A 48880-nucleotide genomic window follows, 5' to 3' on the forward strand; every position below is an offset into this window, starting at 1 on the left:
GAGCCTGTGCCGCGTCGGCTGGAAGACATGAGCGAGGCTTGATATTGCCGGGGCTGCTTCGCAGTCCATCGCCGGCAAGCCAGCTCCCACAGGTACTGCACACGTCTCGAATTTTGCGCGGTGCCTGTGGGAGCTGGCTTGCCGGCGATGGGCCGCAAAGCGGCCCCTTTCCGAGTCAGGTGTGCACATTCATGGTTGTCGAAAGCCGGTTGCTCTCGCGCCCATGGACCATGCAATACAGCGCACCGGCCAGGATCAACCCCATCGCCCAACTGATGTCTGCCCCCAGCCACTCGGCCACGAACCCCGTGTAGAACGACAGTTTCATGAACGGGATGGTACCGATGATCGACACGGCGTACACCGCCAGGCTTCGACGATTGAAGCAGCCATAACGCCCCTTGGAGTCATACAGCGCCCCGACATCATAGTGGCCTCGGCATACCCAGTAGTAATCCACCAGGTTGATCGCGCTCCATGGGATCAACAGGTACAGCTGGCCGATCAGGATGTCGGCAAAGAACGTATCGAAATTGTACTGGGTGGCGATGGCGATCACCGTTGCCGCTGCGGTCAGCCCAGCCATCACCAAGGCCTTGGCCGTCGCAGTCACGCGCCGGATGGTCTTGAAGGCGCCAAAGATCGTGACCGACGACATGTAGGCGCTGTACAGGCACAGGACGTTGTACTGGATCACCCCCAGCGCGATCACTGCCAGCGCCAGCGGCGCCCACGGGCCAAACAACGCGGCAATGGCTGTGGCCGGGTCGTGCCCCAGTGCCGAGGGCAACTCCACTGCCACCAGCGCGCCCAGTGCCATCATGGCGAAGGAGCCCAACGCACAACCGCAATAGGTGGCCCAGAAGGTGGCGCGTGGGTTGACGTTGGCTGGGAGGTAGCGCGAGTAATCGGCTACATAGGGGCCATACCCCAGCGTCCAGGAGGCCGACTGGGCCACGATCAGGTTGAAGGCGGTGAACGAGAAGCCGGTACTTACTGCCGTTGTGGTTGCCATGTCGCCGGGGTGCAGCAGGATCAGCACCAGGGCGCCAGCAAAAACCAGTGTGGACAACAGGCTCATCCACGCGCCCAGGCGGTGGATCAGCTCGTAGCCGACAAAGCCGATGACAAAGGTCAGCAAGCCGACCACCACGATCGCCTGGTCATCGCTCATGGGCACCAGCGCCTGCAGGGCATTGCGCATCAGCACGCCGCTGGCGGCGAGGAACAGGACTGCGGCCGTGACCATCACCAGCAGAGGGAGCGCGGCACCATGGACACCGAACTGGGCCCGGCTCTGGATCATCTGTGGCACGCCCAGGTGAGGCCCCTGGGCAGAATGCGCGGCCATGAACACGGTGCCGATCAGGTTGCCGACCAACAGGCCCAACAAGGTCCAGCCAAGGCTTAGCCCCGATGCAATGCCCAGGGTGCCGACCATCAGCGCGGTTATCTGGAAGTTGGAGCTGAACCAGATGGTGAACAATCGTTTAGGCGTGCCATAACGCTCGGCGTGTGGGACAAATTCGATACTTCGCGTTTCTAGCTTCACGCCGGTCTCCCGATTTTGTTTTCCTGATTATCGGGTAGGGACCGGCGGGATTTGGGTTCAGTAACGAACGCGTCATAGCTGGCTGCGCCATGGCTTGCTTGATAACGTCAGGGTACCCAGGCGGCTCATCCACACCGACGCCAGGATCACTGCCCCGCCGATGAACAGCCTGCCCAATGGCTCGTCCTGGTTCCAGATCAGCAAATTGAGCAGCAACCCTACTGGCACATGCAGGTTGTTCATCACCGCCAGCGTCCCGCCCGAAACCAGGCAGGCACCCTTGTTCCACCAGTACAGGCCCAGCGCCGTCGGGCATAGGCCCAGGAACAGCAGCACCAGCCACTGCACATCGGTGGTCGGCAGGTGCTGGGAGTTGCCAAACAGCAGGAAGGCCGGCAACACCACGATCAACGCGCCCAGGTAGAAGTAGCCAAAGCGCTTGTAGTGCGGCAAGTCGCTGGGGTGGCGTGCAACCAGGTGGCGGTACAGCACCTGGCCGGCGGCGTAGGTGAAGTTGGCCAGTTGCAGCAGCAGGAAGCCGATGAAGAACTCGCCGCTGATGGTGTCGAAGCGGATCACCGCCGCGCCGGCCACCGCCACCAGCGCTGCCAGCAGCGCCCACGGGTTGAAGCGCCGGTTCATGGCGTCTTCGATCAGCGTCACGTGCAACGGCGTGAGAATGGTGAACAGCAGCACCTCCGGCACGGTGAGCACGCGAAAGCTCAGGTACAGGCAGACGTAGGTGATGCCGTACTGCAGCGCGCCGATCAGCAGCATCGAGCGCATGAAGCGCGGCTCGACCTGGCGCCAGCGGGTCAGCGGCAGGAACACCAGGCCAGCCAGCACCACGCGCGCGAGCACGGCAAAGTAGCTGTCGACGTGCCCGGCCAGGTACTCGCCGATCAGGCTGAAGGAAAACGCCTGGATCAGCGCGACGATTATCAGGTAGCCCATGGTTGCCTCTCGTGGATCAAGGCCGCGACCTTAGCGGGTTGCGGGGAATGAGTTCAACCATGAGGAATGTGGGGCTGTGCCGGCCTCTTCGCGGGCTTGCCCGCTCCCACAGGGACATCACAGTACCTGAGACCTGCGGTGTACATGTGGGAGCGGGCAAGCCCGCGAAGAGGCCGGCACAGGCACCCATGAAATTCCAGGCATAAAAAAGCCCGGCCATGCAGGCCGGGCAGGTACACCCAAAGGAGCAACAACAGGTGTCAGGGTTGGGAATTCGCTAAGCCTCAGGCCACCGCCGCCAGCTTGGCCTTGGCCTGGTTGACGCCCTTCTCGTGGAAGTCAGGGCTCATGTTCAGGCCTTCGGCATGGATGAAGTCGACATCGTGAATGCCGATGAAGGCCATTACCTGGCGCAGGTACGGTTCCTGGTGGTCGCTGGTGGCGCCGGCATGGATGCCGCCACGGGCAGTCAGGACGATGGCGCGCTTGCCGGTCAGCAAGCCCTGCGGGCCGGTGGGGGTGTACTTGAAGGTGATGCCGGCACGCAGCACGTGGTCCAGCCAGGCCTTGAGGGTGCTGGGGATGGTGAAGTTGTACATCGGCGCAGCCATCACCAGCACGTCGGCGGCGAGCAGCTCATCGGTCAGTTCGTTGGAGCGGGCCAAGGCGTCCAGTTCGGAAGCACTGCGCTGTTCTTCGGGCTTCATCCAGCCACCCAGCAGGTTGGCGTCCAGGTGCGGCACCGGGTTCACGGCCAGGTCGCGCACACTGATCTGATCGGCCGGGTGGGCGGCCTGCCACTGCTGGATGAAATCACGGGTCAGCTGACGGGAAACGGAATCCTGCTGGCGGGCGCTGCTTTCGATGATCAGTACGCGGGACATGGGGGGCCTCCATCGGCAAAAAGGGTTGCGATTCGATGGAGGTGAGATTACGGCTTGACCTATCGATAAAAAAGCGTAAAAAGTGGGTTCAATCTATCGATTTATCAGTTTATTCTGCACTGCAGTTCAAGGCGATCCGTAATTTGATGATCTGCCGGTTGAACTTGGCAGTGACATCGACGCTTTTACCGGCCGGTACGTTCACCCGGCGCACCCGCGGTGCCTCGGGGCCATTGCGGAAAGTCACCTTGCACGCGGCCGGTACCTGCCCATAGTTGTTGAGGGTGATGGCGCCAATGTCATAGGCCGTGTCATAGGCGGTGTAGTCGAGCTTTACCCCGGCCAGTTCTTTCTCAACGTCGATGGGATAAGCCATGGCCCCGAGGGGCAGGCACATCAGTATTGCCGCACAACATTTCTTCATGGGCCGCTCTCCTTGAAAGAGCGCAGCTTAGGACAACAGGAGCGAAAGATGAAAGCGCCGCGCGTAACCCTTGACCAGTGGCGAACCCTGCAGGCAGTGGTCGATCACGGTGGGTTTGCCCAGGCCGCCGAGGCACTGCACCGCTCGCAGTCATCGGTCAGCTACACCGTGGCCCGCATGCAGGAGCAACTGGGCGTGCCGCTGCTGCGCATCGACGGCCGCAAGGCGGTGCTCACCGAGGCCGGCAATGTCCTGCTGCGCCGTTCGCGCCACCTGGTCAAGCAGGCCAGCCAGCTCGAAGACCTTGCCCACCACATGGAACAGGGCTGGGAGGCCGAGGTACGCCTGGTGGTCGATGCCGCCTACCCCAGTGCCCGCCTGGTCCGCGCCCTGGCCGCGTTCATGCCGCAGAGCCGTGGCTGCCGGGTGCGCCTGCGTGAAGAAGTGCTGTCTGGTGTCGAGGAAGTGATGCTCGAAGGCATCGCCGACCTGGCCATCAGCAGCTACAGCATCGGCGGCTACCTGGGCGCCGAACTGAGCGCGGTGGAGTTCGTCGCCGTCGCCCACCCCGAACACAGCCTGCACCGCCTGGGCCGCGAATTGACCTTCCAGGACCTGGAAAGCCAGTTGCAGGTGGTAATCCGCGACTCCGGCCGCGCCCAGCCGCGCGATGTCGGCTGGCTGGGTGCCGAGCAACGCTGGACCGTCGGCAGCCTGGGCACCGCCGCTACCTTCGTCAGCAGTGGCCTGGGCTTTGCCTGGCTGCCCCGCCACATGATCGAGCGCGAGCTGCGCGAAGGCGTGCTCAAGCCGTTGCCGCTGGATCAGGGTGGCAGCCGCCATCCACTGTTCTACCTTTATTCGAGCAAAGAGAAGACCTTGGGCCCGGCTACGCAGATTCTCATCGACCTGCTGCGCAATTTCGACACCGCGCCACTGGACGTGCCCTTCGCAGCCCCCCCACAAGCCTGAGAGGACCGCGCCCATGGCCTATTTCGAACACGAAGGATGCGCACTGCATTACGAGGAATATGGCCAGGGCGAACCCCTGGTATTGCTGCATGGCCTGGGCTCCAGCTGCCAGGACTGGGAGCTGCAGGTGCCGGTGCTCAGCCGCTACTACCGGGTAATCCTCATGGACATCCGCGGCCACGGCCGCTCCGACAAGCCACGCGACGGCTACCAGATCGCCACCTTCAGTGCCGACCTGCTGGCCCTGCTCGAACACCTGCACACCGGCCCGGTGCACTTCGTCGGCCTGTCCATGGGTGGCATGGTCGGCTTCCAGTTCGCCGTCGATCACCCGCAGTGGCTGCGCAGCCTGTGCATCGTCAACAGCGCCCCCGAGGTCAAGCGCCGCACCCGCAGTGACTGGGCGTGGTGGCTCAAGCGCTGGGGCCTGGCGCGCCTGCTCAGTGTCGAAACCGTCGGCAAGGGCCTGGCCGAGCGGCTGTTCCCCAAACCGCAGCAGGCCGAACTGCGGCACAAGATGGCCCAGCGCTGGGCACGCAACGACAAGCGCGCCTACCTCAAGAGTTTCGATGCCATCGTCGACTGGGGCGTGCAGGAACGCATCGGCCAGATCCACTGTCCTACCCTGGTGATCGCCGCCGACCACGATTACACCCCGATACAACTGAAAGAACGCTACGTCGCCCTGATGCCCCACGCCAGGCTGGTGGTCATCGACGATTCCCGGCACGCTACACCCCTCGACCAACCCGAGGTCTTCAACCAGACCCTGCTGCAGTTCCTTGCAGCCGCTTCCACCTCTCAAGGATCTTTGAGCCCATGCTGAAAAAACTCCTGCTCACCGCCTGCTCGGTCGCCTTCGCCACCAGCGTCATGGCCTCCGACAAGACCCCGCACGTACTGCTGGACACCAGCTTCGGCCAGGTTGAAATCGAACTGAATGCCGAGAAGGCGCCGGTCAGTACCAAGAACTTCCTCGAGTACGTCGACAGCGGCTTCTACAACAACACCATCTTCCACCGTGTAATTCCGGGCTTCATGGTCCAGGGCGGCGGCTTCACCGACCAGATGGTCCAGAAAGACACCAAGGACCCGATCAAGAACGAGGCCAGCAACGGCCTGCAGAACACCCGTGGCACGCTGTCGATGGCGCGTACCTCCAACCCGAACTCGGCCACCAGCCAGTTCTTCATCAACGTCGCCGACAACGATTTTCTCAATCCGGGCCGCGACGCCGGCTACGCCGTGTTCGGCAAAGTGACCAAGGGCATGGAGGTGGTCGACCAGATCGTCAATTCACCGACCACCGTCAAGAAAGGCATGCGCGATGTGCCGGCCGATCCGGTCTACATCAAGTCCGCCAAACGCATCGACTGACCGCAGGTTTCACAGGGACGTGAAACCTTCCGGGGTCGGGTAGCACAGGAGTCTTGTCACCCATGCTGTACCGCCGTTTCGAGCAACTGATCGACATCTTCCGCGACGCGCCCAGCGAGTCGCCACCCGGCCAGGTGTGGCCGTTCTACCTCTACTACCTGCGCCAGGTGTGGCCGAGCTTTGTCGCCCTGCTGGTGGTGGGCCTGGTCGCCTCGCTGATCGAGGTGGCGATGTTCAGCTACCTCAGCCGCATCATCGACCTGGCCCAGGGTACGCCCAATGCCAATTTCTTCAGCGAACACAGCGGCGAGCTGATCTGGATGCTGGTGGTGATCCTGCTGCTGCGGCCGGTATTCTTCGGCCTGCACGACCTGCTGGTGCACCAGACCATCAACCCCGGCATGACCAGTCTGATCCGCTGGCAGAACCACACCTATGTGCTCAAGCAGAGCCTGAACTTCTTCCAGAGCGACTTCGCCGGGCGCATCGCCCAGCGCATCATGCAGACCGGCAACTCACTGCGCGACTCTGCGGTGCAGGCGGTGGATGCGCTATGGCATGTGCTGATCTACGCCATCACCTCGCTGGTGCTGTTCGCCGAGGCCGACTGGCGCCTGATGCTGCCGCTGTTGCTGTGGATCGCCGGCTACATCGCCGCGCTGTTCTACTTCGTCCCCCGGGTGAAGGAGCGTTCGGTGATCTCCTCCGACGCCCGCTCCAAGCTGATGGGGCGCATCGTCGACGGCTACACCAACATCGCCACCCTCAAGTTGTTCGCCCACACCGACTTCGAGCAGCAGTACGCCCGCGAAGCGATCCGCGAGCAGACAGAGAAAACCCAGCTGGCCGCACGCGTGGTCACCAGCATGGATGTGGTCATCACCACCCTCAATGGCCTGCTGGTGGTCGCCACCACCGGCCTGGCGCTGTGGCTGTGGAGCCAGTCGCTGATCACCGTCGGCGCCATCGCCCTGGCCACCGGCCTGGTGATCCGCATCGTCAACATGTCGGGCTGGATCATGTGGGTGGTCAACGGCATCTTCGAGAACATCGGCATGGTCCAGGACGGCCTGCAGACCATCGCCCAGCCGGTCACCGTGACCGACCGGCCCAACGCACCGGCGCTCAAGGTAAGCCGCGGTGCGGTGCGCTTCGATGACGTGGACTTCCATTACGGCAAGGCCGCCAACGTGATCGAAGGGCTCGACCTGGACATCCGCCCGGGCGAGAAGATCGGCCTGATCGGCCCGTCCGGGGCAGGCAAGTCGACCTTGGTCAACCTGCTGCTGAGGCTTTATGACGTACAGGGCGGGCGCATCCTCATCGACGGCCAGGACATTGCCGAAGTGAGCCAGGCCAGCCTGCGCGCGCAGATCGGCATGATCACCCAGGACACCTCGCTGCTGCACCGCTCGATCCGTGACAACCTGCTGTATGGCCGCCCCGATGCCAGCGAGGCGGCGCTGCATGAAGCGGTGCGCCGGGCCCGCGCCGACGAGTTCATTCCGCAGTTGTCGGACGCCCAGGGGCGCACCGGTTTCGATGCCCATGTGGGCGAGCGCGGGGTCAAGCTGTCGGGTGGCCAGCGCCAGCGCATCGCGATTGCCCGGGTGTTGTTGAAGAATGCACCGATCCTGATCATGGACGAGGCCACTTCGGCGCTGGACTCGGAGGTGGAGGCAGCGATCCAGGAAAGCCTGGAGACGCTGATGCAGGGCAAGACTGTGATCGCCATTGCCCACCGGCTTTCCACCATTGCGCGGATGGACCGGCTGGTGGTGCTGGACAAGGGGCGGATTGTCGAGAGTGGCAGCCACAGTGAACTGCTGGAGCAGCAAGGCTTGTATGCCCGGTTGTGGCATCACCAGACCGGGGGGTTTGTCGGGGTCGACTGATTTCCTGTGCCGGCCTCTTCGCGGGCTCGCCCGCTCCCACAGGATCACCACATGCCTTGAAAACTGTGCCGTACCTGTGGGAGCGGGCAAGCCCGCGAAGAGGCCGGCACAGGCAATATGAATGGATCAGTCCCGGCGATAGGGCAACATCCCCCTGGCCTCCTCGGCATAGGCCCGTACCCCTTCCCGCTCCTGCGCCAGAAAATCCTCCACCGCCCGCCGCAGCCCCGGGTGCAGCAGGTAGTGCCACGACCGCGTCAGCACCGGCTCGAACCCGCGAATCAGCTTGTGCTCCCCCTGCGCCCCGGCATCGAAACGCTGCAGCCCTTCGGCGATGGCAAAGTCCATGCCCTGGTAGAAACAGGTTTCGAAATGCAGCCGGTCGAATTCGTCCAGGCACCCCCAGTAGCGGCCAAACAGGCTGTCGCCCCCCACCAGGCTCAGGGCCATGGCCACATCACGGCCACCCTGCCGCGCCATCACCACGCGCAAGGCCTCGGGCATGCGCTCGGCCAGCAGGCTGAAGAACTCGCGTGTCAGGTAGGGCGCACGGCGGCGCACCGCGTAGGTATTGGCGTAGCAGCGGTAGACGAAATCCCACTGCGCCTCATCCAGTTCACCCCCACGGTACCAGCGGAATTCAATACCGTGCCCGGCCACCTGTTCACGCTCCTTGCGCATCTGCTTGCGCTTGCGCGAACTCAGGCTGTCGAGAAAATCCTGGAAGTCACGGTAGCCGTGGTTGCGCCAATGAAACTGGCAGCCCAGGCGCTCCATCCAGCCCGGCTGGCCGGCCAGCTGTTCGTCCAGCGCCGGCTCGGTGAAATTGATGTGCGCGCCAGACAGCCCGCCCTTGCCCAGGTACTCCGGCAACGCCTGCAGCATCAGCAAGCCATCGGCTGGGTCGGCGGCAAGCAGGCGCGGGCCGCTGACCGGGCTGAACGGCACGGCACCGAGCAGCTTGGGGTAGTAGGCAATGCCGGCCCGCTCACAGGCATCGGCCCAGCCATGGTCGAACACGTACTCGCCAAACGAGTGCCATTTGCGGTACGCCGGCAGCAGCGCCCGTACCTGCCCGTCACGTTCCAGCACCAGGTGCTCGGCGGCCCAGCCGGTGTTGCGCGCGACGCTGCCGCTGTCCTCCATGGCGCTGAGAAACGCATGGCGCAGGAACGGTTGGCCGGCCGGCACCAGGGCATCCCAGGTGGCCGCCGGTAGATCACGCAGATGGGCAAGGCTGTACAGGCTGGTCACGGTTTCGGCTCGCTGTTTCAAGGTACCCAGTATCCCCAAGGAAGGCCCGCCACTCAAATCACGATAGCTGGGACAGATCCTTTTATTCTCAATTACTTAACCGCAGTGCCACTAATTCGACATTAATCTGTCATTCGCCCCCGCAATACTTGCGCCTGTTTTCCGGAACCCCAGAACCTGTCTATTCAGGCCCTTTCCGAAGACATGCCAACACAGGGGCGGGCGCTTGAGCCTCCCCCATCTTATTCAACAGGGAGAACCTTATGCGTCTTGTTTCTACACTTACCGGAGTGAGCCTCACCGGCATGATGCTGGCTCTGAGTACTCCGGCCAGTGCAGCTGTCGACGCCAAGCTGCTCGAAATGCTCCGCGCCAATGGCTCGATCAACCAGGCGCAGTACAACGAACTGCAGGCGGACCTGGCTCAAGAAACCAAGGAAAAGGCCGCTCAGAAAGCTCAGTCCGAACGGATGAGCTCCTTTGAACAGAAAGTGGCATGGGCCGCCAAGACCCAAGTCAAGGGTGATGTGCGCCTGCGTTACGAAGACGTCAACGTCGACGACCCGAACAGCAGCAGCGGCAACCAGGACCGTCAGCGCGTGCGTGCCCGTGTCGGCTTCTACAGCGAAATCAACCCGCAGGTGGACGCGGGCATTCGTATCGCCACCGGCAGCAGTGCCGACCGCCGTTCGACCAACCAGAGCTTCGACAACTACTTCGACAAGAAGTCGCTGTGGGTCGATCAGGCCTACCTCGACTGGCACCCGACTGCAGTTCCCAACCTGCACCTGATTGGCGGCAAGATGGCGCAGCCATGGGTGAGCATGGGCGACATCATCTGGGATAGCGACATCAACCCGGAAGGCGTGGCAGCGACCTACAAGACCGACCTGGGCGGGGCCGAAGTGTTCGCCAGCGCTGGTCAGTACACCCTCAAGGACAACGTCGATGGCGACGGCGTGCAATACAAGCATGACGCACAGGTCTATCACGGCCAGTTGGGCGCCAAGTTCGCCCCGGCAGACGTGCTCAAGCTGACCGTAGGTGCCAGTATCTACGGCTATGACAACGACAAGGAAGCCACCATCCTGCAGTCGTTCGGCAACACCACCAACGAGTTCAACCTCGTGGAAGGCTTCGGCCAGCTGGACTTCACCGGCTTTGCCATCCCACTCTCTGCTTACGGCCAGTACGTGAAAAACACCGAAAGCACCGATGGGGAAGACCAGGCCTGGTTGGCGGGCCTGAAAACCAAGGTCGGCGCCTGGAGCCTGGACTACAACTACCGCGACGTGCAGCGCAACGCCGTGGTCAGCCTGTTCACCGACTCCGACTTTGGCAACGGCTTTACCGGTTCGCGCGGGCACAAGTTCAAGGTCGGGTATGAAATCGACAAGAACTTCTCTCTGGGCGCTGCCTACCTGATGGCCAAGACCGACCTGTCGCAGTTGCCGAACAGCAACGCCGATGTAGATACCCTGCAGGTCGACCTGGAAGCCAAGTTCTAAGCGACACCCTGCACTGCTTCACCTGAAGCGGGAAATGCCGACCCCATCCGGCATTTCCCGCTTTTTCTTGCCTGGCAGAAATGCGCCGGCCTCTTCGCGGGCTCGCCCGCTCCCACAGAATCACCACAGCTCTTGAAAACTGTGGAGTACCTGTGGGAGCGGGCAAGCCCGCGAAGAGGCCGGTACAGGCGCCAGATAAATCAGCGCTTGCGCAGGATCACGCTACCAATCGAATACCCCGCACCGAACGAGCTCAACACGCCCAGCGAGCCCTTGGCCAGGTCGTCCTGGTAAAGGTGGAAGGCAATCACCGACCCCGCCGAACTGGTGTTGGCATAACGGTCGAGAATCACCGGTGCATCTTCCTCGGCCACTTCACGCCCCAGCAGTTTCTTGACGATCAGCTGGTTCATGCTGAGGTTGGCCTGGTGCAGCCAGAAGCGTTTCACATCGCTGGGTTGCAGCCCGTTTTCCTGCAGGTGCTCACCGATCAGCTCGGCCACTTTCGGGCACACCTCGCGGAACACCTTGCGCCCTTCCTGGATGAACAGCTTGTCCGCCGCGCCCTCGCCCTCTTCCGCCGCGCGGTTGAGGAAACCGAAGTTGTTACGGATATTGTTGGAGAACTCGGTCCACAGCTTGCTGCTGACGATGTCGAACTGGTGCGCCGAGGTGGCCTTGTCGGCACGCTCGAGCAGCACCGCAGTGGCAGCATCACCAAAGATGAAGTGGCTGTCGCGGTCACGGAAGTTCAGGTGGCCGGTGCACACCTCCGGGTTGACCATCAGCACCGCACGCGCCTGCCCCAGGGCCACGCTGTTGGCGGCGGTCTGGATGCCGAAAGTGGCCGACGAGCAGGCCACGTTCATGTCGAAGGCAAAGCCCTGGATGCCCAGCGCCTGCTGCACTTCGATGGCGATGGCCGGGTACGGGCGCTGCAGGTTGGAGCAGGCGACGATCACCCCATCGACATCGGCCGCCGTGCGACCGGCGCGCTCCAGGGCCTGACGGGCAGCGGCCACGGCCATTTCGCAGAGCACCGACGGTTCGTCGTTGGAGCGCTCTGGCAGGCGCGGCTTCATGCGCTGCGGGTCGAGGATGCCGGCCTTGTCCATGACGAAGCGGCTCTTGATGCCCGAGGCCTTTTCGATGAACGCCGCATCGGACAGCGGCGCCGCCTCGACTTCACCGCGCTCGATGGCGGCGGCGTTGTCCTGGTTGAACTGCTGCGACCAGGTGTTGAAGGACGCCACTAGTTCTTCGTTGGAAATGCTCTGGGCCGGGGTGTACAGGCCGGTGCCGCTGATCACGACGTTATGCACGGTCGTTCCTCTGGTCAAAGGCCATCGCCACGGGGCGCTGGCTGGAAATATGACAGGTTAATGGCACTTTAGTACCAATTTATAGGCGAGGGCTGCGCCCTCGTTCGCGGGCACGCCCGCTCCCACAGGGATCGCACCGCTCCCGAGGACATTGCTGTACCTGTGGGAGCGGGTTTACCCGCGAAGGGGCCGCCAGGCGACCCCAAATTGCATCAATATTGCCACAACTGTGGAAGTTTAGCCCTCCACCTGGCTCCATTGCTTGCTCAATCGCTTGTCGGAAATCGGCACCTTGGTCCCCAACTGCTGGGCAAACAGCGAAACCCGATATTCCTCCAGCCACCAGCGGTACACCGTCAGTTGCTCATCACGCTTGCCTTCCTGGGCATGCTTGTCGGCACGGGCCTTGTACTGCGCCCACAGGTTGGCCAGCTCACCGCTCCACACCCGGTCCTTCTGTACCTGCGACCCCAGCTTCTCCAGGCGCAGTTCCACCGCCTTGAGATAACGCGGCAGCTCCTTGAACCAGGCCCCGGGGGTTTCGCGCACGAAGCCCGGGTACACCAGGTTGCCGAGTTGTTGCTTGATGTCGTTCAGCGCCACCGCCTGGCTCAGGTCGATCTTGCCCTTGAAGCGCTTCTGCAGCCCATGCCACAGCTTCAGCACTTCCAACGTCTGCCGTGCCAGGCGCTCGGCATGCTCGGCCCAGTTGCCGCGCTTGCGCTCGGCCAGGCCAGCCAGGGCCGCACCATCGCGTGGCAGCGGCTGTTCGCCTTCGAGGATGCAGCTGTCCAGGCTGGCCAGCAGAATGTCCTCGACCAGCGCCTCGACCCGGCCCATTTCACGGTACAGCAGGCCCAGCTCGGTCAGCCCCGGCAGCTTGCAGCGCAGGTACTTGGCTGGCTCGGCCAGCTGCTGCAGCAACAGGCGCTGCAACGCGCGGCGGTGCTGGAACTCGGCCTCGGCCTGGGTCGAGAAGCGCCCTTCGCGCACGGTGCCGCCCTCTTCCACCAGCGCCGGGTACACGGTCATCGACAGGCCGGCGATCTTCTGCTGCGCGGTCTGCTTCACCTCGCTGAAAGCCTTGGCCTGCACCGGCTGCTCGCTCTTGGCGTCACGCGGCACGGCCAACGCTGCCTGGCTGGCTGCTGCAAAGCGCGCGGTCAGCTCGGCCAGGTCGCGGCCTTCACCCAGGAACTTGCCCTGGCCATCCACCACTTCGATGTTCATGCGCAGGTGGCCTTCGACCAGGTTGACCGACTCGTCCCATGCCTCGTCGGGCACACGGGCGCCGGTCATGCGCAGCAGTTCCTGGCCCAGGGCTTGCGGCAATGCGCCTTGGCCGAAGGTCATGCGTGCCAGCGAGGCCTTGACGAAGTCCGGCACCGGCACGAAGTTCTTGCGCAGGGCCTTGGGCAGGTTGCGCACCAGCGCCACGCACTTGGCTTCCAGCAGGCCGGGCACCAGCCACTCCAGACGCTCGCCCGGCAGGCTCGGCAACAGCGGTGCCGGCACCCGCACGGTCACGCCATCGCGGGGGTGGCCGGGCTCGAAGTGGTAACTCAGCGGCAGGCGCAGCTCGCCCACCTGCAGGCTGTCGGGGTACTGCGCGGCGGTGACTTCGCTGGCCTCGCGGGCCAGCACGTCTTCCTCGCGCATTATCAGCAGGTTGGCGTCCTTCTGGCTACCCATGCGGTACCAGCTGTCGAAGGTCGCGGTCTGGTGGATTTCCGCCGGCAGACGCGCTTCGTAGAAGGCGTACAGCGTCTCTTCGTCGGCAAGAATGTCGCGGCGGCGGGCCTTGGCCTCCAGCTCGTCGAGCTCTTCCAGCAGGCGCTTGTTGGCCGCCAGGCACTTGGCCCGCGACTGGATTTCGCCACCCACCAGGCCTTCGCGGATGAACAGCTCGCGCGAGGTGACCGGGTCGATCGGGCCGAAATGCACCGGCCGACGGCCGACCAGGATCAGGCCGTACAGGGTGATCTGCTCGTAGGCCACCACCTGCCCGCGCTTCTTCTCCCAGTGCGGCTCGAAGTGGTTCTTCTTAACCAGGTGGCCGGCCAGCGGCTCGATCCAGTCCGGCTCGATCCTGGCCACCATGCGTGCGTACAGCTTGGTGGTTTCAACCAGTTCGGCCGCCATCACCCACTGCGGGCGCTTGCGCCCCAGGCCCGACGACGGGTGCACCCAGAAGCGCCGCTGACGGGCGCCCTGGTAGTCGCCCTCTTCGGTCTTCTGGCCGATCTGGCTGAGCAGGCCACTGAGAATGGCCTTGTGCATTTTCGGGTAGTCGGATGGGTCCTTGTTCACTGTCAGCTGCAGGTCACGGCAGATCAGTGCCAGCTGGCGATGGGCATCGCGCCATTCGCGCAGGCGCAGGTAGTTCAGGAAGTTCTTGCGGCACCAGTTGCGCAGCGGGTTGGCGGTCAGCGCCTGGCGCTGTTCCTCGAAGCCACGCCACAGGTTGACCAGCGCAGCGAAGTCGGAATCCACGTCCTTCCATTGCGCATGCGCCTGGTCGGCGGCCTGCTGGCGCTCCGGTGGGCGTTCGCGCGGGTCTTGCACCGACAGCGCACTGGTGACGATCAGCACTTCCTGCAGGCTGCCCAGGCGGGCGCCTTCGAGCAGCATGCGGCCCAGCCGCGGGTCGATCGGCAGGCGCGCCAGCTGGCGGCCGATCGGCGTCAGCTGGTTTTCGCGGTTGACCGCCGACAACTCCTGCAGCAGGTTGAAACCATCGCTGATGGCCTTGCCATCCGGCGGCTCGATGAACGGGAAGGCGTCGATTGCGCCCAGGCGCAGGTGCAGCATCTGCAGGATCACTGCCGCCAGGTTGGTGCGCAGGATCTCAGGGTCGGTGAACGCCGGCCGGCTGTTGAAATCCTCTTCGCTGTACAGGCGCACGCAGATGCCCGGCTCGACCCGGCCGCAGCGGCCCTTGCGCTGGTTGGCACTGGCCTGCGACACGGCCTCGATGGGCAGGCGCTGCACCTTGGCGCGGTAGCTGTAGCGGCTGATGCGCGCGGTACCGGTGTCGATCACATAGCGGATGCCCGGCACGGTCAGCGAGGTTTCCGCAACGTTGGTGGCCAGCACCACACGGCGTCCGGTGTGTGGCTGGAAGATGCGCTGCTGCTCTGTCGGCGACAGGCGCGCGTACAACGGCAGGATCTCGGTGTGGCGCAGTTGCGCCTTGCGCAGGATCTCGGCGGCATCACGGATCTCGCGCTCGCCTGGCAGGAAGATCAGCACATCGCCGGGGCCTTTGCCCTCGCTTCGTTCGTGATGCGCAAGCTCGTCCAGCGTGGCGAGGATGGCCTGGTCGACGGTGAGGTCGTCCTCGATCTGGTTGCCCTCCTCGTCCTGCTCGCTGGTCAGTGGGCGATACCAGGTTTCCACCGGGAAGGTACGCCCGGACACCTCGATGATCGGCGCGCCGTCGAAGTGTTTGGAGAAGCGCTCCAGGTCGATGGTCGCCGAGGTGATGATCAGCTTCAGGTCCGGGCGGCGGTGCAGCAGGGTCTTCAGGTAGCCGAGCAGGAAGTCGATGTTCAGGCTGCGTTCGTGGGCTTCGTCGACGATGATCGTGTCGTAGCGCTCGAGGAAGCGGTCATGCTGGGTTTCGGCCAGCAGGATACCGTCGGTCATCAGCTTGACCAGGGTGTTGGCGTCGCTCTGGTCCTCGAAGCGCACCTGGTAGCCGACCAGCCCGCCCAGGGGCGTGCCCAGCTCTTCGGCAACCCGCGCGGCAACGCTGCGGGCGGCGATCCGGCGTGGCTGGGTGTGGGCGATCAGGCCATGGCTGCCACGGCCCAGTTCAAGGCAGATTTTCGGCAACTGTGTGGTCTTGCCCGAGCCGGTTTCGCCGGCGATCACCAGCACCTGGTGCTCGGCCAGAGCCTTCTTGATTTCGTCACGCTTGGCAGCGATGGGCAGGCTGTCGTCGTAGCGCACGGTCGGCACGCTCTGCTGGCGCGCGGTGACCTGGGCGCAGGACGCCTGGACCTTTTCCACCCACTGCGCCAGCTTCGCCTCGTCGGGGCGCTTGCGCAGTTCGTGCAATTGCCGGCGCAGGCGATGGCGGTCGGCGATCATGGCGTGGTCGAGGTTTTGCAGCAGTTTGTCGATGGCGTGGTCAGTCATGGGGCTTTTTAGTGATGCAGGTGGGCCTGCTTTTTCATGATCGGCATTCGAAGGATGCGCGATTGTCGCAGATTTGCCGGTTCTCTGCTGCCTGTGCCGGCCTCTTCGCGGGCTTGCCCGCTCCCACAGGGGTCACCACGTGCCTGAAGATTGTGCGGAACCTGTGGGAGCGGGCAAGCCCGCGAAGAGGCCGGCACAAGCAACCAAATGTTTAGCCATATGCGATGTAAAGGTTGCCATTCACTGCTTTAATCAACCTTACGCCGCATGTGAGTATCAAAGGCATGACTCCCGTCCAGCCCATCGCCCCACCGTCGTCCCGCCCTTCGCAAGCGAAGGCCCGGCGCCGTGCCGGTGAGAATCCGCTGGTCCATATCATCCTCGCCTTCTGGGCCCTGTGGCACTGCCGTCACGCACGCCCACCGGATTTCCCGCTCACGCCGTTGTGACCAGACCCGGCCGTCTTCCGGCCGTTTAACTCAGCCGGGCCGCCTGCATGCGCGGTGGCCCGTGCGCCCGTGAGCGAATCCATCATGCATTTTGCACCTGTAGAGCAGGCCAGCCGTTTTCTGGCCGACAACCCCGATATCGAACTGTTCGAACTGTTCATCCTCGACGCCAACGGCGTACCGCGCGGCAAGCTGCTGCACCGCGAGGAACTGCTGGCCGTGTACCAGACCGGCCGGCCGCTGCCCAGCACCATTCTCGGCCTGACCCTGAACGGCGACGACGTGGAAAACTCCGGCCTGGTGTGGGACGTGGGCGATATCGACTGCCGCGCCTACCCGCTTGAAGGCAGCCTGGTGCGCCTGCCCTGGCGCCGGGTGCCGACTGCCGCGGTGCAGGTGAGCATGCACCCGAACGAGGGCCTGCCGGCCAGCATTGCCGACCCGCGCCATGTGCTGCTGCGTACCATCGAAGCGTTGAAGGCCGACGGCTACCATCCGGTGATGGCCTGCGAGCTGGAGTTCTACCTGCTCGACCAGCACCGTGATGCCCAGGGCCGCCCGCAACCGGCGCTGGACAACGACGGCGGCCGCCCACGCACCACCCAGGTGTATGGCCTGCGCGAACTGGAGCAGATCGAGCCGTTCCTTGCCGACCTCTACGCCGCCTGCAAGGCCCAGGGCATCCCGGCGCGCACGGCGATTTCGGAATACGCCCCCGGCCAGGTGGAAATCACCCTCGAGCACGGCGACGCCCTGCAGGCGATGGACCAGGCCGTGCGCTACAAGCGCCTGGTCAAAGGCATTGCCCACGCCCATGGCATGCAGGCCTGCTTCATGGCCAAGCCGTTCGCGCAACTGGCCGGTACCGGCATGCACATGCACCTGAGCCTGGCCGACAGCGCCGGCAACAACCTGTTCGCCAGTGAGGACAAGGCAGGCACCCCGCTGCTGCGCCAGGCCGTGGCCGGCATGCTGCGCCACCTGCGCGACTCGCTGTTGCTGTTCTGTCCCAACGCCAACTCGTTCCGCCGCTTCCAGGCCAACAGCTATGCCCCGCTGGCGCCAACCTGGGGCGTCGACAACCGCACCGTGAGCCTGCGCATACCGGGCGGCCCGGCCAACAGCCGGCATGTGGAGCACCGCATCTGTGGCGCCGACGCCAACCCCTACCTGGCCGCTGCGGCGATCCTTGCCGCCAGCCACCGGGGCATCCGCGAACAGCTGGACCCGGGGGCACCGGTGGAAGGCAACGGCTATGCCCAGGCCACCGAACACCTGCCCACCGACTGGCTGACTGCCCTCGACGCCCTGCAGCATTCCAGCTGGGCTCGCGAAGCACTGGGCGAAGACTTCCTTGGCGTGTACCTGAAGGTCAAGCGCGCCGAGTACCGCCAGTTCATGGCCGAAGTCAGCGAACAGGACTGGCGCTGGTACCTGCACCAGGCCTGAGCCCCCAGATAACAAGGAACCCCCATGAACGCAGCATTGAACAAGGGCCCGGCGCAGCGCGCGCCGTCCTATTACAGCGCCACCCTCAACGACCACACCGAGTACCCGCAGCTCAAGGGCACGGTACAGGTGGATGTGGCGATCATCGGCGGCGGCTTCACCGGCGTGGCCACGGCGGTAGAACTGGCCGAGCGTGGCCTGAAGGTGGCCATCGTCGAAACCAACCGCATCGGCTGGGGTGCCAGCGGGCGCAACGGCGGCCAAGTCACCGACAGCCTGTCGGGTGACGAGGCCATGCGCGCACAGATGCGCAACCGCCTGGGTGCCGAGGTCGATGACTTCATCTGGCACTTGCGCTGGCGCGGCCACCAGGTGATCGAGCAGCGCGTGGCGCGCTACGGCATCGACTGCGACCTCAAGCGCGGCCACCTGCACGCGGCCATGAAGCCCTCGCACATGGACGAGCTGCGCGCATTCGAAGCCGAGGCCCGGCGGCGCGGCATGGGCGAGCAGGTGCAATTGCTGGACCGCAATGGCATGGCCGAGCACCTGCAAAGCCCGCTGTACCTGGGCGCGCTGAAGAACCTGCGCAACCTGCACCTGCACCCGCTCAACCTGTGCCTGGGCGAGGCCCGTGCTGCCCATGGCCTGGGGGCGCTGATTTTCGAAAACTCCGAAGTGCTGGACATCGTCCACGGCCCGCGCCCGGCGGTGGTCACCGCCCACGGACGGGTCGAGGCGCGCCAGGTGATGCTGGCCGGCGATGTGTACCACAAACTCGAAAAGCGCCAGCTCAAGGGCAAGATCTTCCCGGCCATGGGTGGCATCGTCACCACCGCACCGCTGGGAGAACTGGCCGAACAGATCAACCCGCAGGACCTTGCGGTGTACGACTGCCGCTTCGTCCTCGACTACTACCGCCTGACCGCCGACAAGCGCCTGTTGTTCGGCGGTGGCGCCAACTATTCCGGCCGTGATTCACGGGATATCGAAGGCGAACTGCGCCCGTGCATCGAGCGCACCTTCCCGGCGTTGAAAGGCGTGCCGATCGAGTTCCAGTGGAGCTGCGCCATGGGCATCGTGGTCAACCGCATCCCGCAGCTGGGCAAGCTGTCGGACAACGTGTGGTATTGCCAGGGCTATTCGGGGCACGGCATTGCCACCAGCCACATCATGGGCGAGATCATGGCCGAGGCGTTGACCGGGACGCTGGAGAAGTTCGACACCTTTGCCCAGTGCAAGCATGTGCGGGTGCCGATGGGGGACTTGCTGGGCAACCCGCTGCTGGCGGCGGGGATGTGGTACTACCAGATGCTGGAGAAACTGCGCTGAAGCATTCGCGGGCACGCCCGCTCCCACAAGTACAGCGCAGCCCTCTGGCTCGGCGCTATACCTGTGGGAGCGGGCGTGCCCGCGAAGAAGCCAGTGAGGTCGATCAGGCGATCTTCTTCAAACCCTGTTTCTTCAGCTCTTCATCGCGCAGTTCGCGGCGCAGGATCTTGCCCACGTTGGTGGTCGGCAGCGCGTCGCGGAACTCGATCTGGCGCGGGACCTTGTAGCCGGTGACGTTGGCACGCATGTGCTCCATCACCTGTTCCTTGGTCACGGTCATGCCCGGCTTGACCACGATAAACACCTTGATCACTTCACCGGACTTCTCGTCCGGCACACCGATGGCCGCGCACTGAAGCACGCCCGGCAGGGCCGCCAGCACATCTTCCAGCTCGTTGGGATACACGTTGAAGCCCGAGACCAGGATCATGTCCTTCTTGCGGTCGACAATGCGCATGTAGCCGTCCGGCTGGATCACGGCGATGTCACCGGTCTTCAGCCAGCCATTGCTGTCGAGGATCTCGGCAGTGGCCTCTTCGCGCTGCCAGTAGCCCTTCATCACCTGCGGGCCCTTGACGCACAACTCGCCCACCTCGCCCAACGGCAGCTCGTTGCCATTGTCGTCGATGACCTTGCACAGGGTGGACGGCACCGGAATACCGATGGTGCCGACCTGGTTGGCCTCCGCCGGGTTCACCGCAGCCACCGGGCTGGTCTCGGTCATGCCATAGCCTTCGCAGATGGCGCAGCCGGTCACGGCCTTCCAGCGCTCGGCCACGCTCAGTTGCAGGGCCATGCCGCCGGACAGGGTGATCTTCAGCGCCGAGAAGTCCAGGGCACGGAACGCCTCGTTGTTGCACAAGGCAACGAACAGGGTGTTGAGGCCGACGAAGCCGCTGAACTTCCACTTGCCCAGCTCCTTGACCATGGCCGGCAGGTCACGCGGGTTGCTGATCAGCACGTTGTGGTTGCCGATCAGCATCATTGCCATGCAATGGAAGGTAAAGGCGTAGATGTGATACAGCGGCAGCGGGGTGATGAGGATTTCGCAGCCTTCGTGCAGGTTGGAGCCCATCAGCGCCCGGCACTGCAGCATGTTGGCCACCAGGTTGCGGTGGGTCAGCATCGCGCCCTTGGCCACGCCGGTGGTACCACCGGTGTACTGCAGCACCGCCACGTCGTTGGCCTGCGGGTTGGCCTCGGTCACCGGCTGGCCCTTGCCCAGCGCCAGTGCGTCGTTGAAGCGTACGGCACGCGGCAGGTTGTAGGCCGGCACCATCTTCTTCACGTACTTGATCACGCTGTTGATCAGCAGGCGCTTGAGCGGCGGCAGCAGGTCGGCCACTTCGGTGACGATGACGTGCCTGACCTGAGTCTTGGGCACCACCTTCTCGGCCAGGTGGGCCATGTTGGCCAGGCACACCAGGGCCTTGGCGCCGGAGTCGTTGAACTGGTGTTCCATTTCCCGTGCGGTGTACAGCGGGTTGGTGTTGACCACGATCAGCCCGGCACGCATGGCACCGAATACCGCCACCGGGTATTGCAGTACGTTAGGCAGCTGCACGGCAATGCGGTCACCCGGCTTGAGGTCGGTATGCTGCTGCAACCAGGCGGCAAACGCCCCCGACAGCGCATACAGCTCGCCATAAGTGATAGTCTTGCCCAGGTTGCTAAAGGCCGGTTTGTCGGCAAAGCGTTGGCAGGATTGCTTGAGTACCGCCTGGATATTGGGGAATTCGTCAGGATTGATTTCCGCCGTAATCCCGGCTGGGTACTTATCCTTCCAAAAATGTTCGATCATGGAAGCCCACTCCTTCAGCAACAGCGAAGTTCGATTCACGCGTCGATGCGCTTATTATTGATATGAGATGACGGCTCGTTGCAAACCGGATCATCTGAAAGCGGGCCGAGAGTAACAGCTTTGCCTGGGGTCGCCTAGAGGCCAAAACAGGCCTCACGGTCACAAAAATGACTCAATGAACAATACAGGTCATTTTTAGAGTAATTATCCAAAATGTCGCAGATCGGGCTATAAATAGCGTGTTAGAGCGGTTCACGGCATTCGCGGGCTTGCCCGCTCCCACAGGGACCTCACAGTTCTTGAATGCTGTGCAGTACCTGTGGGAGCGGGCAAGCCCGCGAAGAAGCCAATCCGGTATCAAGCTATGTCGCGCAGCTCCCGCCGCAGGATCTTGCCCACCGGCGTCATCGGCAACGACTCGCGCAGCACGATGTGCTTGGGTACCTTGTAGCCGGTGAAGTTGGCCTTGCAGTAGGCCTTCAGCTCATCCACGCTCAGCCCGCCCTCGCGCGGCACCACGAACAGCTTCACCGCCTCGCCGGAGCGCTCGTCCGGCACGCCGATGGCCGCGCAGTTGGCAACCTTGGGATGGCCCATCACCACATCCTCGATCTCGTTGGGGTACACGTTGAAACCCGAGACGATGATCATGTCCTTCTTGCGGTCGACGATGCGGGTGAAGCCGTCCGGGTCGATCACCGCGATGTCGCCGGTCTTGAACCAGCCTTCCGCGTCCAGGGCCTGGGCCGTGGCCTCGGGCTGCTGCCAGTAGCCTTTCATCACCTGCGGGCCCTTGATGCACAGCTCGCCCCGCTCGCCCAGCGGCAGCTCGTTGCCGTCATCGTCGATCACCTTGAATGCAGTGCCGGCCACCGGGATGCCCACCGTGCCCAGGCGCGCCAGCTGGCCATAGGGGTTGGTGCTGGCCACTGGCGAGGTTTCGGTCAGGCCGTAGCCTTCGACGATGCGGCAACCGGTAAGCGCCTCCCAGCGCTCGGCCGTGGCCTTGACCAGCGCGGTGCCGCCGGAGTTGGTGACCTTCAGCGCCGAAAAGTCGAGCTGGCGGAAGCCCGGGTGGTCCATCAGTGCGACGAACAGCGTGTTCAGGCCCAGCAAGGCGGAGAAACGCCATTTGCCCAGCTCCTTGATGAAGCCGGAAATATCCCGCGGGTTGGTGATCAGCACGTTGTGGTTACCGGTGACCATCATGCACATGCAGTTCGCGGTAAAGGCATAGATGTGGTACAGCGGCAGCGGCGCGATCATCACTTCCTGGCCGTCCTTGATCAGCTTCTGCCCGTCCGGCCCGTGCTGCGAGAAGCAGGCCAGCACCTGCAGCATGTTGGCCACCAGGTTGCCGTGGGTGAGCATGGCGCCCTTGGCCAGGCCGGTGGTGCCACCGGTGTATTGCAGCACGGCAGTATCGTCCAGGCTGAGCGGCACCGGCTTGTGCGACAGCTCGCGGCCCTGGCGCAGCACCTGCTTGAACGACACCGCCTGGGGCAGCTGATAGGCCGGCACCATCTTCTTCACTTTGTCGACCACGGTGTTGACCAGCCAGCCCTTGGCGGTGGGCAGCATGTCGCCCATCCTGGCCTCGATCAGGTACTCGATGCCGGTATCGGGCAACACCTCCTGCACGCGCTTGCCGAACATGTTCAGGTACACCAGCGCACGCGCGCCGCTGTCCTTGAACTGGTGGCGCATCTCGCGCTCGGTGTACAGCGGGTTGGTGTTGACCACGATCAGGCCTGCGCGCAGGGCACCGAACACGGCGATGGGGTATTGCAGCACGTTGGGCATCTGCACCGCGATGCGGTCGCCCGGCTTGAGGTCTGTGTGCTGCTGCAACCAGGCGGCGAAGGCCGCCGAGTGGCGCTCCAGCTCCGCGTAGGTCAGGGTCACGCCCAGGTTGCTGAAGGCCGGGCGGTCGGCGAAACGTTTGCAGGAGCGCTCGAACACCTCGACGACCGAGGTGTAGGCATTGATGTCGATGGTGGAAGGCACGCCCGCCGGGCGCTTGTCATTCCAGAAGTCGGCTTGCATTTATTATTGTTCCTCTGCCTGGACCTGCTGTAAGTCCTGTAGTCCTTTCACCTGCCCGCTTGAAAGCGAAAAGGCGTTGATCCGACGTTAGCAGGTAAGCCCAAGGCGGCATATACGCCAAGTGCCGCCATTAACATTGTGAATCTTATTTGTGCCCTTCCTGCAATCCGGTCGGTTGTGCATACACTGTTCGGGTACCTGTGCGCACAAGGACCCGCCATGCCTCACGACGCCTTCTGGCTGCCCGCCAGCGAGCACTGCAGCCTGTACGTGCACCAATGGTTGCCGGCCACACCGGTAAAAGCCGTGGTGTTGCTGGCCCATGGCATGGCCGAGCATGCCGGGCGCTACCAGCACCTGGGCCATGCCTTGAGCGAGGCCGGCTTCGCCCTGTTCGCCGCCGACCAGCGCGGCCATGGGCGCACCGCCGAACTGGGCAGCCTCGGCCTGTTCGCCCGCCATCATGGCTGGAATGCCGTGGTCAACGACCTCGGGCTGCTGGCCCAGCACATCGGCCAGCAATACCCGTGCACGCCGCTGTTCCTGTTCGGCCACAGCATGGGCAGCTACATCGCCCAGGCCTACCTGCTGCACCACAGTGGCAGCCTGCATGGGGCGATCCTCAGCGGCTCCAACTACCAGCCGGCAGCGCTGTACCACGTGGCGCGGCTGATTGCCCGGCTGGAAGCCTGGCGCCAGGGGCCGCTGGGCAAGAGCGCACTGATCGAGTGGTTGTCGTTCGGCTCGTTCAACAAGGCCTTCAAGCCCAACCGCACGGCGTTCGACTGGCTCAGCCGCGACCCGGCGCAGGTCGACCTGTACGTCAACGACCCGCTTTGCGGCTTTCGCTGCAGCAACCAGTTGTGGCTTGACCTGCTGCAAGGCTTGGCGCAGATCAGCCAGCCGAGTAACCTCGCGCAGATCGATCCGAACCTGCCGCTGCTGGTAATCGGTGGTGAATGTGATCCGGTCAGTGCCGGCAAGCGTCTCACCCACCTGGCCGACGCCCTGCGCGCGACCGGCAATCGACATGTACAGCTGCGCGTCTATCCTGAGGCGCGGCACGAAGTACTCAACGAAACCAACCGTGACGAGGTCACCGCCGATATTCTCGGCTGGCTTGAACAGGCGCTGGCTCTTGGCCGCCCTGTGCGCAGTGAATGACAGCCGCCCTCGCCTACCCCTTAAGGAAGCCCCGATGTCCCAGGTCACCAACACGCCTTACGAAGCCCTCGAAGTCGGCCAGAAGGCCGAGTACAAGAAGTCCGTCGAAGAACGCGACATCCAGTTGTTCGCCGCGATGTCCGGTGACCACAACCCGGTACACCTGGACGCCGAGTTCGCTGCCAAGAGCATGTTCCGCGAGCGCATTGCTCACGGCATGTTCAGCGGCGCGCTGATCAGTGCTGCAGTGGCCTGCACCCTGCCTGGCCCTGGCACCATCTACCTGGGCCAGCAGATGAGCTTCCAGAAGCCGGTGAAAATTGGCGATACCCTGACCGTGCGCCTGGAAATCCTGGAGAAGCTGCCCAAGTTCAAGGTGCGCATCGCCACCAATGTGTACAACCAGAATGATGAGCTGGTGGTCCAGGGCGAGGCCGAGATCCTCGCACCGCGCAAGCAGCAGACCGTCGAGCTGGTGTCGCCGCCGAATTTTGTGGCTAGCTGAAAAGTGATGTAGGCAGTACCGGCCTCTTCGCGGGCACGCCCGCTCCCACAGGGATTGCATACCTTCAAACCAGTGGAAAACCTGTGGGAGCGGGCGTGCCCGCGAAGAGGCCAGTAAAGCAAACATCATTCGATAGCCTGCAACCGCCGCTCGATATGCCTGCGCTCCGGCTCCTGCCGGGTCAACGCCAGCGCCTGCCGCCAGGCCGCCCGGGCCTCTTCCATATGCCCCAGCTGGTAATGCAGCTCGCCCCGCGTCGCATGCGCCAGGTGATAGTCCAGCAACTCTCCCCTCGCCAGAATCCCTTCCACTTCCCGCAGCCCAACCTCCGGCCCATCCCGCTTCGCCAGCGCCACGGCCCTGTTCAGTTCTACCACTGCTGACGGCCAATGCCGCTGCAGCACGTCATACAGCCCGACGATCTCCGCCCAGTCGGTCGCTTCGGCCGTAGCCGCCTCGGCATGCACCGCCGCAATCGCTGCCTGCACGGTATAGGCACCGAATGCCCGGCTTTGCAGGGCTTGGCGCACCAGTTCGCAGCCTTCGGCAATGCGTTGCCGGTCCCACAGGCTACGGTCCTGCTGCTCGAGCAATACCAGGTTGCCCCGGCCATCGGTACGCGCGCGCTGCCGGGACGCCTGCAGCAACATCAGGGCCAGCAGGCCGACCGCCTCCGGGTCGGGCAGCAACTGCACCAGCAGGCGCGCCAGGCGAATGGCTTCATCGCTCAGTTCCTGCTGCAACAACGCCTCGCCCGACGACGCCGAATAGCCCTCATTGAACACCAGGTAGATCACCCGAAGCACACTCTCCAGGCGCTCGGGCAGTTCGTTCAGCTCCGGCACCTGATAAGGGATGCCGGCATCGCGGATCTTGGCCTTGGCGCGCACGATACGCTGGGCGATGGTGGCCGGGCTCTGCAGGAAAGCACGGGCGATCTGCTCGGTGGTCAGGTCGCAGACTTCACGCAGGGTCAGCGGCACCTGGGCATCGGCGGACAAGGCCGGGTGGCAGCAGGTGAAGATCAGCCGCAGGCGGTCGTCGGCCAGCAGTTCTTCCTCGCTGGGGTCCTGCGCCTGGCCGTCGAGCAGCATGCTCAGGTCCGCCTGGGAACGGTCGAATCGGGCGCGCCGGCGCAGCGCATCGATGGCCTTGAAGCGGCCGGTGGACACCAGCCACGCCCGCGGGTTATCGGGGATACCGTCGCGCTGCCAGCGCTCGACGGCGATGAAGAAGGCATCGTGCATGGCCTCCTCGGCCAGGTCGAAATCACCCAGCAGGCGGATCAGCGTCGCCAGGATGCGCCGTGACTCGTTTCGGTAGACCGCCTCGACCTCGGCGCGCACCTGCGCCAGTGCCGTCATCAGTCGGGCATCCGCTGCGTCACTACCTCCACCAGGCGGTCCAGGCTTTCTCCCCAGCCCTGGTGGAAGCCCATTTCCTCATGGGCGCGGCAGTCGGCGGCATTCCAGTGCCAGGCGCGGGCGGTATAGCGGGTTTTGCCTTGCTCCTCGTCAAAGCTGATCACGGCAGTCATGAACGCCTTGCCCGAAGGCACCCAGCCCGTGCCGAAGGCATCGGTGAACACCAGCCGCCGCGGCGCGGCGATTTCCAGGAACACGCCCTGGTTCGGGTACTCGCTGCCATCCGGCGCCCGCATCAGGGTGCGGAACAGGCCACCGACCCACAACTGCATCTCGCACTCCGGGGTGGTCATGCCGTGCGGCCCCCACCACTGCATCAGCCACTGGGGCTCGGTCCAGGCGCGGAACACCTTGGCCGGTGGCGCGTCGATCAGGCGGCTGATGGACAACTCGTGTTGCGCTTGCGCGGGGTGTGCAAGGCTCATGCTGGTAGGTCTCCATTGCTGTCAGGGTTGCAGTTCGCGCACCGGCCGCACCTCGACACTGCCGACCCGCGCGGCGGGGATGCCCTTGGCGATGTTCAGCGCCTCGTTCAGGTCGCGGGCTTCCACCAGGTAGAAGCCCGCCAGTTGCTCCTTGGTCTCGGCGAACGGGCCGTCGGTCAGGCTCATGTGCCCGTTGCGCATGCGCACTGTGGTGGCGGTCTGCACCGGCTTCAGCGCCTCGGCCGCCAGCATTCGCCCGGAGCCTTGGATGGATTCGGCATACGCCCTGCATTCGGCGTCTTCCGGGCTGTCGGGCAGGCTGTGCAGCAGCCCCTCGTCACAATAGACCAGGCACAGGTATTTCATGGTCGCCTCCAGGGCATTGGCAAAGTGCGTTTGGCGATAACGGCTCAAGGCTTGAGATCGAACAGGGCTTTCTGGGTTTCCATGTCGAATGGCGCCGACCAGTGTTCGTGGATTACCTGCCACTGGCCACCTTGACGACGATAGCCCACGGTGGCGCGCATGAAGCCGCACTGGCTCTCGTTGTCCGCGGGGCCACAGCGGTTAAGCCAGTGCGCCAGGGCCAGGTCGCCAGCGGCATGCACGGTAAGTTCGGCGAATTCGAAAACCATCGGGCCGGGGCACATGCCCATGCACATTTCCCAGTGCGCCTGGTAGGTTGCCTTGCCTTTGAATTGCAGGGCCTGGATGGCATCGAAGGCGACGATGTCGTCGGCATAGGGAGCGACGATGTTGGGGATGTCGCGGTTGCGCACGGCCTGCATCCAGCGCTCGATCAATTGGCGGATCTCGGTTTCGGCTGCGGTGTTCATCGGGTGTTCCTCCGACAGGTCATGGGTGATTGGGCACGGGGGTGCAACGTGCTCTCACCTATTGGTCGAACGGGAACTGGAGGAATCGACAGGCAACGGAAACTATTCTGCATGGGTAATTGCAGAACACCCGCGATAAACAACCAAAGCAGGCTTGTTCAAGCCATTGCGGCTTGTTCGAAGACCTCGTCGGCCCACTGGTTGAGGCTTTTGCCGGCAGCACGGGCGGCAACACTCGCGGCAGCATGAACTTCGGGTCGGATACGCAGCATTACTTTGCCCGAGGCAGGCTTTTCCGGCGCAATGCCCTGCTCTGCGCAATCGGCCAGGTAATCCTCCAGCGCATCGCGAAACGCCTCATGCAGCTCGGGCACCGAGCTTGCGTGAAAACTGATGATGTCACGCATACCAAGCACACGGCCGACGAAGATATCGTCACGCGCGTCGTACTCGATACGGGCGGCGTAGCCTTTGTAGCGCATGCAACTCATATCCTGACTCCTGCCCGCAAGAGGAATTCACGGGCTTCTTCAATCTGATACCGCTTGGCTTCCTTGCCTGGATGAGGCCGATGGCATCTCCAGCATTGGCCACCCAGCACCAGCTTGACCCTGGAGCCTTGCCGCTCCAGCACCTCACCGCCCAGATGGAGTACCAATGCCTCGATCTCGGAGAAAGCCAACGACGCCGTGGTCGGCGTTCGGAAAATTGCATCAAGGACTTTGCGGTATCGAGTGTTCATCAAAAAATGCTATCAAATTAAGATAGCACTTTTTCCTCGATATTCATTCAGGATTTTTCTGTTGCCCGAACTGCAAGACGGTTGATGGCCCCGTCACCAGCAGACCGGCGAAAGGGCCATCAACACCAGGCAAGAGCCCGATCAACCCTGCTGGCACCCCTCACCCATGGCCCGGTACTGGATGGTGTGCACCTGGCCCTGGTGGTCTTCGTAGGTCATGGTCGCAGGTACCACTTCGCAGACGTTGGGGATGGTCGACAGGTTGATTACCCGCTTTATGTCCAGGTTCATGGAGTAGTCGTACTGCTGGGCGACGGGCTCGCTGGAGACGGGTCTGGCCTCATCGGCGAGGGCGAACGAGGACATACCGACCAATGCAAGAATCAGTAATGGTTTCATGTGAGTTTGCCTTTTGAGCATTCAAGCTGATCGATTGACTTCTATTGCCGTGCCCGGCGCGGAGAAGTTGCCATCTGCGGTGAAGATGGCACGAAGTACCGATCCCGCTTCGTACTGCCAGTGGGGATGGCTAAAAGTCTACTCCCGGCCTGGAATAGTTGAACCCCGAACTCGGACATTCACCCTTGCCAGATATGCAACAATCTGCGACAAGTTCACCGCAAAACATCAGGCCAGAGCCTCTGGCCACCTTTCAGGGCAGGGCGCGCAATTTCTGAAAATTTGTACTGTTCGATACTTTCGGCCCCGGAACGCCGGCTGCTGGACCACTTTTACCGCCAGCACGGCTCACGCATGCGTGCTGCGGGCGATGCTGAGCTGTGGGTGGCGCGGGGCCCCGGCATCATCGCGGGCTTGAGCCTGAGCCCGGTGGGCGATGGCTTCTGGCTGACCGGGCTGTTCGTCGACCCGCAGCGGCGCAGCCAAGGGTTGGCCGGGCGGTTGGTCGAGGCGGCGCTGGCGCAGGCTGGCGGGCCCACCTGGCTGTTCTGCCACCCGGACCTTGCGCCCTTCTACCAGCGCCTGGGCTTCGACATGGCCCAGCAGCTGCCGGAAGCCCTGGCTGGCCGCCTGCAGCGCTACCAGCGCAGCAAGCGGCTGGTGGCACTGCAACGGGGTCAGTCGTCGCTGGCGTCGAGCCCGGGGAACAGCACCTCGGTGTAACCGAACCGAGAAAAGTCCTGGATGCGTGACGGGTACAGCCGACCGATCAGGTGGTCACATTCATGCTGCACCACCCGCGCATGGAAGTCGTCGGCAAAGCGATTGATCGGGTTGCCCTGGGGGTCGATGCCTTCATAGCAGATGTGCTTGAAACGCGGCACCACGCCGCGCAGGCCGGGCACCGACAGGCAGCCTTCCCAACCGTCCTCGATCTCGCTGGACGTCGGCGTGATGACCGGGTTGAGCAGGATGGTCTGCGGCACCGGTTCGGCATCCGGGTAACGCTCGCTGCGCTCGAAGCCGAAGATCACCAACTGCAGGTCGATGCCGATCTGCGGTGCGGCCAGGCCCACGCCGCCAACATGGCGCATGGTTTCGAACATGTCGTCGATCAATTGCTGCAGTTCGGCACTGCCGAGCATGTGCTCGGGCACTGGCGGGGCGATGCGCAGCAGGCGTTCGTCGCCCATCTTGAGAATGTCACGGATCATCGGGGGTTCGGCTCGGAAGATTGCTGCTCGCTCGGTACAGGGTGCTCATGGCCCAGCACGGTAATGGTTTCGCGGGCCTTGTGCTCATCGGCGTCCTTCTCGCCAGGGTTCTTGCCCTCGCTCGACATGTGCTCGATCACTGCGTTCATCTCCGCGCCCAGCAGCAAAACGGCGGCGGAGATATAGAAATACAGCAATAGCACGATGATTGCACCGATACTGCCGTACATGGCGTTGTAGTCGGCAAAGGTCTTCACATAGTAGGCAAAGCCCAGCGAGGCCAAGATCCACACCACCACCGCCAGCACCGAGCCCGGGGTGATGAAGCGGAACTGCTGCTTCACATCGGGCATCACGTAGTAGATCAGCGCCACCGCCACCATCATCAGGATGATGATCGCCGGCCAGCGCAGGATGGTCCACACCGTGACGATCACCTCCTGCATGCCGACCTGGGCGGCAATCCACTCCATCACCTGCGGCCCCAGCACCATCAGCGCCGCAGCCACCAGCAACATGCCGGCAATGCCCACGGTGTAGATGATCGACAACGGAATGCGCTTCCACACCGGGCGGCCCTCGGGCACATCGTAGGCGGCGTTCATTGCGCTCATCATCAGGCGCACACCGGCCGATGCGGTCCACAAGGCAATCACGATACCCACCGACAACAGCCCGCCCTTGGACTGCTGCAACTGGTCGATCACCGGGTTCACCTGCTCCAGCGCCTGGGGTGGCAGCACCAGTTCCGATTGCAGGCGCAGCCAGGAGAAGAAGTCCGGCAGGTGCAGGAAACCGATCAGGGCGATCAGGAACAGCAGGAACGGGAACAACGAGAACAGCATCTGGTAGGCCAGTGCGGAAGCGTAGGTCGACATCTCGTCGTCGAGGAATTCCTTGACGGTGCGTACCAGCACGCGGTGCAGGGGCAGGCCGCGCAGGTCGGGGAAAATCATAGCGTCTCCTTTCGCCGCTCGATTCGTGTGTACCACGGTAAGTCTAATAGACCATGCCGCTGCTGTGCTGATCCCGGCCATGCTGCAAGAATTTGCTTACACAAGTAGCGGCCTCTTCGCGGGCATGCCCGCTCCCACAGGTACTGCACAGTGCTTGAAATCTGTTCGGTACCTGTGGGAGCGGGCGAGCCCGCGAAAAGGCCGGGACAGGCCACTCACATCAAGGCTTTTTCACCGCGTCCTTCACGTTGCCCTTGATCTGTTGCCCCTCGCCCTTGAGCTCCTGCGCTTCACCCTCGGCCCGCAGCCGCTCGTTGTCGGTCACTTTGCCGACACCCTGCTTGACGTTGCCGATCGCTTCGTTGGCCAGGCCTTTCGCTTTGTCTTTGGTACCGCTCATGGCAAAACTCCTGCAATTGGGGGCACGTGGACCGTGCCGACAGTCGGTGGACCCGACGCCTTCGCCAAGCGTTCCAACAGTTTTTTCGCCCTCAAGCCGAACGGCAAGGCGGTTGGCAAACCTTGCCCCGCTACCCGCCACCCCTCACAATGCAGGCCTTCATAGCGTCAACCCGCAGGAACCTGCATGAAACTCGACAAACCCGCCGCCATCGCCCGGCGCAACGAAGCACTGGCCCGCCCGGTGCTGACCAGCAGCAACACCCTGTTCGCCATCCTCGACCGCAAGCGCAACCTGTGGTGGTTCGAGGTGCCGGTGGCGCTGCTGCGCAAGGGCCAGCCCGACTGGGTCAACCTGCTGCTGCACACCCCGGAAAGCGACGAGCTGCAGCACCTGAAGGTGCCGACCAACTTCCTGCGCGCTCACCAGGAACAGATGGAAGTGCGCAACCCCGGCAAGCGCCGCTCGACCATCAGCCTGGCCCTCAGCGCCGACCGCGACTCGCTGCTGCGCGACACCCGCCCGGGTGGCGAGCAGCTGGACTTCCGTACCTTCGTGCAGGCCTGATCAGGCCTTCTCGATGCGATCGTCATGGATGACGATGCGGCCCTGCTTGAACAACCCGCCAATGGCCTTCTTGAAGTTGCCCTTGCTGACGTTGAACAGCTTGCTGATCAGCGCCGGGTCGCTCTTGTCGCACACCCCCAGCACCCCGCCTTCGGCCTCCAGGCGCGCCATGATCTGCTCCTGCAGGCTGTCGGCCAGTGCAGCACCCACCGGTTGCAGGCTCAAGGCGATCTTGCCGTCCGCGCGCACTTCCTTGATGAAGCCCTTCTCGTGCATGCCCGAGCGCAGGAACTTGAACACCTCGTTCTTGTGGATCAGGCCCCAGTGGCGGTTGTTGATGATCGCCTTGAAGCCCATCGGCGTCTCGCCGGCCACCAGCAGCTCGACCGGCTGGCCTACCTGGTAGTCCACCGGGGTGCGGTCCAGGTAACGGTCCAGGCGTGAGGTGGCGGTGATGCGGCGGGTGCGCTTGTCGAGGTACACGTGCACCACGCAGTAGTCGCCGATCTTCAGCGGCCGCGCCTCTTCCGAGTACGGCATCAGCAGGTCCTTGGACAGGCCCCAGTCGAGGAAGATGCCGGCACCGTTGATGTCCTTGACCTTGAGGCTGGCGAACTCGCCAACCTGCACCTTGGGCTTCTCGGTGGTGGCGATCAGCTGGTCTTCGCTGTCCAGGTAGATGAACACGTTCAGCCAGTCATCCACTTCGGTTTCGGCGTTTTTCGGGATGTAGCGCCCGGGCAGCAGGATCTCGCCGTCGGCGCCGCCGTCCAGGTACAGGCCGAAGTCCACGTGTTTCACGATTTGCAAACTGTTGTAACGCCCAAGCAGAGCCATTTCCGATGTTCCTCAAGACAAGGCGGCTATTCTACACCTGAAGCCAGCGCGCCGCCCGACCGCTGATGCAGTGGAACCGTCAGCGTCCCTCTTGCGTCTACCGTCTGGCCAGCACCGCAAGGAACAGCCCATGCCGCTACGCCTGTCCAAAGCCCTGCTCGTCGCCATCGGCTGCGCCCTGGCCCTGGCCGCCTGCAGCCGTATCGACCTGGCCTACCGCAACCTCGACCGCCTGGTGCCGTGGTCGCTGGGCGACTACCTGGCCATGAACAGCGAGCAGAAGGCCATGCTTGACGACCGCCTGCGGGAGCACCTGGCCTGGCATTGCAAGACCCAGCTGCCTGGTTACCTCGACTGGCTGGACCGGGTACGCGGCATGGTCGCCGACGACCAGGTGACCGACCAGGCCCTGCAGCAGCGTACCCGCGAAGCCCGCGAGGCGATTGGCCGGGTAGCCGAGGAAATCACCCCTTCGGCCACCGAGTTGCTGCGCGGCATGAGCGATAGCCAGGTGGCGGAGATGCGCGAGGCATTCCGCGAGGACATCAGCGAACGGCAGAAGAAGTATGTGGATACGCCGTTGGACAAGCAGATCGCCCGCCGTTCCGAACGCATGGAGAAACGCCTGACGCCGTGGTTTGGCGAGCTGACCGCGGTACAGAAGCAGCGCGTGCAGGCCTGGTCCCAGGCGCTGGGCGACCAGAACCGCGAATGGATCGCCAACCGCGCGCACTGGCAGCAGCAATTGCTGCTGGCGATGAACCAGCGCAACGACGCCAGCTTCGAGCCGCGTTTGGCGACGTTGTTGCAGCGCAAGGAGAGTTTGTGGACGCCGGAGTACCGGGCGGCGTATCAGAATACCGAGCAGCAGGCGCGCAGCTTGCTGGTGGACCTGGTGCACCAGAGTACCCCGCAGCAGCGGCGGTACCTGCAGGAACGGCTGGGCAAGGTGCGTACCGATTTCAGTGAATTGAAGTGTTTGAAGGGGTAACTGTGCTTTAGCAGGCCCGGCCTCTTCGCGGGCTCGCCCGCTCCCACAGGAACCCACTGCCTTCAAGACCTGTGATGTACCGGTGGGAGCGGGCGAGCCCGCGAAGGGGCCAGGCCTGCCAAAGCACAGTCACCGCCCCTTGCGCCGATACGGAAACACATCGATCACCTTCCCTTCACGAATCGCCGCCTGCAGCCCCTTCCAGTAATCCGCGTCGTACAACTCCCCATGCAGCCGGCTGAACAAGCGCCGCTGGCCAATGTCGGCAAACAGGAACGGCGGAAACTCCTCGGGGAACACGTCATGCGGCCCGATCGAGTACCACGGCTCGCCCGACATCTCGTCCTCCGGGTAACGCGGCGGCGGAATATGACGGAAGTTCACCTCGGTCAGGAAGCTGATCTCGTCATAGTCATAGAACACCACCCGGCCATGGCGGGTAACGCCAAAGTTCTTCAGCAGCATGTCGCCAGGGAAAATATTCGCCGCCGCCAGCTGCTTGATGGCCAGGCCGTAATCCTCCAGGGCCTCCAGCACCTGGCCCTCGCTGGCGTGTTCCAGGTACAGGTTCAGCGGCGTCATGCGCCGCTCGGTCCAGCAGTGGCGGATCAGCACCGTGTCACCCTCCAGCGCCACGGTCGATGGCGCCACCTCCAGCAGTTCGGCCAGGCATTCCGGCTCGAACTTGCTGCGCGGGAAGCGAAAATCGGCGAACTCCTGGGTATCGGCCATGCGCCCGACGCGGTCGACGCTTTTCACCAGTCGGTACTTGTCGATCACCGTGGCACGGTCGACCGTCTTCGACGGTGAAAAGCGGTCCTTGATGATCTTGAACACGGTGTTGAAGCCCGGCAGGGTGAACACGCTCATGACCATGCCGCGTACCCCGGGCGCCATGACGAAGCGGTCGTCGCTACTGGCCAGATGGTTGATCAGCGCCCGATAGAACTCCGACTTGCCGTGCTTGTAGAAACCGATGGAGGTGTACAGCTCGGCCACGTGCTTGCCCGGCAAGATGCGCTTGAGGAAGTTGACGAACTCCGCCGGCACCGGCACATCGACCATGAAGTACGAGCGGGTGAAGGAAAAGATGATCGACACCTCGGCCTCGTCGGTGATCAGCGCATCGGCCTCGATACCGTGCCCTTCGCGGTGCAGCAGCGGGATTACCAGCGGCCACTGCTCGTCGCTGTTGAACAGCCGGCCGACCAGGTAGGCGCCCTTGTTGCGGTACAGCACCGGCACAAACAGCTCCAACGCCAGTTTCGGATCCTTGCATACCCAGTCCGGCAGGCACTCGCGCAGCTGATCCTCCAGGCGCGCCAGGTCGCCTTCCAGGTCGCCGTACGGCACTTCGAACGGGTAATCGCTGAACACCGCCCGCAGCAGGCTCTTGAGCCCGGCGTCAGGCCGATAGGTACGGGTTTGCGCGGCGCGCTCACGGCTGCGCATGGACGGTCGGGTGGTGTGGATGAACATGCAGCCGTCGCTGATCAGGTCGTGGCTGAACAGGCTGCAGAACAGCGAGTTGTACCAGGTCTCGGACAGCTCGTCGTCCAGCCTTGGGTCGATCAGGTGGATATAGGCGTTCTTCACCAACGGCCATTGTTCCACATCCAGCAGCACGTCCTCGGCAAAGCCCTGGCGCAGCCAGCCGTTGACCTCGGCAACCTTCTCTTCATAGAGATTGATGCGGGCGGCAGAGGCACGCTGGATATCCTGCCAGCGCGCCTGCTCGAAGCGCTTGCGGGCACCGAGGGTGATGCGCTGGAAGTGGTCGCGGTAGTTGTCGAAGCCGGCGAGGATCATCCGGGCGATTTCGACAGCGGGCCAGGGCTGGGGCATGCGAGGACCTCGGTGCAAGGGTGAGATACAGAGCTTAGTCGCCTCTTGGTTTTTGCGGAGCCTGTGCCGGCCTCTTCGCGGGCTTGCCCGCTCCCACAGGATTACCACTGGGCCGAGCATTGCAGAGAACCTGTGGGAGCGGGCGTGCCCGCGAAGAGGCCGGCACAGGTTTACACCGCAAGAAAGCACAAGAATCCCCAGCCCCCCTGGCGTACACTCGCGCCCCTGCCCAGCCTCCGGAGACCGTTGTGAGCCCCATCGCCCTAGCCCGCCTGCTGACCCTTGCCGCCGTCTGGGGGGCGAGCTTCCTGTTCATGCGCATCATCGCCCCCGAGCTGGGCACGGTGCCGACGGCGTTCTTCCGTGTGTCCATCGCCTGCCTGGGCCTGGTTGCACTGCTCGCCGCCGCCCGCGTGCGCTGGGACTTCCAGGGCAAGCTCGGCGCCTGCCTGGTGCTGGGCATGATCAACTCCGGTATCCCCGCCACGTTCTACTCCGTGGCCGCCCAGGTGCTGCCCGCCGGCTATTCGGCAATCTTCAACGCCACCACGCCGCTGATGGGTGTGCTGATCGGCGTGCTGTTCTTCCGCGAACCGATGACCCTGGCCAAGCTCTGCGGTATCTTCCTGGGCCTGTTCGGCGTCGGCATCCTCAGCGGCGCCGGCCCGGTGGCCCTGGACCTCGCCCTGCTGCAAGGCGCCCTCGCCTGCCTGGCAGCCACCACCTGCTACGGTTTTGCCGGCTTCCTCGCCCGCCGCTGGGTCAGCGGCCTGGACAGCCGCCTGTCGGCACTGGGCAGCATGCTCGGCGCCACCCTGATGCTGAGCCCGCTGTTCGCCTGGAGCGCGCTGAGCCAGCCACCCGCCAGCTGGGGCGGCTGGCAGGTGTGGCTGTCGCTGCTGGGGCTGGGCCTGCTGTGCACAGCGTTCGCCTACATCCTGTACTTCCGCCTGCTGGAGGAGATCGGCCCGGTCAAGGCCAGCACCGTGACCTTCCTGATCCCGGTATTCGGCGTATTGTGGGGGGCGTGGCTGCTGGACGAACCGTTGTCGATGGCGCACCTGTACGGCGGCCTGCTGATTGGCCTGGCATTGTGGCTGGTGCTGCGCCCGGCACGCAGCTGAAGCGGGGGGTACAGGATGAACGACGCGTACAAGAAGGTCCTGTTCCGCCTGGAGCAGGACGAAAACGGCTACCCGCCCGCCTCGGTCGAGGGCCTGTGGGCCAAGGCCGTGGAAGGCGGCTATGCCGTCGACAACATTCCCTTCCATGTCTACGGCATCGCCCCGGGCGATGTGATCGGCACCCGTGAGGAAGCCGGCGAAACCTGGTTCGCCGCACTGCGCCACAGCAGCGGCAGCTCGGTGTTCCGGGTTATCGTCAAGCCCCCGGAAACCCTGGACCAGGTACGCGCGGCCTTGCACGACTTCGGCTGCAACTGCGAAACCGAGCAGGCGGTGAAGATGCTGGCGGTCGAGGTCCCGCCGCAGCGCTCGCTCGACACCTTGCTCTACTACCTGCTGACCCAGCGCGAAGCTGGCCTGCTGGACTTCGAGGAAGGCGTATTGCACCACGCCATCCCCGAAGAATTCCGCTAGGGCCTACGCCTCGGCCAGGCGCGCGGCGGGCTTGCGGAACACGAACAGCAAGCCCACCACGATCAGCCCCATGCCCAGCAGGCTGAGCGGCGCCAGGCGGTTGCCGAAGATCAGCAGGTCCATCACCGCGGTCACTGCCGGCACCAGGTAGAACAGGCTGGTGACATTGACCAGGTTACCCTTGGCGATCAGCCGGTACAGCAGCAGGGTCGCCAGTAGCGAGACCACCAGCCCCATCCACAGCAGCGCGCCGACGAAACCGCCAGTCCACTCCACATGCAGCGGCTGCAGCGGCGCGAACAATGCGCACATGGCAAAGCCGGCCAGGTACTGCAGCGGCAGCGTACCCATGGGGTTGTCGGTGATGCGCTTCTGCAGGATCGAGCCGAAGGTCATGCTGGCCAGCGCCAGCAAGGCGAACAGCATCCCCGCCAGCGACACCCCGCCCAGGTTGATGCCCTGGTAGACCACCATGATCAACCCGCCAAGCCCCAACCCCAGGCCGAACAAGCGGCTCCAGGAGCGCTGGCGCTCCATCAGCACCACGGTCAGGATCGGTTGTACCCCCATCACCGTGGCCATGATGCCGGGGGTGACATGGGTATCGAGCGCCAGCAGGTAAAAGATCTGGTAGGCGCCGAGCAGCACACAGCCGGTGCCCAGGGCCCGCAGGATGGCCCCGCGACTGCGCGGCCAGCGCAGCCCCAGCAACGGGCCGATCAGCAGCAGGCCGGCCAGGGCCAGCGCCGAGCGCAACAGCAGGAAGGCGAACGGGCTGGCGTGCGCCAGGCCGAGTTTGGAGACGATCGCCCCGCTGCTCCACAGCAGGACGAACAGGCTGGTAGTGGCCGCCGAGGCCACGGATGCTTTGCTAAAGACAGACATGTATTGCCACCTGATTCAAGGCGAATAAGCCAGACGGACGGCGTGCGCTTCAGCGTGGAAAGTCGCCGACCGTGTTCAGTAGGTTGCGTGTGCGAAGGGATGCGGCCAGAAGCCGATCAGCCCAGCACGACCACGCAAGGAGGCGGAGCTACGCCGCCTACGACGCCACTGACAGGTGGTGGATAGTGACTGATCATCGCCGGCTGCTGGCAGCCACGCACGACCATGCCCGCGACTGGCGCGATGGCAAAGCTTGTGGTGGATGGGCTGGCTGGCATGAACAGGTCTTCGGGAAGAATGCAGTGGGCTGGACTATAGCCCGGTGCCAGGCAGCTGGCAACCTCCCCAAACTCAACCTTGCGCATATCACAGTGGGGCAACTGTCCTGCCCCTTATCTCGAAACTGCCGCGATCCCTGTGGGAGCGGGCGTGCCCGCGAACACCGGCGAAGCCGGTGCCATACACCGCGTCGCCTGCTTCGCGGGCATGCCCGCTCCCACAGGGGTTTATGCAACCTTCAAGTTTTTGAGCAAGCCAGCCGCGACCATAGGAGCCGCGTCTCTATTGGTTAATTTCTCACCACCCCGATTCGTCTGAATGCGAAACGCAGCCCGCATTCACCCGTTTCGAGGACCACCGATGAACGTATCCGCCTGGCTCTACCGCCCAGCCCAGATCACCTGCCTGCTGCTGGTCAGCGCCTACGCCCACGCCGCCAAGCCCGGCGACGTGTTCAAAGACTGCAAGGACTGCCCCGAGATGGTCGTGCTGCCCGCCGGCAGCTACGTGATGGGGGCCCCCGACGATGAAGTCGGCCGCCAGCCCGACGAGGGCCCGCTGCACACCGTGACCTTCGCCAAGCCCTTCGCCATGAGCCGCTACCAGGTCACCGCCGGCGAACTGGACGCCTACATCAAGGCCACCGACACCGTCATCAAGAGCGGCGACGACCGCCCCGGCCGCTGGTGCGAAGCCAGCAAGCCCAGCTACAAGCAAGGCCCCCGCCAGCCGGCGGTGTGCGTCGACTACGACGAAGTGCAGGCCTACACCCGATGGCTGGCGAAAACCACCGGCAAACCGTACCGCATGGTCAGCGAAGCCGAACGCGAATATGCCGCCCGTGCCGGTTCCAGCGGCCCGTTCCCCTTCCCCTTCGACGAACCGGGCAAGTACGAGATCAGCAAGCACGCCAACACCTATGGCCCCAAGGACGGGCATACCTTCACCGCCCCGGTGGGCAGCTACCCGCCCAATGCCTTCGGCATGTATGACATGCACGGCAACGTCTACGAATGGGTCGCCGACTGCTACCACGACAGCTACGAAGGCGCCCCCACCGACGGCAGCGCCTGGATCCAGGACCCCAAGTGCATCCGCGCGCACATGCGCGGCAACGACTGGGGCGAGCCGCCGATCTTCTCCCGCTCGGCCAACCGCAATGACCGCCTCAAGACCACCCGCGGGGATTTCCTCGGCTTTCGCGTAGCACGCGAACTGTGAAGTTGTGACGCGGTTAACGCAGCACCGGCCAAAAAAATCGCCAATAAGAATCGTTCCGGTTTTTCACAGGTGCTGCGTCCTATAGCTGACATAGAAAAAAACCCTCTGCCAACGAGACCGCAATAGATGTCCAAGTCCCTCCCCGGCCCGCTCAACCCGCTTGCCAAAGCATTACTGATCCGTCATTCCCTTCGTCCCCAGCGCGCGTTCACACGCATCGGCCTGGGCCTGGCGATATCCGCTGCGATGGTTGCCCAGGTGCAGGCACAGGAGTGGACCCTGGATATTCCCGCGCAGTCGATGAATTCGGCGTTGCAGGCACTGGCCAAGCAGACCGATACCCAGTTGCTGTACAGCCCGGAGGACATCAGTGGGCTGCGCTCCACGGCCCTCAAGGGCCGGCATGACCTGCAGTCTTCGTTGCGGACATTGCTGCAAGGCACCGGGCTGCGTTACCAGATCGATGGCAACACCGTGACGGTGACGGCCAGTTCGGGCGCACAGGCCGGCCAGGTCGAGCTTTCGGCGACCAACGTCAATAGCGTGGGCCTTGGTGCCACTACCGAAGGCACGGGCTCCTACACCACCGGTGTGACCAACACCGCGACCAAGATGAACCTGTCGATCCGTGAAACGCCCCAGTCGATCAGCGTAGTCACCCGCCAGCGCATGGACGACCAGCAGCTCAACAGCGTGACCCAGGTGCTCAACCAGACACCCGGCATCACCATGTCCCAGGACGGTGGCCTGCGCTACAACATCTATTCCCGCGGCAGTGCCATCAACACCTACCAGCTTGACGGCGTGACCACCACCCAGGAAAACCAGACCCGCAACATGCCCAGCACGTTGCTGGACATGACCATTTACGACCGCGTCGAGATCGTCCGCGGCGCCACCGGTCTGATGACCGGCGCGGGTGAACCCGGCGGTGTGGTCAACCTCATTCGCAAACGCCCGACCCGCGAATTCCAGTCGCATATCCAGGGCACTGTCGGCTCCTGGGACTCCTACCGCAGCGAAGTCGATGTTTCCGGCCCCTTGACCGAGGGTGGCAACCTGCGCGGACGCATGGTGGCAGCCAAGCAGAAAAGCGGCAGCTTTCGCGACTGGTACAAGGAAGACAAGGACATCCTCTACGGCGTTCTCGAAGCGGACCTGAACGACGACACCCTGGTACGTTTCGGCGTCGACTACCAGAAGTTCAAAGCCACCGGTTCACCGGGTGTACCGTTGTTGTTCACCAACGGCAAGCAGACCAACTTCTCCCGCTCGACCAGTTCCGGCGCCCGCTGGATGTACGACGAGCTGGAAACCACCAACTATTTCATGGCCGCCGAGCATTCCTTCGCCAATGACTGGCAAATCAAGCTGGCCGCGAACTACATGGATTCCAATCGCGATAACTACAACGGCTCTTATCAGACCTCTTCGGGCCGAGCATGGATCAATGAAGAAACCGGCGCTGCGCGAATGCTGCGTTACAACGCTGAAGCCGACCAGACCCAGCGCGGCCTGGACCTGACACTGCAAGGGCCTTTTTCCCTGTTCGGGCGCACTCACGAGTTCATCACCGGCTTCAACTACCAGGATTACAAGAACGATCACACCGGTTATGACGTTGGTACCACAACCGTCAACTTCTATGACTGGGACAACTACCTGCCTCGGCCAACCGAGACTGGCGCACTTGGGGAAATTCTCAACATCAAGAGCAGCCAGCGCGGCACCTACGCGGCATTCAAATTCAACCTGATGGATGACCTCAACGTAATCGTGGGCGCGCGCACCTCCGACTATGACTACGACTATTACTACTGGCCTACTTCGAACGTCAAAATGCACGAACGGGGTGAAGTAACACCGTACGCGGGCATCATCTATGACCTGACCCCCGAGCAATCGGTGTATGCCAGCTATACCGATATCTTCAAGCCACAATCCAACCTCGATCGTAACGGTTCGGTCATTGGCCCTGTCATAGGCAGCAACTACGAAATAGGCTGGAAAGGGGCGTTCTACGACGGGCGCCTGAACGCCAGTACGGCATTGTTCCTGGTCAAGCGTGACAACCTGGCGGTGCAGGATGGCGACGCGATCGTGCCAGGCACGCTCGACCAACAAGCCTACAAGGCTGCAAAGGGTACCGAGACCAAGGGTATCGACCTGGAACTGTCGGGAGAGGTTTTGCCTGGTTGGCAAGTCATGACCAGCTACAGCCATGCCCGCACGGAAGACGCCGAGGGCGAGCGCCAGCTGACGCAGTACTCCATGGACACTTTCCGCTTCTGGAACACCTATCGCTTCCAGGGTGACTGGAACAGGCTGACCGTGGGTGGCGGGGTGTCCTGGAACTCCAGCATGTCGCTCTACTACAACAGCCTCAAAGCCCGAGCCACCCAGGATGACTACACCGTTGCCAGCCTGATGGCGCGCTATCAGGTCACCGACCATCTGGCCGCCACTCTGAACCTGAACAACATCTTCGACGAGAAGTACTACTCGGGTATCGGCGGCAGTGTTGGCCATTACGGTGACCCGCGTAATGCCACCATGAGCCTGCGCTACGACTTCTAGGCCGACAGCCACCTGTACCGTTGTAATCGAAGCGGCGTCATCCACACAGGATGACGCCGCTTTTTTCGTCTCGGTGGCGACACTGCCGACATGAAAAAACCTGTGGGGCCCACGTTGAACGTGGGTCCCGCAGGTCATTCAGCCGGCCTTGCCGGGTCAACCCATGACCGGCTCCGCCACCAGCCTGGCCGCGAGCCCCTCGATCACGTCCGGATGCTTGAGGATGTCATAGTGACCCGCTGCAACCGCGTGGTTCTCACCGCTCCCGTGAACCGCGAAGCGTTGGCCATGGTCACCTGCCCACCAGCACAAGGCAGCGGCGCGGGTTGCCGGCAATGCCGGCAACCGTTCCGACAACGCCTTGAGCCGCATCGCCACGGCAAAGGTGTGGGCCAGTTCGGCGCTTTCGACACTGGCGAAGGCCGACGCTACCTGCAGCCCCGAGCGTGCCGCTTCGATCAGCCGCTCAAGCAGCGGCACACCACTGCCCGCCGCGATGGCAGGCAGCACCAGCTGCTCCTTGGCCAGCCCCAGCAGCACACTCAGGAAGTTGCCAAGGTCGGCACTCCAGTCCGCCGCCGGCGTTGCCGGCGCACCGGTGGGGATGAAACTGTCGACCAGGCCAAGCAACGATACTTGCTGGCCCTGGGCTTCCAGCTCCTGGGCCACCAGCACCGCCAGCGTGCCACCCAGCGACCAGCCGGCAAGCTGGTATGGCCCTTCGGGCTGCTTCTGGCGAATGTACTGGGCATAGTCGATCGCCATGGCCTGCAACGAATCATCCTGCCAGTTGCGATCGAGCAGCATGCGGCATTGCACGCCGTAGACGCTGCAATGCCCTTCCAGCCGGCGCGCCAGCGGCTCGTAGTCGAACACCGTGCCAAAGCCTGCATGCAGGCAGAACAGCGGCCTGGCCCCGGCTACCCGGCTGTTGAGCAGCAGCATCGGATCAAGGGCGACGTCGGCATCGGTATAGCCGGAAAGCTCGCCAATGGTGGGCCTGGCCATGACATCGCGCAGTTTCAGCTCGATCGACAGGTCGGACCGTGCTCGTACCTTCGACAGCATCTTCAGCACGCGCAGCGAATCGCCCCCCAACTCGAAGAAGTTGTCATCGACACCAACTTCATCCACTTCCAGCACTTCCTGCCAGATGGCCGCCAGCGCCTTTTCCGTGTCATCGCGCGGAGCCACCCGCACCGGGCGCCCGGCCAACTCCGGGGCCGGCAGCGCATTGCGATCGATCTTGCCATTGGGCGTGAGTGGAAACGCCGGCAGCAATACCCACTGGGTCGGCACCATGTAGTCCGGCAGGTCGGCACGCAAGGCGTCACGCAATGGCGTAGCGGAAGTCACCCCATTGCCGGTGACCAGATACGCCACCAATTGCTTGCCGGTAGCGCCCTCCCGGGCCACCACCACAGCATCCCGCACATCCGCCAGATTCCGCAGCCGTGCTTCGACTTCCCCAGGTTCGATGCGGAAACCGCGAACCTTCAACTGGTTGTCCAGGCGGCCGATGAAATCGATCACGCCATCCGCCCGACGACGCACCCGGTCACCGGTGCGGTACAGCCGCCCGCCCTGGGCAAACGGGTCGGCGACAAAGCGCTCGGCGGTCAGGGACGGACGCTGGTGATACCCGCGCGCCACACCCTCGCCACCAATGTAGAGCTCCCCGGCCACGCCATCGGGCACCGGGTTCAGGCCCTGGTCCAGCACATGCAGCGTACGCTGGCCAACCCGCTCACCGATCGGCGCATACACCGCCTGGCATGACTGCTGCGCCGATACTTTCCACAACAGGGGGGTCACGACCGTTTCGGTAGGCCCGTAGCCATTGGTCAGGAACTGCGGGCGCAAGGTCCGCTTGACCAGTTCGAACAGTGCATCGGGCACCGCGTCACCGCCAAAGCAATAGATGCGCACCGGCGGTGCGGCCTCCTGCCGGGTTTGCGCGAACTCGGCCAGTTGCTGCAGATACGCCGGCGGGAAGCAAGCAATGTCGATGCGCTCGGCATGCAGTACCTGCCAGGTTTGCTCGGCAGTCCACAGCTGGCTACCGCGCACCACCAGGCCGCCGCCTGACGACAAGGTCGACAGCCAACGCTCCTGGGCACCGTCGAAAGCGAACGACATGAACAACAGCTCGCGAGTGCTTTCATCCATCTGGTAAAGGTGAGCGATTGCCTGGCAGTGCAGGCCGATCTGCCCGTGGCTGACCGCCACGCCCTTGGGCTTGCCGGTGGAGCCAGAGGTATAGATCAGGTACGCCAGGTTAGTGTCGTGCACCATCACCTGAGGGGCATCGGACGGCAAGCTGGTGATAGCCAGAAGGTCCAGCTCCACGCAGTGCTCCACCCCGGCAAACCGCTGGCGCAAGCCGCTGCTCGTCACCAGCAGGTGCATGGCCGAATCCTCGACAATCCACTGCAAGCGGTCCTGCGGGTAGTCGATATCCAGCGGCACATAGGCGGCGCCGGTTTTCATCACCGCCAGGAATGCCACGATCACCTCCACCGAGCGTTCCAGGGCGATGCCCACCGTAACCTCCGGGCGCGCTCCCAAGGCAATCAGGTGGTGTGCCAGGCGGTTGGCACGCTCATCCAGTTGGGCGTAGCTCAACTGTCGCTCGCCACAGGCCACCGCAATTGCCTCTGGCCGCACCTGGGCATGCCTGGCAATCAGCTCGGCCAGCCTTGGCATGGCCTGCTCGCATGGCTGCAAGCCGTTGCGAGCCTGGGCCTGCTGCGCTTGCGCCGGGGTCAGCATGTCCAGGCTGCCCACGGTGGCGTGAGGGTTGTCGAGCATGCCCTCGAGCAGCCGTTCGAAACTGCCACGAATGCTGTCGGTGGCTTGCTCCGTGAAGCGGTTGCGCAAGTAGAGGAACTCGACCGAGAGCGTCTCGCCCAGATGCACCGCCAGGTCCATGGCGTAGTTGGTCACGTCGCGGTTGCTCACCTCACCGAACTGCAGCGAGCCACCACCACCTTCCTGCAGGCGTTCGTCCACCGGGTAGTTCTCGAACACCACGATGCTGTCGAACAACGCTTGCCCGGCCTGCCCTGCCCAGCGCTGCACATCGGCCAAGGCTGCATGTTCGTGGTCGCGCAGTTCCAGGTTGCAGGCCTGCAGTTGCTGCAGCCAGTCGACAATCCGCTGCTGCGGTTGGGGCGTCTGCACCACCGGCAAGGTGTTGATGAACAACCCCAGCATTTCGTCGGCACCGGGCAAGCCGGCTGGCCGGCCCGCCACGGTGGCGCCGAAGCACACCGTGGCTTGCCCGGTATAGCGCTGCAGCAGCAGCAGCCAGGTCGCTTGGATCAAGGTGTTGGGGGTGATGCGCAAGCGCTGGGCCTGCTCGCGCAGTTGCCGGGTACGCGAGGCATCCCAGCGCAGGTACAGCGCGGCGTGCCCCTGCAGGTCTGCCGCGGGGCGAGCCGCCAGGCTGTCCGCCAGCCAGGTGGGGCTTTCCAGCTCTTGCAGCTTGCCTCGCCAGAACTGCTCCAGCGCCGCCTTGGGCTGCCCGGCAAGCCAGCGGATGTAATCGCCAAACCGCCCTGCCGGCGCTCGTGCTGGGTGGCCATGGTAAGTCTGCAACACCTCGCCAAGCAGCCGCGAGGTACTCCAGCCGTCCATCAGTATGTGATGACGGGTCCACAGCAGGTGCAAACGTTCGTCGTCCAGCCGCACCAGGGTCAGGCGCATCAACGGTGCGACACTCAGGTCCAGGCCTTGTGCGGCATCGGCCTCGGCCAGCGCCTGCAGCATCTGCGCACTTACCGAGCGGTCGCGCCAGTCATGCACGACCACCGGCAATTCGACCTTGCGGTAGACAAGCTGCAAAGGTTCGGCCAAGTGGGGCGCCGACCAGAAGGCACTGCGCAGGATATCGTGGCAGTCGATCACCTGCTGCCAGGCTGCCACGAACCGTTCGATTTCCAGGCCTTTGACTTCCACCGAAGTCTGGTTGATGTAAAGCGCGCCTTCAGGCCCCTGCAGCGAATGGAACAGCATGCCCTGCTGCATCGGCGACAGTGGGTAGATATCGGCCACCTGCCGTGCAACTGCCGGCAGCTCATCCAGCTGTTGTTGGCGCAGCGCGGCCAGTGGGAAGTCCGAAGGCGTTACACCACGGTTGCCAGGCTCGCAGCAATGAGCAATCAACGCGCCAAGCTCTGCGGCATAGTCATCTGCCAACTTTTGCATGACCGCGGTGTCGTAGCGCTGCGCACTGAAGGTCCAGCCAAGTTTCAGCTCGCCGCCGTAAACCTGGCCGTTCAGGGCGATCTGGCTATCGAGTGGCGCATCGGCTGGTTTGGCCGCACCGCCGTATTCGCGCGCGGGTGCGAACAAGCCCGACTGCTCATCGAAGCTACCGTCGAACTGCCCGAGGTAGTTGAACACGATCTCGCCCTGAGGCAACGCAGCCAGGGCCTCACGCGCACCAGCCGGCCCCATGTACTTCAGCGCGCCATAGCCAAGGCCTTTGTTCGGCACGGCCCGCAGTTGCTCCTTGACCGCCTTGATCGATTCGGCGATCCCGCCCAGCGGGCTCAACTTCACTGGGTACATGCTGGTGAACCAGCCCACCGTGCGGCTCAGGTCAATGTCATCGAACAGGTCTTCCCGGCCATGGCCTTCCAGCCTGACCAACACCTCCGGCCGCTCGGTCCAGAGGGCGATCACCCGAGCCAGGGCTGTCAGCAGCAAGTCATTGATCTGCGTGCGATAGGCCGCAGGGGCATCGTGCAACAACTGTCGGGTGGCTTCGCGGCCCAGCCGCGTACTGACCGACGCAGCGTGCTGCTGCTGGTTGCCGCCCTGCGCATTGGCGCACGGCAGGTGGTCGCTGGTGCCCTGCAACTGCGCTTGCCAGTAGGCAAGTTCCGCTTGCAGCGCCTCGCTCTGGGCATAGGCCTGCAGGTGCTGCGCCCAGGTCTTGTAGGCGCTGGTCTTGGCTGGCAATTGCACCGGCTGTCGGTTGCCCAGGGCCTGGTAGGCCTGTTGCAGGTCCTCCAGCAACAGGCGCCACGACACACCATCTACCGCCAGGTGATGAATGACCAGCAGCAGACGCTGGCTGCCATCGGGCAGGCTGGCCAGCAGCGCACGGACCAGCAAGCCTTGTTGCAGGTTCAGGCTGCGTTGGGCCTGGTCAGCGAGTGCGGACAACGCCTCCTCGTCCGCGCACGCATGCTCCCAGAGTATCCGCGCCTGGTGCTGTGGCTTGTACTCGGCTTGCCAGGCCCCCGCCTGCTGCTCGAAGCCCAGGCGCAGTGCATCATGATGGGCGACCAGTGCCAGCAACGCATCGTGCAGGCGGTCCGCTTGCAGGGGTTCGCTGGGTGTCAGCAGAATCGACTGGTTCCAATGCCCACGCTCACCGATGTCGGCCTCGAAGAACCATTGCTGAATCGGGGTCAGCGGTGTGCTGCCCGTGATCGGCCCTTGCTCGCCAATACCTTCGACAACACGCCGTGCCACCGTGGCCAGGCCTTGTACGGTCTGATGCTGGAACAGTTGCTTGGGGGTGAACTGCACGCCGGCCTGGCGGGCCTTGCCCACGACCTGAAGGGAAACGATGGAGTCGCCACCCAGTTCGAAGAAGTTGTCGTCCAGGCCTACCCGCTCCAGTTTCAGCACATCGGCCCAGATCGCCGCGATCTGGTGTTCCAGTTCACTCTGCGGGGCCACGTATGCCGCTTGCAGCAGGCTGGCGTCCGGTTGCGGCAATGCACGGCGGTCCAGCTTGCCATTGGCGGTCAAGGGCAGTTTGGCCAGGAACAGCAGGTGGGCCGGCACCATGTAGTCCGGCAGGTTCGCCTTCAGCGCAGTGCGCAGCGCGTCACGCTCGGCAGCCTGGGCCTCGGTGCTGGCCATCACGGCCGCATCGGCAGGCACTACATAACCCACCAGCTGCTTGCCGCCCGGGCCGTCCTGGGCCAGTACCACGCCTTGGGCCACGCTGGCCTGCGCCTGCAGCCGCGCCTCGATCTCGCCCAGTTCGATGCGAAAACCTCGAATCTTCACCTGATGGTCGATCCGCCCCAGGTACTCCACCACCCCCGCGCCGCCGTAGCGGGCCAGGTCGCCCGAGCGGTACAGGCGGCCACCCTGGCTGTCGAACGGGTTCGGCACGAAGCGCTCGGCGGTCAGCCCCGGGCGCCCGTGATACCCCCGCGCCAGGCCGGCCTGGCCGATCACCAGTTCGCCGTGGCTGCCCGGGGCCACCGGATTCAGCGCGGCATCCAGCAGGTACCACGACAGGTCCGGGATCACCTCGCCGATCGGGCTGCTCGCGCCCTTGGCCAGGTCGGCCTTGGTGATCGGCCGGTAGGTCACATGCACCGTGGTTTCGGTGATGCCGTACATGTTGATCAGCCGTGGCTGCTGGTCGCCGAACACCTCGAACCAGGGCTCGAGGCTGCTCACATCCAGCGCTTCGCCGCCGAACACCACATGCCGCAGGGCCAGACCCAGCCCCTGACGCGCTGCCGCGCAGGCCACCGGGATCAACTGGCGGAACGCCGACGGCGTCTGGTTCAGCACCGTGACCTGCTCACGCTGCAGCAGCGCATGGAAGTCCTCGGTGGAACGCGCCACGTCCTTGGCCACCATCACCGCCCGACCGCCGTACAGCAACGCGCCGA

39 protein-coding genes are annotated in these 48880 nt (G+C 63.8%); 16 read left to right on the forward strand and 23 right to left on the reverse strand.

What is annotated here, in order from left to right; translation table 11 throughout:
- Window positions 1–175: 175 nt before the first annotated feature.
- From B2790_RS10030 to B2790_RS10045, 4 genes are all read right to left on the reverse strand, one after another.
- Window positions 176–1552: a purine-cytosine permease family protein gene (locus B2790_RS10030; RefSeq protein WP_286918752.1), complete on the reverse strand. Its 1377-nt coding sequence runs from the start codon at window positions 1550–1552 to the stop codon at window positions 176–178.
- Between the two features lie 72 nt (window positions 1553–1624).
- Window positions 1625–2506 (reverse strand): carboxylate/amino acid/amine transporter, encoded by an 882-nt coding sequence (locus tag B2790_RS10035; RefSeq protein ID WP_286918753.1) that lies wholly within the window; start codon window positions 2504–2506, stop codon window positions 1625–1627.
- Between the two features lie 284 nt (window positions 2507–2790).
- Complete coding sequence (locus B2790_RS10040) at window positions 2791–3390, reverse strand: FMN-dependent NADH-azoreductase (protein ID WP_085704974.1); 600 nt, start codon at window positions 3388–3390, stop codon at window positions 2791–2793.
- Between the two features lie 109 nt (window positions 3391–3499).
- Window positions 3500–3814 carry a 3-phosphoglycerate kinase gene (locus B2790_RS10045; RefSeq protein WP_286918754.1) on the reverse strand — a complete coding sequence of 105 codons (315 nt, stop codon included), beginning with the start codon at window positions 3812–3814 and terminating at the stop codon, window positions 3500–3502.
- A 48-nt stretch (window positions 3815–3862) separates the two neighbouring features.
- On the opposite strand from B2790_RS10045, the gene B2790_RS10050 reads away from it, so the two are divergent.
- The 4 genes from B2790_RS10050 to B2790_RS10065 all read left to right on the forward strand — a co-directional run bounded on the left by B2790_RS10050 (window position 3863) and on the right by B2790_RS10065 (window position 8058).
- On the forward strand, window positions 3863–4786 hold the full coding sequence (locus B2790_RS10050; protein ID WP_137164599.1) for a LysR family transcriptional regulator: 924 nt from the start codon (window positions 3863–3865) through the stop codon (window positions 4784–4786).
- Window positions 4787–4799: 13 nt separating this feature from the next.
- Window positions 4800–5612 carry an alpha/beta fold hydrolase gene (locus B2790_RS10055; RefSeq protein ID WP_137164600.1) on the forward strand — a complete coding sequence of 271 codons (813 nt, stop codon included), beginning with the start codon at window positions 4800–4802 and terminating at the stop codon, window positions 5610–5612.
- The gene (locus B2790_RS10060; protein ID WP_085618620.1) at window positions 5606–6163 is read left to right on the forward strand and encodes a peptidylprolyl isomerase; all 558 of its coding nucleotides are present in this window, start codon (window positions 5606–5608) and stop codon (window positions 6161–6163) included. The genes B2790_RS10055 and B2790_RS10060 overlap by 7 nt, the downstream gene beginning before the upstream one ends.
- A 62-nt stretch (window positions 6164–6225) precedes the next feature.
- Window positions 6226–8058, forward strand: coding sequence for an ABC transporter ATP-binding protein (locus B2790_RS10065; RefSeq protein WP_286918755.1), 1833 nt, complete (start codon window positions 6226–6228; stop codon window positions 8056–8058).
- Between the two features lie 126 nt (window positions 8059–8184).
- Here the strand turns inward: B2790_RS10065 and B2790_RS10070 are convergent, their stop codons facing one another.
- Entirely contained in the window at window positions 8185–9312 is a 1128-nt protein-coding gene (locus B2790_RS10070; RefSeq protein WP_137164842.1) for a GNAT family N-acetyltransferase, read from the reverse strand.
- 263 nt (window positions 9313–9575) lie between these two features.
- Here B2790_RS10070 and B2790_RS10075 point away from each other — a divergent pair, with 263 nt between their 5' ends.
- Window positions 9576–10820, forward strand: coding sequence for a putative porin (locus B2790_RS10075; protein ID WP_137164602.1), 1245 nt, complete (start codon window positions 9576–9578; stop codon window positions 10818–10820).
- 200 nt (window positions 10821–11020) lie between these two features.
- Here B2790_RS10075 and B2790_RS10080 read toward each other — a convergent pair whose 3' ends face one another.
- Both B2790_RS10080 and hrpA read right to left on the reverse strand, forming a co-directional pair.
- The gene (locus B2790_RS10080; protein ID WP_123083774.1) at window positions 11021–12142 is read right to left on the reverse strand and encodes a beta-ketoacyl-ACP synthase III; all 1122 of its coding nucleotides are present in this window, start codon (window positions 12140–12142) and stop codon (window positions 11021–11023) included.
- A 237-nt stretch (window positions 12143–12379) separates the two neighbouring features.
- The gene (gene hrpA / locus B2790_RS10085; protein ID WP_286918756.1) at window positions 12380–16285 is read right to left on the reverse strand and encodes an ATP-dependent RNA helicase HrpA; all 3906 of its coding nucleotides are present in this window, start codon (window positions 16283–16285) and stop codon (window positions 12380–12382) included.
- A 533-nt stretch (window positions 16286–16818) separates the two neighbouring features.
- Between hrpA and B2790_RS10090 the strand changes: the two genes are divergently transcribed.
- Together B2790_RS10090 and B2790_RS10095 are read left to right on the forward strand one after the other, a co-directional pair.
- Complete coding sequence (locus B2790_RS10090) at window positions 16819–18183, forward strand: glutamine synthetase family protein (RefSeq protein WP_274079310.1); 1365 nt, start codon at window positions 16819–16821, stop codon at window positions 18181–18183.
- 24 nt (window positions 18184–18207) lie between these two features.
- Window positions 18208–19515: an NAD(P)/FAD-dependent oxidoreductase gene (locus B2790_RS10095; protein WP_286918757.1), complete on the forward strand. Its 1308-nt coding sequence runs from the start codon at window positions 18208–18210 to the stop codon at window positions 19513–19515.
- Window positions 19516–19618: 103 nt separating this feature from the next.
- On the opposite strand, the gene fadD1 is transcribed toward B2790_RS10095, so the two are convergent.
- Together fadD1 and fadD2 are read right to left on the reverse strand one after the other, a co-directional pair.
- Window positions 19619–21316: a long-chain-fatty-acid--CoA ligase FadD1 gene (fadD1, locus tag B2790_RS10100; RefSeq protein ID WP_025340179.1), complete on the reverse strand. Its 1698-nt coding sequence runs from the start codon at window positions 21314–21316 to the stop codon at window positions 19619–19621.
- A gap of 357 nt (window positions 21317–21673) precedes the next feature.
- Window positions 21674–23362, reverse strand: a complete 1689-nt coding sequence (fadD2, locus tag B2790_RS10105) for a long-chain-fatty-acid--CoA ligase FadD2 (RefSeq protein ID WP_015271310.1) — start codon at window positions 23360–23362, stop codon at window positions 21674–21676.
- 219 nt (window positions 23363–23581) lie between these two features.
- Here fadD2 and B2790_RS10110 point away from each other — a divergent pair, with 219 nt between their 5' ends.
- On the forward strand, window positions 23582–24526 hold the full coding sequence (locus tag B2790_RS10110) for an alpha/beta hydrolase (RefSeq protein ID WP_085691688.1): 945 nt from the start codon (window positions 23582–23584) through the stop codon (window positions 24524–24526).
- Window positions 24527–24560: 34 nt separating this feature from the next.
- Window positions 24561–25031 carry a MaoC family dehydratase gene (locus B2790_RS10115; RefSeq protein WP_012273633.1) on the forward strand — a complete coding sequence of 157 codons (471 nt, stop codon included), beginning with the start codon at window positions 24561–24563 and terminating at the stop codon, window positions 25029–25031.
- A gap of 125 nt (window positions 25032–25156) precedes the next feature.
- Here B2790_RS10115 and B2790_RS10120 read toward each other — a convergent pair whose 3' ends face one another.
- The 7 genes from B2790_RS10120 to B2790_RS10150 all read right to left on the reverse strand — a co-directional run bounded on the left by B2790_RS10120 (window position 25157) and on the right by B2790_RS10150 (window position 28857).
- Window positions 25157–26395: an RNA polymerase sigma factor gene (locus tag B2790_RS10120; RefSeq protein ID WP_039612577.1), complete on the reverse strand. Its 1239-nt coding sequence runs from the start codon at window positions 26393–26395 to the stop codon at window positions 25157–25159.
- Window positions 26395–26880: an SRPBCC family protein gene (locus B2790_RS10125; RefSeq protein ID WP_286918758.1), complete on the reverse strand. Its 486-nt coding sequence runs from the start codon at window positions 26878–26880 to the stop codon at window positions 26395–26397. The genes B2790_RS10120 and B2790_RS10125 overlap by 1 nt, the downstream gene beginning before the upstream one ends.
- Before the next feature lie 21 nt (window positions 26881–26901).
- The gene (locus tag B2790_RS10130) at window positions 26902–27246 is read right to left on the reverse strand and encodes a YciI family protein (protein WP_075045997.1); all 345 of its coding nucleotides are present in this window, start codon (window positions 27244–27246) and stop codon (window positions 26902–26904) included.
- 44 nt (window positions 27247–27290) lie between these two features.
- Window positions 27291–27716, reverse strand: a complete 426-nt coding sequence (locus tag B2790_RS10135) for a YybH family protein (RefSeq protein WP_286918759.1) — start codon at window positions 27714–27716, stop codon at window positions 27291–27293.
- 158 nt (window positions 27717–27874) lie between these two features.
- Window positions 27875–28207: a type II toxin-antitoxin system HicB family antitoxin gene (locus B2790_RS10140; RefSeq protein ID WP_015271315.1), complete on the reverse strand. Its 333-nt coding sequence runs from the start codon at window positions 28205–28207 to the stop codon at window positions 27875–27877.
- Window positions 28204–28458: a type II toxin-antitoxin system HicA family toxin gene (locus tag B2790_RS10145; protein WP_075045999.1), complete on the reverse strand. Its 255-nt coding sequence runs from the start codon at window positions 28456–28458 to the stop codon at window positions 28204–28206. Before B2790_RS10145 ends, B2790_RS10140 begins: the two co-directional genes overlap by 4 nt.
- A gap of 141 nt (window positions 28459–28599) precedes the next feature.
- Window positions 28600–28857, reverse strand: coding sequence for a DUF2790 domain-containing protein (locus B2790_RS10150; RefSeq protein WP_004375752.1), 258 nt, complete (start codon window positions 28855–28857; stop codon window positions 28600–28602).
- Window positions 28858–29211: 354 nt separating this feature from the next.
- Here B2790_RS10150 and B2790_RS10155 point away from each other — a divergent pair, with 354 nt between their 5' ends.
- Complete coding sequence (locus tag B2790_RS10155) at window positions 29212–29580, forward strand: GNAT family N-acetyltransferase (RefSeq protein WP_286918760.1); 369 nt, start codon at window positions 29212–29214, stop codon at window positions 29578–29580.
- On the opposite strand, the gene def is transcribed toward B2790_RS10155, so the two are convergent.
- The 3 genes from def to B2790_RS10170 form a co-directional block, all read right to left on the reverse strand.
- The gene (def, locus tag B2790_RS10160; protein WP_286918761.1) at window positions 29535–30071 is read right to left on the reverse strand and encodes a peptide deformylase; all 537 of its coding nucleotides are present in this window, start codon (window positions 30069–30071) and stop codon (window positions 29535–29537) included. The genes B2790_RS10155 and def overlap by 46 nt on opposite strands.
- On the reverse strand, window positions 30068–31027 hold the full coding sequence (locus B2790_RS10165) for a YihY/virulence factor BrkB family protein (RefSeq protein ID WP_025340186.1): 960 nt from the start codon (window positions 31025–31027) through the stop codon (window positions 30068–30070). The genes def and B2790_RS10165 overlap by 4 nt, the downstream gene beginning before the upstream one ends.
- Window positions 31028–31247: 220 nt before the next feature.
- Complete coding sequence (locus B2790_RS10170; RefSeq protein WP_015271319.1) at window positions 31248–31427, reverse strand: CsbD family protein; 180 nt, start codon at window positions 31425–31427, stop codon at window positions 31248–31250.
- Between the two features lie 186 nt (window positions 31428–31613).
- Here B2790_RS10170 and B2790_RS10175 point away from each other — a divergent pair, with 186 nt between their 5' ends.
- On the forward strand, window positions 31614–31994 hold the full coding sequence (locus B2790_RS10175; RefSeq protein ID WP_013973727.1) for a hypothetical protein: 381 nt from the start codon (window positions 31614–31616) through the stop codon (window positions 31992–31994).
- Here B2790_RS10175 and B2790_RS10180 read toward each other — a convergent pair whose 3' ends face one another.
- Window positions 31995–32831 carry a CvfB family protein gene (locus tag B2790_RS10180; RefSeq protein WP_085618636.1) on the reverse strand — a complete coding sequence of 279 codons (837 nt, stop codon included), beginning with the start codon at window positions 32829–32831 and terminating at the stop codon, window positions 31995–31997.
- A 130-nt stretch (window positions 32832–32961) separates the two neighbouring features.
- Here B2790_RS10180 and B2790_RS10185 point away from each other — a divergent pair, with 130 nt between their 5' ends.
- Entirely contained in the window at window positions 32962–33822 is an 861-nt protein-coding gene (locus B2790_RS10185) for a DUF6279 family lipoprotein (protein ID WP_025340187.1), read from the forward strand.
- 129 nt (window positions 33823–33951) lie between these two features.
- On the opposite strand, the gene aceK is transcribed toward B2790_RS10185, so the two are convergent.
- Window positions 33952–35667, reverse strand: coding sequence for a bifunctional isocitrate dehydrogenase kinase/phosphatase (gene aceK / locus B2790_RS10190; RefSeq protein ID WP_137164613.1), 1716 nt, complete (start codon window positions 35665–35667; stop codon window positions 33952–33954).
- Between the two features lie 248 nt (window positions 35668–35915).
- Here aceK and B2790_RS10195 point away from each other — a divergent pair, with 248 nt between their 5' ends.
- On the forward strand, window positions 35916–36791 hold the full coding sequence (locus B2790_RS10195) for a DMT family transporter (RefSeq protein ID WP_025340189.1): 876 nt from the start codon (window positions 35916–35918) through the stop codon (window positions 36789–36791).
- A gap of 15 nt (window positions 36792–36806) precedes the next feature.
- Window positions 36807–37265: a DUF4265 domain-containing protein gene (locus tag B2790_RS10200; protein WP_286918762.1), complete on the forward strand. Its 459-nt coding sequence runs from the start codon at window positions 36807–36809 to the stop codon at window positions 37263–37265.
- A 3-nt stretch (window positions 37266–37268) separates the two neighbouring features.
- Here B2790_RS10200 and B2790_RS10205 read toward each other — a convergent pair whose 3' ends face one another.
- Entirely contained in the window at window positions 37269–38150 is an 882-nt protein-coding gene (locus tag B2790_RS10205; RefSeq protein WP_041505660.1) for a DMT family transporter, read from the reverse strand.
- A gap of 639 nt (window positions 38151–38789) precedes the next feature.
- Between B2790_RS10205 and B2790_RS10210 the strand changes: the two genes are divergently transcribed.
- Complete coding sequence (locus tag B2790_RS10210) at window positions 38790–39650, forward strand: formylglycine-generating enzyme family protein (protein ID WP_286918763.1); 861 nt, start codon at window positions 38790–38792, stop codon at window positions 39648–39650.
- Between the two features lie 126 nt (window positions 39651–39776).
- Window positions 39777–42227: a TonB-dependent siderophore receptor gene (locus tag B2790_RS10215; protein ID WP_286918764.1), complete on the forward strand. Its 2451-nt coding sequence runs from the start codon at window positions 39777–39779 to the stop codon at window positions 42225–42227.
- A 156-nt stretch (window positions 42228–42383) separates the two neighbouring features.
- On the opposite strand, the gene B2790_RS10220 is transcribed toward B2790_RS10215, so the two are convergent.
- The coding region (locus B2790_RS10220) for a non-ribosomal peptide synthetase (protein ID WP_286918765.1) at window positions 42384–48880 on the reverse strand (6497 nt) is incomplete at its 5' end.

Origin of the sequence: Pseudomonas sp. UBA6753, assembly GCF_002453565.1 — a bacterium.
Lineage (GTDB): Bacteria > Pseudomonadota > Gammaproteobacteria > Pseudomonadales > Pseudomonadaceae > Aquipseudomonas > Aquipseudomonas putida_Z.

What these genes read in the sequence shown, in the direction of transcription:
- B2790_RS10035 (WP_286918753.1), bottom strand. Translation starts at nt 2,506, where the DNA reads ATGGGCTACCTGATAATCGTCGCGCTGATCCAGGCGTTTTCCTTCAGC.
- B2790_RS10040 (WP_085704974.1), bottom strand. Translation starts at nt 3,390, where the DNA reads ATGTCCCGCGTACTGATCATCGAAAGCAGCGCCCGCCAGCAGGATTCC.
- B2790_RS10045 (WP_286918754.1), bottom strand. Translation starts at nt 3,814, where the DNA reads ATGAAGAAATGTTGTGCGGCAATACTGATGTGCCTGCCCCTCGGGGCC.
- B2790_RS10050 (WP_137164599.1), top strand. Translation starts at nt 3,863, where the DNA reads ATGAAAGCGCCGCGCGTAACCCTTGACCAGTGGCGAACCCTGCAGGCA.
- B2790_RS10055 (WP_137164600.1), top strand. Translation starts at nt 4,800, where the DNA reads ATGGCCTATTTCGAACACGAAGGATGCGCACTGCATTACGAGGAATAT.
- B2790_RS10060 (WP_085618620.1), top strand. Translation starts at nt 5,606, where the DNA reads ATGCTGAAAAAACTCCTGCTCACCGCCTGCTCGGTCGCCTTCGCCACC.
- B2790_RS10065 (WP_286918755.1), top strand. Translation starts at nt 6,226, where the DNA reads ATGCTGTACCGCCGTTTCGAGCAACTGATCGACATCTTCCGCGACGCG.
- B2790_RS10075 (WP_137164602.1), top strand. Translation starts at nt 9,576, where the DNA reads ATGCGTCTTGTTTCTACACTTACCGGAGTGAGCCTCACCGGCATGATG.
- hrpA (WP_286918756.1), bottom strand. Translation starts at nt 16,285, where the DNA reads ATGACTGACCACGCCATCGACAAACTGCTGCAAAACCTCGACCACGCC.
- B2790_RS10090 (WP_274079310.1), top strand. Translation starts at nt 16,819, where the DNA reads ATGCATTTTGCACCTGTAGAGCAGGCCAGCCGTTTTCTGGCCGACAAC.
- B2790_RS10095 (WP_286918757.1), top strand. Translation starts at nt 18,208, where the DNA reads ATGAACGCAGCATTGAACAAGGGCCCGGCGCAGCGCGCGCCGTCCTAT.
- fadD1 (WP_025340179.1), bottom strand. Translation starts at nt 21,316, where the DNA reads ATGATCGAACATTTTTGGAAGGATAAGTACCCAGCCGGGATTACGGCG.
- fadD2 (WP_015271310.1), bottom strand. Translation starts at nt 23,362, where the DNA reads ATGCAAGCCGACTTCTGGAATGACAAGCGCCCGGCGGGCGTGCCTTCC.
- B2790_RS10110 (WP_085691688.1), top strand. Translation starts at nt 23,582, where the DNA reads ATGCCTCACGACGCCTTCTGGCTGCCCGCCAGCGAGCACTGCAGCCTG.
- B2790_RS10115 (WP_012273633.1), top strand. Translation starts at nt 24,561, where the DNA reads ATGTCCCAGGTCACCAACACGCCTTACGAAGCCCTCGAAGTCGGCCAG.
- B2790_RS10120 (WP_039612577.1), bottom strand. Translation starts at nt 26,395, where the DNA reads ATGACGGCACTGGCGCAGGTGCGCGCCGAGGTCGAGGCGGTCTACCGA.
- B2790_RS10125 (WP_286918758.1), bottom strand. Translation starts at nt 26,880, where the DNA reads ATGAGCCTTGCACACCCCGCGCAAGCGCAACACGAGTTGTCCATCAGC.
- B2790_RS10130 (WP_075045997.1), bottom strand. Translation starts at nt 27,246, where the DNA reads ATGAAATACCTGTGCCTGGTCTATTGTGACGAGGGGCTGCTGCACAGC.
- B2790_RS10135 (WP_286918759.1), bottom strand. Translation starts at nt 27,716, where the DNA reads ATGAACACCGCAGCCGAAACCGAGATCCGCCAATTGATCGAGCGCTGG.
- B2790_RS10140 (WP_015271315.1), bottom strand. Translation starts at nt 28,207, where the DNA reads ATGAGTTGCATGCGCTACAAAGGCTACGCCGCCCGTATCGAGTACGAC.
- B2790_RS10145 (WP_075045999.1), bottom strand. Translation starts at nt 28,458, where the DNA reads ATGAACACTCGATACCGCAAAGTCCTTGATGCAATTTTCCGAACGCCG.
- B2790_RS10150 (WP_004375752.1), bottom strand. Translation starts at nt 28,857, where the DNA reads ATGAAACCATTACTGATTCTTGCATTGGTCGGTATGTCCTCGTTCGCC.
- B2790_RS10155 (WP_286918760.1), top strand. Translation starts at nt 29,212, where the DNA reads ATGCGTGCTGCGGGCGATGCTGAGCTGTGGGTGGCGCGGGGCCCCGGC.
- def (WP_286918761.1), bottom strand. Translation starts at nt 30,071, where the DNA reads ATGATCCGTGACATTCTCAAGATGGGCGACGAACGCCTGCTGCGCATC.
- B2790_RS10165 (WP_025340186.1), bottom strand. Translation starts at nt 31,027, where the DNA reads ATGATTTTCCCCGACCTGCGCGGCCTGCCCCTGCACCGCGTGCTGGTA.
- B2790_RS10170 (WP_015271319.1), bottom strand. Translation starts at nt 31,427, where the DNA reads ATGAGCGGTACCAAAGACAAAGCGAAAGGCCTGGCCAACGAAGCGATC.
- B2790_RS10175 (WP_013973727.1), top strand. Translation starts at nt 31,614, where the DNA reads ATGAAACTCGACAAACCCGCCGCCATCGCCCGGCGCAACGAAGCACTG.
- B2790_RS10180 (WP_085618636.1), bottom strand. Translation starts at nt 32,831, where the DNA reads ATGGCTCTGCTTGGGCGTTACAACAGTTTGCAAATCGTGAAACACGTG.
- B2790_RS10185 (WP_025340187.1), top strand. Translation starts at nt 32,962, where the DNA reads ATGCCGCTACGCCTGTCCAAAGCCCTGCTCGTCGCCATCGGCTGCGCC.
- aceK (WP_137164613.1), bottom strand. Translation starts at nt 35,667, where the DNA reads ATGCCCCAGCCCTGGCCCGCTGTCGAAATCGCCCGGATGATCCTCGCC.
- B2790_RS10200 (WP_286918762.1), top strand. Translation starts at nt 36,807, where the DNA reads ATGAACGACGCGTACAAGAAGGTCCTGTTCCGCCTGGAGCAGGACGAA.
- B2790_RS10205 (WP_041505660.1), bottom strand. Translation starts at nt 38,150, where the DNA reads ATGTCTGTCTTTAGCAAAGCATCCGTGGCCTCGGCGGCCACTACCAGC.
- B2790_RS10210 (WP_286918763.1), top strand. Translation starts at nt 38,790, where the DNA reads ATGAACGTATCCGCCTGGCTCTACCGCCCAGCCCAGATCACCTGCCTG.
- B2790_RS10215 (WP_286918764.1), top strand. Translation starts at nt 39,777, where the DNA reads ATGTCCAAGTCCCTCCCCGGCCCGCTCAACCCGCTTGCCAAAGCATTA.